Source organism: Azospirillum melinis, from assembly GCF_013340935.1.
Classification (GTDB): Bacteria; Pseudomonadota; Alphaproteobacteria; order Azospirillales; family Azospirillaceae; genus Azospirillum; species Azospirillum melinis.
The window spans coordinates 1-45,449 of record NZ_WHOS01000056.1 but is presented as its reverse complement, the minus strand read 5'-3'; the positions used below and the strand labels follow the sequence as shown (position 1 = coordinate 45,449).

39 protein-coding genes, 3 tRNA genes and 1 pseudogene are annotated in these 45,449 nt (G+C 68.9%); 13 read left to right on the top strand and 30 right to left on the bottom strand.

What is annotated here, in order from left to right; genetic code table 11:
- Together GBZ48_RS28480 and GBZ48_RS28475 are read right to left on the bottom strand one after the other, a co-directional pair.
- Window positions 1-507: pseudogene (locus tag GBZ48_RS28480) on the bottom strand (ATP-binding protein); the annotation flags it as partial.
- Entirely contained in the window at window positions 504-1,247 is a 744-nt protein-coding gene (locus GBZ48_RS28475) for a response regulator (RefSeq protein ID WP_098740737.1), read from the bottom strand. The pseudogene GBZ48_RS28480 and the gene GBZ48_RS28475, both read right to left, overlap by 4 nt.
- Window positions 1,248-1,489: 242 nt before the next feature.
- Here GBZ48_RS28475 and GBZ48_RS28470 point away from each other — a divergent pair, with 242 nt between their 5' ends.
- The 4 genes from GBZ48_RS28470 (at window position 1,490) to GBZ48_RS28455 (ending at window position 6,509) form a co-directional block, all read left to right on the top strand.
- Window positions 1,490-2,068: a Spy/CpxP family protein refolding chaperone gene (locus GBZ48_RS28470; RefSeq protein WP_174474118.1), complete on the top strand. Its 579-nt coding sequence runs from the start codon at window positions 1,490-1,492 to the stop codon at window positions 2,066-2,068.
- A 198-nt stretch (window positions 2,069-2,266) separates the two neighbouring features.
- Window positions 2,267-4,804 carry a helicase-related protein gene (locus tag GBZ48_RS28465; RefSeq protein WP_174474117.1) on the top strand — a complete coding sequence of 846 codons (2,538 nt, stop codon included), beginning with the start codon at window positions 2,267-2,269 and terminating at the stop codon, window positions 4,802-4,804.
- Between the two features lie 46 nt (window positions 4,805-4,850).
- On the top strand, window positions 4,851-5,300 hold the full coding sequence (locus tag GBZ48_RS28460; RefSeq protein WP_174474116.1) for an RNA-binding S4 domain-containing protein: 450 nt from the start codon (window positions 4,851-4,853) through the stop codon (window positions 5,298-5,300).
- Between the two features lie 114 nt (window positions 5,301-5,414).
- Window positions 5,415-6,509, top strand: a complete 1,095-nt coding sequence (locus tag GBZ48_RS28455; protein WP_174474115.1) for a Tim44 domain-containing protein — start codon at window positions 5,415-5,417, stop codon at window positions 6,507-6,509.
- A gap of 226 nt (window positions 6,510-6,735) precedes the next feature.
- Here the strand turns inward: GBZ48_RS28455 and GBZ48_RS28450 are convergent, their stop codons facing one another.
- The 11 genes from GBZ48_RS28450 to GBZ48_RS28400 form a co-directional block, all read right to left on the bottom strand.
- Window positions 6,736-7,788 carry an ABC transporter ATP-binding protein gene (locus GBZ48_RS28450; protein WP_174474114.1) on the bottom strand — a complete coding sequence of 351 codons (1,053 nt, stop codon included), beginning with the start codon at window positions 7,786-7,788 and terminating at the stop codon, window positions 6,736-6,738.
- Window positions 7,789-7,807: 19 nt separating this feature from the next.
- Window positions 7,808-9,007 carry an extracellular solute-binding protein gene (locus GBZ48_RS28445; protein WP_174474113.1) on the bottom strand — a complete coding sequence of 400 codons (1,200 nt, stop codon included), beginning with the start codon at window positions 9,005-9,007 and terminating at the stop codon, window positions 7,808-7,810.
- 202 nt (window positions 9,008-9,209) lie between these two features.
- Window positions 9,210-10,193, bottom strand: coding sequence for a diguanylate cyclase (locus GBZ48_RS28440; protein WP_174474112.1), 984 nt, complete (start codon window positions 10,191-10,193; stop codon window positions 9,210-9,212).
- 55 nt (window positions 10,194-10,248) lie between these two features.
- Window positions 10,249-11,817, bottom strand: a complete 1,569-nt coding sequence (dnaA, locus tag GBZ48_RS28435; RefSeq protein WP_174474111.1) for a chromosomal replication initiator protein DnaA — start codon at window positions 11,815-11,817, stop codon at window positions 10,249-10,251.
- Window positions 11,818-12,340: 523 nt separating this feature from the next.
- Window positions 12,341-12,601 (bottom strand): 30S ribosomal protein S20, encoded by a 261-nt coding sequence (gene rpsT / locus GBZ48_RS28430; RefSeq protein ID WP_109095874.1) that lies wholly within the window; start codon window positions 12,599-12,601, stop codon window positions 12,341-12,343.
- Window positions 12,602-12,796: 195 nt separating this feature from the next.
- Window positions 12,797-13,573: an enoyl-CoA hydratase gene (locus tag GBZ48_RS28425; RefSeq protein ID WP_174474120.1), complete on the bottom strand. Its 777-nt coding sequence runs from the start codon at window positions 13,571-13,573 to the stop codon at window positions 12,797-12,799.
- A 117-nt stretch (window positions 13,574-13,690) separates the two neighbouring features.
- On the bottom strand, window positions 13,691-14,143 hold the full coding sequence (locus GBZ48_RS28420) for a hypothetical protein (RefSeq protein WP_174474110.1): 453 nt from the start codon (window positions 14,141-14,143) through the stop codon (window positions 13,691-13,693).
- A 12-nt stretch (window positions 14,144-14,155) separates the two neighbouring features.
- Complete coding sequence (gene mutM, locus GBZ48_RS28415; RefSeq protein ID WP_174474109.1) at window positions 14,156-14,998, bottom strand: bifunctional DNA-formamidopyrimidine glycosylase/DNA-(apurinic or apyrimidinic site) lyase; 843 nt, start codon at window positions 14,996-14,998, stop codon at window positions 14,156-14,158.
- Between the two features lie 250 nt (window positions 14,999-15,248).
- Entirely contained in the window at window positions 15,249-16,199 is a 951-nt protein-coding gene (pip, locus tag GBZ48_RS28410; RefSeq protein ID WP_174474108.1) for a prolyl aminopeptidase, read from the bottom strand.
- Between the two features lie 144 nt (window positions 16,200-16,343).
- A tRNA-Arg gene (locus GBZ48_RS28405) sits at window positions 16,344-16,420 on the bottom strand.
- A gap of 197 nt (window positions 16,421-16,617) precedes the next feature.
- Window positions 16,618-16,694 (bottom strand) — tRNA-Arg (locus GBZ48_RS28400).
- 244 nt (window positions 16,695-16,938) lie between these two features.
- Here GBZ48_RS28400 and gpt point away from each other — a divergent pair.
- Together gpt and GBZ48_RS28390 are read left to right on the top strand one after the other, a co-directional pair.
- A complete protein-coding gene (gene gpt / locus GBZ48_RS28395) occupies window positions 16,939-17,433 on the top strand; it encodes a xanthine phosphoribosyltransferase (RefSeq protein WP_042693907.1) in 495 nt (164 codons plus the stop codon).
- A 175-nt stretch (window positions 17,434-17,608) separates the two neighbouring features.
- Entirely contained in the window at window positions 17,609-19,261 is a 1,653-nt protein-coding gene (locus GBZ48_RS28390) for a hypothetical protein (RefSeq protein ID WP_174474107.1), read from the top strand.
- A gap of 25 nt (window positions 19,262-19,286) precedes the next feature.
- Here the strand turns inward: GBZ48_RS28390 and GBZ48_RS28385 are convergent, their stop codons facing one another.
- From GBZ48_RS28385 to GBZ48_RS28370, 4 genes are all read right to left on the bottom strand, one after another.
- On the bottom strand, window positions 19,287-20,114 hold the full coding sequence (locus GBZ48_RS28385; RefSeq protein ID WP_174474106.1) for an ABC transporter permease subunit: 828 nt from the start codon (window positions 20,112-20,114) through the stop codon (window positions 19,287-19,289).
- Complete coding sequence (locus GBZ48_RS28380; RefSeq protein WP_174474105.1) at window positions 20,111-21,073, bottom strand: ABC transporter permease subunit; 963 nt, start codon at window positions 21,071-21,073, stop codon at window positions 20,111-20,113. The genes GBZ48_RS28385 and GBZ48_RS28380 overlap by 4 nt, the downstream gene beginning before the upstream one ends.
- 42 nt (window positions 21,074-21,115) lie before the next feature.
- The gene (locus tag GBZ48_RS28375) at window positions 21,116-22,621 is read right to left on the bottom strand and encodes an ABC transporter substrate-binding protein (protein WP_174474104.1); all 1,506 of its coding nucleotides are present in this window, start codon (window positions 22,619-22,621) and stop codon (window positions 21,116-21,118) included.
- A 112-nt stretch (window positions 22,622-22,733) separates the two neighbouring features.
- Window positions 22,734-24,494 carry an extracellular solute-binding protein gene (locus GBZ48_RS28370; protein WP_246307523.1) on the bottom strand — a complete coding sequence of 587 codons (1,761 nt, stop codon included), beginning with the start codon at window positions 24,492-24,494 and terminating at the stop codon, window positions 22,734-22,736.
- A 215-nt stretch (window positions 24,495-24,709) separates the two neighbouring features.
- Here GBZ48_RS28370 and ppa point away from each other — a divergent pair, with 215 nt between their 5' ends.
- Complete coding sequence (gene ppa / locus GBZ48_RS28365) at window positions 24,710-25,267, top strand: inorganic diphosphatase (RefSeq protein ID WP_109076049.1); 558 nt, start codon at window positions 24,710-24,712, stop codon at window positions 25,265-25,267.
- Window positions 25,268-25,293: 26 nt separating this feature from the next.
- Here ppa and GBZ48_RS28360 read toward each other — a convergent pair whose 3' ends face one another.
- Window positions 25,294-26,361, bottom strand: coding sequence for an NAD(P)H-binding protein (locus GBZ48_RS28360; RefSeq protein ID WP_246307522.1), 1,068 nt, complete (start codon window positions 26,359-26,361; stop codon window positions 25,294-25,296).
- 101 nt (window positions 26,362-26,462) lie between these two features.
- Here GBZ48_RS28360 and GBZ48_RS28355 point away from each other — a divergent pair, with 101 nt between their 5' ends.
- A complete protein-coding gene (locus GBZ48_RS28355) occupies window positions 26,463-27,398 on the top strand; it encodes a LysR family transcriptional regulator (RefSeq protein WP_174474102.1) in 936 nt (311 codons plus the stop codon).
- 2 nt (window positions 27,399-27,400) lie between these two features.
- Here the strand turns inward: GBZ48_RS28355 and GBZ48_RS28350 are convergent, their stop codons facing one another.
- Window positions 27,401-28,351, bottom strand: a complete 951-nt coding sequence (locus GBZ48_RS28350) for an L-lactate dehydrogenase (protein ID WP_174474101.1) — start codon at window positions 28,349-28,351, stop codon at window positions 27,401-27,403.
- 301 nt (window positions 28,352-28,652) lie between these two features.
- Here GBZ48_RS28350 and GBZ48_RS28345 point away from each other — a divergent pair, with 301 nt between their 5' ends.
- Entirely contained in the window at window positions 28,653-31,364 is a 2,712-nt protein-coding gene (locus GBZ48_RS28345) for a bifunctional acetate--CoA ligase family protein/GNAT family N-acetyltransferase (RefSeq protein ID WP_174474100.1), read from the top strand.
- Window positions 31,365-31,686: 322 nt separating this feature from the next.
- Here the strand turns inward: GBZ48_RS28345 and modD are convergent, their stop codons facing one another.
- Genes modD through GBZ48_RS28320 form a run of 5 tightly spaced genes read right to left on the bottom strand, consistent with a single transcriptional unit; the run spans window position 31,687 to window position 35,085 of the window.
- Window positions 31,687-32,517, bottom strand: a complete 831-nt coding sequence (modD, locus tag GBZ48_RS28340) for a ModD protein (protein ID WP_174474099.1) — start codon at window positions 32,515-32,517, stop codon at window positions 31,687-31,689.
- Between the two features lie 28 nt (window positions 32,518-32,545).
- Window positions 32,546-33,541, bottom strand: a complete 996-nt coding sequence (locus GBZ48_RS28335; RefSeq protein WP_109490515.1) for a magnesium transporter CorA family protein — start codon at window positions 33,539-33,541, stop codon at window positions 32,546-32,548.
- A complete protein-coding gene (gene folD / locus GBZ48_RS28330; RefSeq protein WP_174474098.1) occupies window positions 33,538-34,443 on the bottom strand; it encodes a bifunctional methylenetetrahydrofolate dehydrogenase/methenyltetrahydrofolate cyclohydrolase FolD in 906 nt (301 codons plus the stop codon). Before folD ends, GBZ48_RS28335 begins: the two co-directional genes overlap by 4 nt.
- 1 nt (window position 34,444) lies before the next feature.
- On the bottom strand, window positions 34,445-34,798 hold the full coding sequence (locus GBZ48_RS28325; RefSeq protein WP_174474097.1) for a DUF167 family protein: 354 nt from the start codon (window positions 34,796-34,798) through the stop codon (window positions 34,445-34,447).
- Between the two features lie 2 nt (window positions 34,799-34,800).
- Window positions 34,801-35,085, bottom strand: coding sequence for a YggT family protein (locus GBZ48_RS28320; RefSeq protein WP_174474096.1), 285 nt, complete (start codon window positions 35,083-35,085; stop codon window positions 34,801-34,803).
- A 306-nt stretch (window positions 35,086-35,391) separates the two neighbouring features.
- Here GBZ48_RS28320 and GBZ48_RS28315 point away from each other — a divergent pair.
- Window positions 35,392-35,467 (top strand) — tRNA-Ala (locus GBZ48_RS28315).
- A gap of 173 nt (window positions 35,468-35,640) precedes the next feature.
- Here the strand turns inward: GBZ48_RS28315 and GBZ48_RS28310 are convergent.
- The 4 genes from GBZ48_RS28310 to trpB form a co-directional block, all read right to left on the bottom strand.
- A complete protein-coding gene (locus GBZ48_RS28310; protein WP_174474095.1) occupies window positions 35,641-36,999 on the bottom strand; it encodes a bifunctional folylpolyglutamate synthase/dihydrofolate synthase in 1,359 nt (452 codons plus the stop codon).
- Window positions 37,000-37,037: 38 nt separating this feature from the next.
- Window positions 37,038-38,072, bottom strand: coding sequence for an acetyl-CoA carboxylase, carboxyltransferase subunit beta (gene accD, locus GBZ48_RS28305; protein ID WP_174474094.1), 1,035 nt, complete (start codon window positions 38,070-38,072; stop codon window positions 37,038-37,040).
- Between the two features lie 155 nt (window positions 38,073-38,227).
- Window positions 38,228-39,076 (bottom strand): tryptophan synthase subunit alpha, encoded by an 849-nt coding sequence (trpA, locus tag GBZ48_RS28300; protein ID WP_174474093.1) that lies wholly within the window; start codon window positions 39,074-39,076, stop codon window positions 38,228-38,230.
- A gap of 8 nt (window positions 39,077-39,084) precedes the next feature.
- Window positions 39,085-40,302, bottom strand: a complete 1,218-nt coding sequence (gene trpB / locus GBZ48_RS28295; protein WP_174474092.1) for a tryptophan synthase subunit beta — start codon at window positions 40,300-40,302, stop codon at window positions 39,085-39,087.
- Window positions 40,303-40,529: 227 nt separating this feature from the next.
- On the opposite strand from trpB, the gene GBZ48_RS28290 reads away from it, so the two are divergent.
- Window positions 40,530-41,402, top strand: a complete 873-nt coding sequence (locus GBZ48_RS28290; RefSeq protein WP_174474091.1) for a response regulator — start codon at window positions 40,530-40,532, stop codon at window positions 41,400-41,402.
- Window positions 41,403-41,432: 30 nt separating this feature from the next.
- On the opposite strand, the gene GBZ48_RS28285 is transcribed toward GBZ48_RS28290, so the two are convergent.
- A complete protein-coding gene (locus GBZ48_RS28285; RefSeq protein WP_109152670.1) occupies window positions 41,433-41,642 on the bottom strand; it encodes a cold-shock protein in 210 nt (69 codons plus the stop codon).
- A 336-nt stretch (window positions 41,643-41,978) separates the two neighbouring features.
- Window positions 41,979-43,397, bottom strand: a complete 1,419-nt coding sequence (locus tag GBZ48_RS28280; protein WP_174474090.1) for a sigma-54-dependent transcriptional regulator — start codon at window positions 43,395-43,397, stop codon at window positions 41,979-41,981.
- 222 nt (window positions 43,398-43,619) lie between these two features.
- Between GBZ48_RS28280 and coaBC the strand changes: the two genes are divergently transcribed.
- A complete protein-coding gene (gene coaBC / locus GBZ48_RS28275) occupies window positions 43,620-44,855 on the top strand; it encodes a bifunctional phosphopantothenoylcysteine decarboxylase/phosphopantothenate--cysteine ligase CoaBC (protein WP_174474089.1) in 1,236 nt (411 codons plus the stop codon).
- Window positions 44,856-44,902: 47 nt separating this feature from the next.
- Complete coding sequence (dut, locus tag GBZ48_RS28270) at window positions 44,903-45,370, top strand: dUTP diphosphatase (RefSeq protein WP_174474088.1); 468 nt, start codon at window positions 44,903-44,905, stop codon at window positions 45,368-45,370.
- The last annotated feature ends 79 nt before the right edge of the window (window positions 45,371-45,449 follow it).

Sequence of the window (45,449 nt, the reverse complement as noted above, 5' to 3'; positions counted from 1 at the left end):
TCCTGATCGAGGTCCAGCGCCCGCCCCGCGGGGCTCCCCGCGGGGCGGGCGCTGGACCTCGATCAGGATGTTGCGGTCGGCGGTGTCGAGCTGCTCGCTCAGCCGGCGCTTCAGCCCTTCGAACCGGCCGCCGGCATAGGCGCCGGGCGACAGCGGCGGCGGCCGGTCCGGGCTCAGCTCCACCCGCAGGACCGGGTCGTCGATGGCGCGCACCACCCGCTCGCGCCCCTGCGGCGGCGTGCTCTCCACCAGCTGGACGATGGCGGTGATGCGCTGGATCAGCACGTTGGGACCGTGGATCGGCGGCCCCTCGCTGCGGTCGGTCAGATAGACCAGCGCGCTGATCGCCTGGGTCAGCAGCAGCGCCAGCACCACCGTCAGGGCGATGCGCGCGGCGAGGCTGTCGGGGAAGCGGAAGGGAAGCCGGCGGAAGGCGCCGCGGCGGCGGGCGAGCCTGGATTTGGCCGTTTCCGGCTGGGACTTGGCCGTTTCCGGCTGGGCGGTCATGGCGCCACACCGCCGTTGGAGACGGTGGGCGTGAAGAGGTAGCCGCCGCCGCGCACCGTCTTGATCAGCGTCGGGTCGGCCGGATCCGGTTCGATCTTGCGGCGCAGGCGGCTGACCTGCACGTCGATGGAGCGGTCGAAGGGCACCGCCGAGCGGCCGCGCGCCAGATCGAGCAGCTGGTCGCGGGTCAGCACGCGCTGCGGATGTTCGACGAAGGCGACCAGCAGGTCGTACTCTCCGGCCGACAGCTGGACCAGCACGCCGTCGGGCGAGCGCAGCTCCCGCTTGGTGAGGTCGAGCGACCAGCCCTCGAAGCGCAGCACCGTGCCGGCCGCCGCAGGCGCCCCCGCCACCGGCGGGGCGGAGACGCGGCGCAGCACCGCCTTGATGCGGGCCAGCAGCTCGCGCGGGCTGAAGGGCTTCGCCAGATAATCGTCGGCGCCCATCTCCAGCCCGACGATGCGGTCGGTCTCCTCGCCCATGGCGGTCAGCATGATGACGGGGGTCTGCGCCGTCTGCGGCGTCGCGCGCAGGCGGCGGCAGAGCGACAGCCCGTCCTCCCCCGGCAGCATCAGGTCGAGCACGATCAGGTCGACGCGGGCGCCGTCGAGCGTGCGCATCATCTCCGCCCCGTCCCGGACCCCGGTGACCCGGAAGCCGTGCTTGGTCAGGAACTGGGCGACGAGGGAGCGGATTTCGCGGTCGTCGTCGACGACGAGGAGGTGGGGCGTGCGGTCCATGGCCCCATGATCGGGTGCCACGCCGCGGGCGTGAAGGGGAAATGTGTAACGCCCGGTTACGGGAGGCCGGGCGGTTACACTCTGTTACCAAATGACCGGTTTGCGGACATTCGACCGCAACGTTCGGCGCCCATTGTCTGGTCATCGGGACAGCGGCGGCGATGAGGCCGGCACCGTCCCAGCGGAATAAGCCCCCTCCATCCGGGGTTTAGACAGCACCAACACACCGAGGAGTCGACACCATGAAACGCGCCCTTCTGACGTCCGCCCTGCTGGTCGCCGGTCTCGGCGTGGCCGTTCCGGTCTTCGCCCAGGGTGGTCCGCAGCCCGGCGGTCCCGGCCCGGCCGGCGGTCCCGACCGCCACTTCGCCCGCATGTGCGAGGACCAGGAGGCCCGTCTGGCCGGCAAGCTGGCCTATGCGGAGAAGAAGCTGAACATCACCGAACAGCAGCGCGCCGCCTGGACCAAGTTCGCCGACGCCGCCCGCTCCAGCCTGAAGCCGACGCAGGATCTGTGCGTCAAGTTCAAGGACACCCCGGCACCGGCAGCCCTGCCGCAGCGCCTTGAACGCGCCGAGCAGATGATGCAGGCCCACCTGCAGCAGGTCCAGACCGTCCGCCCGGCCCTGACCGACCTCTACGCCCAGCTGACGCCCGACCAGCAGAAGCAGGCCGACCGCATGCTGAACCCGGGACCGGGCGGCATGGGCGGCCACCATATGGGCCCGCACCATGGCGGCCCGGGCCATCACGGCATGGGTCCGGGCAAGGGCCCTGGTCCGGGGCCGGCGCCGGCACCGCAGGAGCCGCCCAAGGGCTGACGTAACAGACAGACTCCCGGCGGCGATCCCAAGCCCCCCAACGCAGCCGCCGTGAGCCCGAGGGCCGCCGAACCCCCATTCGGCGGCCCTTGTCGTATTTGGAAAAAGCGCCCTCCCCCGCCCCGGGAGAGGGACAGATGGCCATAAAGACAAGCCGCCGCTTGCATTGCGGCCCCGCGCACCCCAAAGCTTAACCCCATGACGTCCTCTCACGCTTCGGCGGGCGGCGGTCTCGGGCGGGGGGGCCGTGTGGTCGCCGTGCTGGGGCCGACCAACACCGGCAAGACCTATCTGGCGATCGAGCGCATGCTCGGTCACCGGTCCGGAATGATCGGCTTTCCCCTGCGCCTGTTGGCGCGGGAGAACTATGACCGCATCGTCGGGATCAAGGGGAAAAACGCGGTAGCACTGGTCACGGGGGAGGAGAAGATCCTGCCCCCCAACCCGTCCTACTGGGTCTGCACCGTCGAATCGATGCCGCTGGACCGCGCGGTCGATTTCCTGGCGGTGGACGAAATCCAGCTCTGCGCCGATCCCGAGCGCGGCCACATCTTCACCGACCGGCTGCTGAACGCCCGCGGCATGGTCGAGACCATGGTGCTGGGGTCCGATTCGATGCAGCCGATGATCCGCCGGCTGGTGCCGAAGGCGGAGTTCATCAGCCGGCCGCGCTTCTCGCAGCTGACCTATGCCGGGTACAAGAAGCTGACGCGGCTGCCGCCGCGCTCGGCCGTCGTCGCCTTTTCCGCCACCGACGTCTATGCCATCGCCGAGATGATCCGGCGCCAGCGCGGCGGCACCGCCGTGGTGCTGGGCGCGCTCAGCCCGCGCACGCGCAACGCGCAGGTCGGACTCTATCAGGCGGGCGAGGTCGATTATCTGGTGGCGACCGACGCCATCGGCATGGGGCTGAACATGGATGTCGACCATGTCGCCTTCGCCCGCATCGTCAAGTTCGACGGCTTCGCCCCGCGCCGCCTGCGCCCCGCCGAGGTGGCGCAGATCGCCGGTCGCGCCGGCCGCCACATGCGCGACGGCACCTTCGGCACCACCGACGAGGTGGGGGAGCTGGACGCCGACCTCGTCACCCGCGTCGAGAACCACGAGTTCGAGACGGTCAAGGCGCTGTCCTGGCGCAACAGCGATCTCCGCTTCGACACGCCGGGCTTCCTGCTGAAATCGCTGGAGGAACGCGCGCCGCTCCAGGAACTGTCCCGCGTGCGCGAGGCCGACGACCATCTGGCACTCCAGGCGCTGGTGCGCGATCCCGACATCATGGATCTGGCGCGCGGCCGCGACGCGGTCAAGCTGCTGTGGGAGGTCTGTCAGGTCCCCGACTTCCGCAAGGTGCTGTCGGATGCCCACACCAAGCTGCTCGGCCAGATCTTCCGCAGCCTGCGCACGCCGCTGCGCCGGCTGGACGACGATTGGGTGGCGAAGCAGATCGCCCGGCTCGACCGCACCGAGGGCGACATCGACGCGCTGGTCGCCCGCATCGCCCACATCCGCACCTGGACCTACATCTCCAACCGGCCGACCTGGCTGAAGGACCCGCTGCACTGGCAGGAACGCACCCGCGCCATCGAGGACCGGCTGTCCGACGCCCTGCACGAGCGGCTGACCCAGCGCTTCATCGACCGCCGCTCCGCCACGCTGGCCCGCACGCTGAAGGACGGGCGCTCCCTGCTGGGCGGCGTGCGCGCCGACGGCGAGGTGGTGGTGGAGGGGCATGTGGTCGGCAAGCTGGAGGGCTTCCGCTTCGTTCCCGACGCGCCCGACCGCTCCGACGAGGCGAAGTCGCTGCTGACCGCCGCCCGGCGGGCGTTGCGCGACGAACTCGCCAAGCGGCTGCGCGCCTTCGAGGCGGAGCCGGACGACGCCTTCGCGCTGGGGGCCGACGGGGTGCTGAGCGCCGACAACCTGCCGGTGGCGCGGCTGGCCGCCGGGCCGTCGGTGCTGGCGCCGCTGGTGGTGCCGTTCGACGACGGCATGCTGGATCAGACCCAGCGCGAGCGGGTGCGGGCACGGCTGGAGCGTTGGCTGAAAGACCACATCGCCGCCCGGCTGAAACCGCTCTTCGCGCTGTCCGCCGCGCAAGCCCTGTCCGGCGCCGGCCGCGGTCTGGCCTTCCAGCTGGTGGAGGGGCTGGGGGTTCTGCCGCGGCAGCCCGTCGCCGACATGGTCGAGCGGCTGGAGCGCGAGGACCGCAAGGCGCTGACCGGGCTGGGCGTCCGGCTGGGGGTGTCGCACCTCTATCTGACTGCACTCGCCAAGCCGGCGGCGGTGACGTTGCGCGGGCTGCTGTGGGCGGTGTCGAAGGGGCATCCGCTGCCGGTGCCGATCCCGCCGCCCGGCCGGGTGTCGGTCGAAGCGCCGCCATTGAAGGACGGCGGTGCGCCCCCCGGCTTCTGGGAGGCCATCGGCTATCCGCTGGCCGGCGGGCGGGCGCTGCGCGTCGACATGCTCGACCGGCTGGAGACCGAACTGCTGACCGCATCCAGGGCCAATGCACCGATCCGCGAGGTGGCGCTCGGCCAGCGCGTCGGCCTGTCGGCGGAGGAGCTGGGGGCGGTGCTGACCGGGCTCGGCTATGCCCGTGCGGAGGGCGAGGACGGGGCGGTGACCTGGAAGCGCAAGCGGCCCTCCCGCCAGCAGCAGGCGAACCGGCAGCGGCGGGAAAAGCCGACCAACGAGGACCACCCCTTCGCCAAGCTGCGGCAGCTTTCGGGGATGTAGGCGGCATGACGGACACAGGACACGGGACCAACAGACGGAAACGCCCATGAGCAACACCGCTGGCAACACCGACACCGAAGACTCCACCCCCGGCCGGCTGCGGATCGACAAGTGGCTCTGGTATGCGCGCTTCTTCAAGACGCGCAGCCTCGCCGCCAAGCTGTGCAACGACGGGGGCGTGCGGCTGTCGGGGGCGGTGGTGACCAAGGCGCATGCGGCGGTGAAGCCGGGCGACGTGCTGACCTTCGCCCAGGGGCGGCACATCCGCGTCATCAAGGTGGTGGCGCTGGGCAGCCGCCGCGGCCCGGCGCCGGAGGCCCAGGCGCTCTACGAGGATCTCGCCCCTCCCGTGCCGGAGGAGCGCCTGCAGGACCCCTATCGCGCGCCCTTCCAGCCGGCGGGTGCCGGCCGGCCGACCAAGCGCGACCGCCGGGCGATCGATGCGCTGCAAGGCGACGGGCCGATGGGCGATGGTTGGCAAAGTGAGACCGATTAGGCGGCGATGCTGATTGTTGCTCGAAAAAAGTGAGACCGCCTCTTAAACGGAGGCGGGACCACCCCCATCTGGGAAGGCTGGATAACCGACCAGATGCGACAAGCGAGCACGATCATGAGCGAGAAGACCCGACCTTCGAGCCTTTCCGCCCCCTCTTCAGCGAAGCGCGGCGCCCGCGCGGCGACCGCCGTGGCGGTTGCGCTGGTGATGGCGCTGGCCGCCGGAACCGCCGACGCCCGCGCCGGCAAGAGCAGCTCGTCCGGCAGCCGCGGCAGCCGCACGACCGAGGCGCCGGCCGCCACCTCCACCGCCCCCAATTCCGTGTCGCCGATGGAGCGTTCGACCGCTCCGGCGGCGTCGCCCGGCATGCAGCGCCCCGGCGCCGCGGCCACCGCCCCGGCCGCCGCCCCCTCGCGCGGCTTCTTCGGCGGCGGCTTCATGTCGGGCCTGATGGGCGGCCTGATCGGCGCCGGCATCGGCGCGATGCTGTTCGGCGGCGGCTTCTTCGAGGGGCTGGGCAGCTTCGCCGGCATCCTGGGCTTCCTGCTGCAGATCCTGCTGGTCGTCTTCCTGGTCCGTCTGGCCATGCGCTTCTTCCGCAACCGCTCGCAGACCGCGAACACCGCGGCCGGCGGCGGCCCGCTTGGTGGAAACCGGCCGGCCTATGCCGGCGGTCCGCAGGGCGAGCAGATGAACCGCGACGCGGCCGACGTCGGCTACAACCCGATGGGCAACCGCGGCATCGGCGCCGGAATGGGTGGCGGCAACGCCGGCCCGGCCCAGCGCCGTCAGGCTTCGGACGAGATCGGCATCCAGCCGGCCGACTTCGAGTCGTTCGAGCGGTTGCTCGTCACCGTCCAGACCGCCTACGGGCGTGAGGATGCCGACGCCCTGCGCGCCGCGACGACGCCGGAGATGTTCTCCTACTTCAGCGACGATCTGGCCGAGAACCGCAGCCGCGGCGTGGTCAACAAGGTCAGCGATGTCCGCCTGCTCCAGGGCGATCTGGCCGAGGGCTGGCGCGAAGGGGCGCAGGAGTACGCCACCGTCGCCATGCGCTTCGCGCTGACCGACGTCACGGTGGACCGCGCCAGCGGCCGGGTGATCGAGGGCAACGCCTCGCAGCCGACCGAGGCGACCGAGCTGTGGACCTTCGTCCGCCCGCGCGGCGGCCAGTGGCAGCTGTCGGCGATCCAGCAGGCCAGCTGAGGCCTCTGTTCCTCTGCAATGCGAAACGCCCCGGCCGATTGGCCGGGGCGTTTTCGTTTGTGCGGATTGTGCCCTCTCCCGCCCCGGGAGAGGGAGGGGACCCGCGCCGGAGGCGTGGGGAGGGTGAGGGGTGATCCGGACATGGATTTCTGATCCTTGCCTCACCCCTCACCCCTCCCATGCTTCGCATGGGCCCCTTCCCTCTCCCGGGGCGGGAGAGGGAGTCTCAGGCCGTCGGCAGAACCACCGCGTCGGCGGCGCGGAAGCCCAGCCGGGCGGTCTCGCCGGGGACGAAGGCCGGCTCCTGGCCCAGATGCGGCATCTGCACGGTCAGGCCGCCGTCGAGGAAGGCATTGACGAAGGCGCCCTCGAAGTCGCTGTGGCTGACGCGGGCGGTCAGGCTGTTGTCACCCTCGCCCGGCATCAGCCGTTCCGGCCGGACGAACAGGGTGGCGCGGTCGCCCACCGCCAGTCCCCGCGGGTTGCGCCCGCGCAAGGGCCCGAAGGCGCTGTCGAGCACCGCCCAGCCGTCGGCCGCCTGCGTCACCCGCCCGGCGAAGCGGTTCGCTTCGCCGACGAAGGACGCGACGAAGGCGGTTTCCGGATGGTCGTAGATGGTCTTGCCGTCGCCCACCTGCTCCAGCACGCCGCGCGACATCACGCCGATGCGGTCGGACATGGTGAGCGCCTCGCCCTGGTCATGGGTGATGTAGATGAAGGTGACGCCGGTGCGCTTCTGCAACTCGCGCAGCTCGGCGCGCATGTGCTGGCGCAGCTTGAGGTCGAGGGCCGACAGCGGCTCGTCCAGCAGCAGCACCGCCGGCTCCACCGCCAGCGCGCGGGCGATGGCGATGCGCTGGCGCTGGCCGCCGGACAGGTCGGTCACCCGCTTGTCCGCCGTGTCGGGCAGCGCCACCAGCTCCAGCAGCTCGCGCACCCGGCGCTTGCGGTCGGCCGACGGCACGCCGCGCACCTCCAGCCCGAAGCCGATGTTGTCCGCCACCGTCATCAGCGGGAACAGGGCCAGGTTCTGGAAGATCAGCGCGGTCGGCCGCTTGTTCGGCCCGATCCCCTTCATGTCCCGGCCGCCGATGCGGATGGCGCCGTCGGTCGGCTCCATGAAGCCGGAGATCATGCGCAGGATGGTGGTCTTGCCGCAGCCCGAGGGGCCGAGGAAGCTGAAGAACTCCCCCGCCCCGATGGTCAGCGAGACGTCGCGGACGGCGACGGTGTCGCCGAACCGCATGGTGACGTGGTCGAGTTGGACGTCTTGGCTCATGGCCCCTGCTGTGTGCGGATCACGCCGCCAGGAAACGATCCTGGTACTCGTTGCGAATGGAGACGTACCACGCCTCCTGGATCGGCCACCACCACAGCTTCTGCAGGGCGTCGCCGGGATAGGCGTCGGCGAAGAACTGCTTGTTCAGGTCGGTCAGGTGGGCCTCGGCGCCGACCGCGGTGCTGGAGATGCCGGAATGGTTGGTGTACAGCGCGCCGGCCTCGGGCGTGTAGAACCAGTTGATCCAGGCATAGGCGTTCTCCAGGTTCTCCGCCTTCTTCGGGATGGCGAAGCCTTCCATCCAGGCGAGCGCACCTTCCTTCGGCGCCACGAAGCGGACCGGCAGCCCTTCCTTGCGGAGCGCCACGGCGCTGCTGTCCCAGGTCTGGCCGATGACGCAGCCGTTGGTGCGGAAGGCGCCCTGGGCCTCGTTCTCGTTGGTCCAGAACTGGGCGACCGACTTCTTGTTGGCGGCGGCCACCTTCAGGATGGCGTCGAAGTTGGCGCGCGCCTTCGCCTCGTCCTTGAACTGGTCGCGGACTGGGTGCGGCAGCTTGCCCTGGCTTTCCAGCCACAGCGCGATGCCGATCAGCGAGGAATGGCCGCGCACCGTCACCTTGCCGGCGTTGGCCGGCGCCCACAAATCGCCGTAGCTGGCGGTGCCGTAGGCGAGCGGCGCCTTCTTCATGTCGTAGGCCAGCGCCTCCGTGCCCCAGTCGGCCGGGGCGAAATAGCGCTTGCCGCCGACGACGCCGCCCATGCCGGCGGAGCCCTCGACCGATGATTTCAGGCAGCCGTCCCACTTCACCTTCGCCTCGTCGATCGGCTGCACCAGCTCGAACTCGACATAGTTCGGCACGCGGTCGACGGTGGGGTGGATGATGTCGAAGCCGGCGCCGCCGGTCGCCTTCAGCTGGTTCAGCAGCTCGTCGTTGGTGCCGTATTCGGTCAGGGTCGCCTTGACGCCGGTCTTCTTCTCGAAGTCGGCCAGCATGTCCGGGCTGATGTAGCCGGCCCAGGAGAAGATCTTCACCGAACCCGACGCCGCCCGGCCCTCGCGCAGGACGAAGGGACCGACCGAGGCGACACCGGCGGCGGCGGCAGCGCTTTGCAGCAGCAGGCGGCGGGTGAAGCTCTTGGCGGCGCGCTGGGTCTCGGCGCTGGACCGCTGGGATTCGGTCTGGGCGTGATCGAGCGTGGTGTGAACGATCTTGGACATGACGTCCGGTCTCCCTGGCTCTTGGATGGCGTTTTATCGGATGGCGTTTTGTCAGGTTCCCCTGGCGGCAGCTTCGCGCAGCCCCGCTCAAGACGCAAAGTGTGCCTGAGATAAAAGCCGTCCGTCCATGGGGGAAGATGAAGCTCCGCCAAACTTCATAGAGCCGTCACATGGAAAAAAGGAGAACCCGGGAGGAGGATCGTCACATGACGTAGAAGCTCGCCTTCACCACCACGCCCTCGGCGCCCCGCAGCACGGTGCGGTTGCGGCCGCTGCGCTTGGCGAAATAGAGCGCCTCGTCGGCCTGGGTCATCAGGTCGGTGACCGAGACGGTGTCGCGGTCCAGGCACATGCCGATGCTGACGGTGAAGCCGAAGCCAGCGCCGCTGCCGGTCTCCACCGTCAGCTCGGCGGTGGAGCGGCGGATCGCCTCCACCCGCGCCAGCGCCCCCTCCAGGTCGCCGGAGGGCAGGCACAGGCAGAACTCCTCCCCGCCCAGCCGGCCGAGGAAGCCGCCGCCGGGCACCTGGGCGGCGCAGTGGTCGGCGAAGCGCTTCAGCGCGAGATCGCCGTTGCCGTGGCCGTGGGTGTCGTTGATCGCCTTGAAATGGTCGATGTCGAACATCGCGATCGCCAGCGGGGAGCCGGTCTCCTTCGCGGCGCGGTAGGCCTGCTCCAGCCGCTCCATGAAATGGCGACGGTTCAGCACGCCGGTCAGGTAATCGGTGTTCAGCATCTCCACCATCACCCGGTGCATGCGGGTGATGCGCTCGCCGGCGCGCACGCGGGCGCGCAGCATCGGCAGGTCGATGGGCTTGGCCAGGAACTCATCGGCGCCGGACTCGAAGGCCTCGACCCGCCGGGCGGTCTCGCTGTCGCCGGTCATCAGGATGGTGAATGTGCGGTGCTGGTCGTCCGCCGCCCGGACATGCCAGCACAGCTCCAGCCCGGTCATCACCGGCATTTCCAGATCGGTGATGAGGATGTGGATGTCGTGGCTGCGGTAGAGGGCGAGCGCCTGTCCGCCGTCCTTGGCAAGCAGAACACGATAGCCGGTGCTCTCCAGCTCTTCCCGGATCAGTTCGCGAAAGAAATTGGAATCGTCGGCGACAAGAACAGTCGTTTCCACCAGCACACCCATGTCGTCGGCGAAGAGTCCGTGCGCGCGGACCTTAACAGACTCCACGGTGCTATGGCATAGTGGCGTGGCAACACACCGTTACCGGTGGATCGAGCGCTCTTCAGCTTTCCAGCATGCGCCGCAGCAGCTCGACATCCTCGGCGAAGGACGGATCGGTGGCGCGCAGTTCGTCCACCTTCTTGACCGCATGCATGACCGTGGTGTGGTCACGGCCGCCGAACTTGCGGCCGATCTCCGGCAGGGAACGGGCGGTCAGCTGCTTGGCCAGATACATGGCGATCTGGCGCGGACGGGCCACCGCGCGGGCGCGGCGGGCGGAATGCATGTCGGCGACGCGGATGTTGTAATGCTCCGCCACCCGCTTCTGGATCTCGTCGATGGTGACGCGGCGGTCGTTGGCGCGCAGCAGATCGTGCAGCACCTCCTGCGTCGTCTCCAGCGAGATGGAGCGGCCGACCAGCTCGGCATGGGCGACGATGCGGTTCAGCGCCCCTTCCAGCTCGCGCACGTTCGACGTGATCTTGTGGGCCAGGAACTCCAGCACCTTCATCGGGATGCTGGCCTGGAGCGCGTCGGCCTTGGCCTGGAGGATGCCCAGCCGCAGCTCGTAGGTGGTCGGGTGGATGTCGGCGACCAGCCCCCAGCCGAGGCGGGAGCGCAGACGCTCCTCCATGCCTTCCAGGTCGGACGGGCTCTTGTCGGCGGAGATGATGACCTGCCGGTTCTGGTCGACCAGCGCGTTGAAGGTGTGGAAGAACTCCTCCTGGGTGCTGTCCTTGCCGCTGATGAACTGCACGTCGTCGATCATCAGCACGTCGACCGAGCGGAACTGCTGCTTGAAGGCCATCGTATCCTTGAAGCGCAGCGCCCGGATGAACTGGTACATGAACTTCTCGGCCGACAGGTACAGCACCTTGCGGTTCGGGTCGTTCTTGCGGATCTGCCAGGCCAGCGCGTGCATCAGGTGGGTCTTGCCCAGCCCCACCCCGCCATAGAGGAACAGCGGGTTGAAGGTCACGGTGGTGGCGTCGGCGACGCGCCTTGCGGCGGCATGCGCCAGCTCGTTCGGCTTGCCGACGACGAAATTCTCGAAGGTGAATCGCGGGTCGAGTGCGGCCGACAGGTCGGAGCGGTCCTCCAGAATCGCAGGCACCGCGGTCGGCGATTCGTCCGACGCCCCGCCATAGGAGGCCGAGGTGTAGACGGTGGACGGGGCAGGCTCGCCGGAGAATCCGGACGCCGACCCCGACGGCGCCCCCTGCGGCGGGGCGGGACGGGGAGCCGGGCGGGAGTCGGCGGCGCGCGAATCGAAGCCGCGCGCCTCGAATCCACGCGAATCGAAACCGCGGGGCGGGGCGGGACGGTCGTCGTCGATGTCGTCATTGTCGGCGACGAGTGCCGCCGGCGGATTCGTGGAGGCGACGATGACGTCGATCGACTGCACCTCCGGATTCTCGCCGGCCCAGAGGGCGCGGATGCGGTCGGCATAGTGGGTCAGCACCCAGTCGCGCATGAATCGCGTGGGCACGACGATGCACACCTCGCCGCCGATCAGGCTGGCGACGGACAGCGGCTGAAGCCAGCTCCGGTAGGCGATCTCGCCCACCTCTTCCTTCAGGCGTCCGCGAATGCGCGCCCACTGCTGATCCAACGACACGCCGACCGACATGCTCCCTTACCCCCGCTCCTTCCGCCGGCCGGCCAAAACCGGATGGCCGCCGTCTGGTCCAGCCCGAAAGATTCCGGGCAAGGAAAAACCGAACGGAACACTATATCCAAAAAGCACACGCAAGAGTCGACGGGATTGAAAATCCCGCCCCAGGCGCGACAGCTTGTAAGTAAAAGAAGATCGTGCGAACGACCGGGACTCAACAAGCCCTGATCCGGCGTAAGACCTTCAGTATTTCTCTGCTGTGTTCAGACGGACACAGAGTGTTGCATCACCCTATTTCGCCCGACCGAATGGACCAAAAGTCTAACCATGCTGCGGAAATCTGGCAATGGGACAGATGGCGAACGGGCCAAAAAGATAAAAACGTTCGCATTGACCGCATGACCGATCCCGAATCTCATACGCGACCCTCAGAACAATCTAAGACAATTGTCGAGCATCCGCATATTTACTTTAAACGCAAAAAGCCGCGCCCCGAGTCACGGGCGCGGCTTTTTGAAAGCAGCGTATGAAAGCTCTATCAGAGAGCCTTGATCGCAGCCGACAGACGCGACAGCTTGCGCGACACAGTGTTCTTGTGCAGCACGCCCTTCGACACGCCGCGCATCAGCTCCGGCTGAGCGGACTTGAACGCCTCGGCGGCGGCGGACTTGTCGCCGCTCTGGATCGCGCCCTCGACCTTCTTAACGAAGGAACGGATGCGGCTGACGCGGGCACGGTTGACTTCCGTGCGACGCTCGGTCTGACGAATGCGCTTTTCAGCGGACTTATGATTGGCCATGGAAACCCTACTCCGAACGACACGGCTGTCGTGATGCGAGCGCGCCTTATACGCGGCAGCGCACCGCGAGTCAAGGCGTGGACGCCCGATGATTTTGACTAATCGTACTTGAACGACATCTTGATGGGATCTGGACCGCCCCCCGCAAGATGCAGGGGACGGCTCCAGCGGCAGAGTCGAAGCTGGCGCGACGACTCAGCGGTTCTTCCAGCCGGCCTGGCGCTTCTCGGCGAATGCGGCCATGCCTTCCTTCTGGTCTTCGGTGGCGAAGGTCGAATGGAACAGGCGGCGCTCGAAGCGGATGCCCTCGGCCAGCGTCGATTCATAGGCGACGTTGACCGCCTCCTTCGCCATGGCGATGACCGGCTGCGACAGCGAGGCGATCTTGGTGGCGACCTTCACCGCCTCCTCGACCAGCTCGGCGGCCGGGACGATGCGGGAGACGAGGCCGCAGCGCTCGGCCTCGGCGGCATCGATCATGCGGCCGGTCAGGACCATCTCCATCGCCTTGGACTTGCCGACGAAGCGGGTCAGGCGCTGGGTGCCGCCGGCGCCGGGGATGGTGCCGATGGTGACCTCGGGCTGGCCGAACTTGGCGGTGTCGGCGGCCAGGATGAAGTCGGCCATCATCGCCAGCTCGCAGCCGCCGCCGAGCGCGAAGCCGGCGACCGCGGCGATGGTCGGCTTGCGGCACTTGGCCAGCCGCTCCCACTTCGCGGTGATGAAGTTGGAGTTGTAGACATCCATATAGGAGAAGCCGGCCATCTCCTTGATGTCGGCGCCGGCGGCGAACGCCCGCTCCGACCCGGTGACGACGATGGCGCCGATGGCGCTATCGGCCTCGAAGGCGTCCAGCGCCTGGCCCAGCTCGGTCACCAGCTGGTCGCACAGCGCGTTCAGCGCCTTCGGACGGTTCAGCGTGATCAGGCCGACCGGGCCGCGCGTCTCGACGAGGATGGTTTCATAGGACATGGTGGCGGACATGGCTGCAGCACTCTCCCGATGGGGCGAGCCCGGTTGCTTCCGGGACTCGTGGTTGTTGAGGTGTTGGGTTGCGGACTGGCGCGAGTATGGCGGGTGTTGCCGCGATCAGCGCGGCGTCAAAGTGAAGCGGACGGCGGTCCCGGCGGCGGCCTTCGCAGGCTTGATGCCCGGTTGGATGTTGGGCGGGAACTCCAGCCGCAGCTCCTCGCCCTCACGGACGAAGACGCGGTCGGCGGTCCGGCGCCAGCCCAGCTGCGGCAGGGTCTGGTCGTAGAAGGCCAGCACCGCCTGTCGCGGCACCTCGCCCGACAGCACGGCCTGGACGATCCGCCCGCCCGGCTTGTCGAAGACCAGCGGCTCCGATTCGGCGGACGCCAGCCCCGGCATCACCGGAACGTCGGTGGTGCCGGGGACGAAGGGCCCGGACTCGGCTGCGGCAAGCTGGGCTGCCAGTGCCGAAGGAATGGGAATGAGGAAGCTCCCCAGGCCCGCAACTGCGGGGCCGGCAAGGAGGAAAGCGGCGGACGCCGCCCGGAGCATGGCCGGTAGAGCCGTCATGCCCCAGCTATATCACCGTTGGCGCGCCGCACAAAAGAAAGTCGAGCGGCCTGACTGTACAATCCGCTGAACGCCCCCCGTCCGGGCGCGGTCGCAGTCGCAATCGGGGCAGCCCTCCCCCTCCCGGTCGTAGACGGCGAACTGGTGCTGGAAATAGCCCAGCTCCCCCGATGCCTGCCGGTAATCGCGAAGCGAGGAGCCGCCGGCGGCGATGGCGCGCTCCAGCACCTCGCGCACCGCGGCGGCGAGGCGGTCGACCTCCCCGGCGGTCAGGCTGGCGGCGGTCCGGGTCGGCAGGATGCCGGATCGGTAGAGCGCCTCCGACACATAGATGTTGCCCAAGCCGGCGACGATGCTCTGGTCGAGCAGGGCGGCCTTGATCGGGGTGATCTTGCCGGCCAGACGGCGGGCGAGGTCGGGGCCGGAGAATTCGTTGCCGAGCGGCTCCGGCCCCAGATTGCGCAGCATCGGGTGGTCGCCCAGCGCGTCGGCCACCGTCAGGTCCATCAACCCGAAGCGGCGGGCGTCGTTGAAGGTGACGATGGTGCCGGCATCGGTCTCGAACACCACATGATCGTGCTTGTCGAAGGCATCGGGCCGTTCCGGCGCGATGATCATGCGGCCGGACATGCCGAGATGGGCGATCAGCACGCCGCCGTCATCCAGATGCATCAGGATGTATTTGGCGCGCCGCCGCACCGCCTCGACCACGCGCCCGGTCAGCCTTTCGCAGAAGCGCGGCGGAAAGGGGGTGCGCAGGTTCGGCCGCCGCTGCTCCACACGGACCAGCCGCCGGCCTTCGAGATGCGGGGCGAGGCCCCGGCACACCGTCTCGACTTCGGGAAGTTCAGGCATCGGCAGAGTGTGGGGTGGGAGGGGGATTGGCGCAAGGGCGGTTGCTTGGAGAGTGCGGGAGCGGCGGGCAAGATGAACACGGATGTCACGGATTGAAGCACGGATTTCACGGATGTGGCGTCTCGAAGCCGCTGCCTCCGGGAAATGTGCAGGCGCCGCCAAGCTCAAGAAAAATCCGTGTAATCCGTGTCTAAATCCGTGACATCCGTGTCGATCTTGTCCCCTGCTCAGCGACTCCCCGAAACGCCCGTCACCGATACTCTTTAAACCGCTCGGTCGCCTGGATCAGCGCGGCGCGGATGCCGGGCTCCATGGCGGAATGGCCGGCGTCGGGGACGATGCGGTAGTCGGCCTCCGGCCAGGCGCGGTGCAGCGCGTCGGCGGAGATCACCGGGCAGACGATGTCGTAGCGGCCCTGCACAATCACCGCCGGCAGATGGCGGATGCGGTCGACGTCGCGCAGGAGCTTGTCCTCCGGCGTGAAGCGGTTGGAGCGGAAGTAATGCGCCTCGATCCGCGCCAGACCCAGGGCGTGGCGGTCCTCGCCGCTGGCCGCGATCAGGTCGGGCGATGGCAGAAGCGAGGAGCAGCTTCCCTCATAGATGCTCCACACCCGGGCCGCGGCCATGCGCACCGCCGGGTCGGACGAATCGAGCCGCCTCCAGAAGGCCTCCAGCAGGTCGCCGCGCTCGTCCTCCGGGATATGGCCGGCGAAGGCGGCCCAGGCCTCGGGGAAGAGGATGCGCATGGAGTAGAGGAACCAGTCGATCTCGCTCTTCCGCATCAGGAAGATGCCGCGCAGGATCAGCCCCAGGCAGCGGTCCGGATGGGTCTGGGCATAGGAGAGCGCCAGCGTCGAACCCCAGGAGCCGCCGAACAGGTGCCAGCGCTCGATGCCGAGATGGCGGCGCAGCGTCTCGATGTCCTCGACCAGCCGTTCGGTGGTGTTCTCGCGCGTTTCGCCCAGCGGGGTGGAACGGCCGGCGCCGCGCTGGTCCATCACGATGATGCGGTAATGGGCGGGATCGAAGAAGCGGCGGTGGGTGGGCGAGGCGCCGGCCCCCGGACCGCCATGCAGGAACATCACCGGCACGCCGCGCGGGTTGCCCGCCTGCTCCCAATAAACCGTGTGGATCCCGTCGACGGCGATCGTGCCGTTCTGGAACGGGTCGATGGGCGGATAGAAGTCGCTGCGGGGCATGGCCATGCATCCAGTGGTGCGGGCCCCAAGTGTAGAGGAGCCACCATGGCTTGCGCCAGCGCGACGAGGCTCATAAGCGGAACCCCAAACGACAAAGGCCGCCCGGAGGCGGCCTTGCATGTCGATCATTGTGCTCTTGGAGGATGGCGCGCCCGAAGAGATTCGAACTCCTGACCCTCAGATTCGTAGTCTGATGCTCTATCCAGCTGAGCTACGGGCGCCTTATCCACAGAACTTACTGCCAAACGTCTCGCCGTCGAAGTCTCCCCCGGCGTCGAGGCGCGCAACCTACTCAAATCCGTCATCGAAGGCAAGCGATTTTCGCGAAGAAAAACACCGGCGCCGAGCGGCGGATTTCGACGAAGTCCCAGACGACAAAGGCCACCCAGGAGGTGGCCCGTGTGTCGAACGGGAAGGATGGCGCGCCCGAAGAGATTCGAACTCCTGACCCTCAGATTCGTAGTCTGATGCTCTATCCAGCTGAGCTACGGGCGCTTTATCCATCGTCTGTCCCGGCGTCGGCGGCAGGCCGTCGGCGTCGAGGCGCGCAACATACTCAGAAGCCCCCTGCCCCGCAAGCGCTTTTTTCACGAATTTTCGCCCCGGCCGGGAGCCCCCTGCGGCAGCCCCTGCGACGCCCCCTGCGACCGTGGGTCCCGGACGGCCGAATCGCCCCGGATTGCCGGGCGGCGGCGGCTGGGTTATACAGTCCACTTGCTGTTTTTGGAGAGTCAGTACCGTGGCCGAAGCCCCCTTCAACAAGCATTTCCCGGTGTCCTGGGAAGAGCTCCACCGCAATGCCAAGGCGCTGGCCTGGCGCCTGATCGACCGCGGCCCGTGGAAGGGCATCATCGCGATCACGCGCGGCGGCATGGTTCCCGCGGCGATCATCGCGCGCGAGCTTGAGATCCGCATGATCGACACCGTCTGCGTCTCCAGCTATGACCACCAGCAGCAGCGCAACGCGACGATCCTGAAGGGCGTCGAAGGCGCCAACGCCGGCGACGGCGAGGGCTGGCTGATCATCGACGACCTGGTGGACACCGGCAAGACGGCGGAGATCGTGCGCAAGATGCTGCCGAAGGCGCATTTCGCCACCGTCTACGCCAAGCCGGCCGGCCGGCCGCTGGTCGACACCTTCATCACCGAAGTCAGCCAGGACACCTGGATCCACTTCCCCTGGGACATCGAGCTGCAATTCTCGCAGCCGATCGCCAAGCAGCGGAACGGCTGACCGGCGCCCTGGACCGGCGGCCCCAGAGCGGGGCGCGGCCTTCCCGTCCGGCCCCATCCGGGCGGGGAGGCCGCAACCGGTTCATTACATAAAAATTTACAGTTTGCGTCCTAAATGACGCGCGGCGGAGCGCCTGCGCCCGCCGACGCCTTCAACATCGCGTGGCGGCCCGCGCATGAGCGACGAATTGACCGGCGACCTGCGCCCGGATGAGCTGCATCAGGAAGACCTGCGCCAGAAGATCGACGCCCTGGTGACGCGGCTGCCGGCCAGCCTCGTCTACAGCCTGCTGAGCGAGATCGAAGGCATGGACAGCGAGCCGACCGACCGGGTCCAGCTCGTCCGCCAGTATGTCATCGAGTATCTGAACCGCCAGCGCACCAACCGCGCCCGCCGCCTGTTCACCAACCTGTTCGAAGCCTTCCTGATCGACGACGACGTGCTGTACCATTCCGGCGTCTCGATCCCCGGCATGCTGCAACGGGTCGATGTCGGCGCCCTGTGGGAGGCGCTGAGCCGCGACGCCTTCCCCCTGCTGGCGGTCGAGGCGCAGGAAACGCTGGACGAGATGGCGCGCGGCGACGTGATCGACCGCATCCTGCGCTCCCCCGTCGCCATGGTGATGAAGGAGCGGATGCGCGTCGCGTCGGTGAAGCATCTCGACGCCGTGCTGGCGAACAAGAAGGCGGCGGACGAGCTGCTGGCCGGCATGTCGCGCAACCGGCCGCGCCGCACCCGCCTGATGTCGGGCTTTCTGGAAAAGACGCCGCACATCGACCTCGCCACGCTGCGGCTGATGCATCTGGTCCTGACAGGCGCAGAAGGGCCGGTGAAGCCGGTCGCCGACCGGCTGGAGGATTTCCCCGCCAGTTGCAGCAGCGAGATGGAGGCGAACCGGCTGGCCGACCTGCTGCTGGACGCCACCGAATCGCTGCGCGACCGCTGCGGCGACGATCTGGCGGCCATGCTGCCGCTGTCGGTGCTGTCGGTGAAGCGCAACTATCCGGTGGCGGCGCTCTATATCCGGCAGAGCGGCGTCGATCCCGGCCGCGGCGACGCCATGACCGCGGCGCTGACCGGCCATTTCATCGGCGTCACCCGCGCGCTGACCGCGGCGCTGAGCGTCGTCCTGAAGCTGAACGAGCGGGTCCCCGGCTCCGCCATCCGGCCCAGCGCCAAGGAGAAGGCGCGGCTGGAGGCGCTGGTGCAGCGGCTGGACCAGCTGGTCCACGCGGCGACCTCGGCCGGCCTGATGGAGGACCGGCGCAGCGAGCCGGCCTTCCGCAATGCCTGGACCCAGGCGGCGAAGATCATCGGCAGCCGCGTCGCCGCGGTGGCGATGGAACGCTCCGCCCAGGCCGCCGCCGCCCGGCGCCAGCCGGTGATCGACCATGCCGACATCGTCTGGCTGGACCGGCTGCTGTGGCGCTGGCAGGCGATGTCGCGCGACTTCGGCTTCGAGACCTACGATCTGGTGAAGTGGCGCGAAACCCTGCTGGAGGAGCTGCGCGCCAACGTCGAGAAGGCGATGAAGTTCGAGGACGCCGACCCGCTCGACGAGCGGATGGAGCATCTGCTGCGCATCAACGCCATCGCCGGCGTGTTCGGCCAGCGGGTCAGCGCCTGGATTCCCACCTTCAGCCACAACATGACCCGCCTGCTGTCGCACCGCCTGGAGCGCGGCGGCGCGCTTGGCGGCGACGAGCAGGCGATCATCGACGACCTCGTCGCCACGGCGCGCACCGAGGTGGGCAAGTCGCGCTATTGGAAGAGCAACGAGCTGATGGACCTGATCGAACTGTCGGAGCGGACACGGCAGACGGGGTGAGCCCTGCCTCTCACATCACCCCGGCTCATAGTATCCCGGACGACCGGTGCCGCGGGTCGAGCCAGTCGCGCAAGCCATCCCCCAGCATCGTCAGCCCCATGACGCAGAGCGCAATCGCGATGCCGGGAAAGACCGCCTGCAACGGGGCGGTGAACAGGTGGGTCTGGGCGTCGCCCAGCATCTTGCCCCAGCTGGGGCTGGGCGGCTGGATGCCGAGGCCGAGATAGCTCAGCGCCGCCTCGTTGACGATGGCGACGGCGAACAGGATCGTGGCCTGGACCACGACGATGCCGGCGATGTTGGGCAGCACATGCACCAGCGTCACCGACAGCGGTCCCCGCCCCAGCGCCAGCGCCGCCCCGACGAACGGACGCCGCCACACCGCCAGCGCGGCACCGCGGGCAACGCGGGCCAGCACCGCGGCGTTGAACAGGGCCAGCGCCACGACAACGTTGATCGCCCCGGCGCCCAGGGCGGCGGTCAGCAGGATCGCCGTCAGCACGGCGGGAAAGGCGAAGACCAGATCGCCCAGCCGCGCCACCGCCTCGTCCCCCCAGCGCCCGAGCGCGGCAGCCAGCAGCCCCAGCGGCACCCCGCCCAGCAGCCCCAGCCCGACCGCCGCCGCGCCGACGGCCAGAGAGTTGCGGGCGCCGACCATGATCATCGACAGCACGTCCCGCCCGAAATGGTCGGTGCCGAGCCAGTGGGCGGCAGTGGGCGGCTTCAGCCGGGCGATCACCCGCACCTGCTCCGCCGGATAGGGCGTCCACAGCAGCGACAGGAGCGCCATGGCGACCAGCAGCAGGGTCAGCCCGGCGCCGAGATGGAGGGAGAGCGGAAGGCGGCGCTTCACGACGCTCCTCCGTTCCCTGTTGCCGGGGGCCGTGGGTCGGCCAGCGCGCAGGCGATGTCGACCAGGGCGTTCACCAGCACGACGAACAGCGCCAGCAGCACGACCACCCCCTGCACCACGATCAGGTCGCGCTGGCCGATGGCCTGATAGAGCAGCCGGCCCAGCCCCGGCAGGGTGAAGACATTCTCCACCACCACAGCACCCGCCACCAGGAAGGAGATCTGCAAACCCAGCACCGTCGCCACCGGGATCAGGGCGTTGGGCAGGGCATGGCGCAGCAGGACGGCCATGCGGCCCACCCCCTTGGCGCGGGCGGTGCGGATATGGTCCTCGCCCAGCGTGTCGAGCACGGCGGTGCGGGTGACGCGGGCGAGGATGGCGGCCTCCGGCACCGCCAGCGCCAACGCCGGCAGCACCAGCGCCTGCAATGCCGGGCCGACGCCGGCGCTCCAGCCGGGAAAGCCGCCGGCCGGGAACCAGTGCAGGGTCAGCGAGAACAGCAGGATCAGCAGGATGGCGATCCAGAAGCTGGGCATCGACACGCCGAGCTGCGCGAAGCCCAGCACCGCCCAGTCGCTCCCCCTGCCCCGCCGCGCCGCCGCCAGCAGCCCGAGCGGCAGGGCCAGCATTGTGCTGAGGACGAGCGACAGCAGGGACAGCGGCAGGGTCACCGCTAGCCGCTCCGCCACCAGATCGGCCACCGGGCGGGCATAGGTCAGGCTGACGCCGAGATCGCCGCGCGCCAGCCCGCCGGCCCAGTGCAGGTAGCGGGTAAGGATGGGCTGGTCGAGGCCCATCTGGCTGCGCAGGGCCGCCAGCGTGTCGGGCTGGGCATTGATGCCCAGCATCAGCAGCGCCGGGTCGCCGGGAACCAGCTGCAGCACCGTGAAGACCACGATGGTGGCCAGCCAGACGGTGACGGTCAGGCTGACCAGCCGTCGCAGCAGGAACGCAAGCACGCGGGGGCTATCCTTACTTGGCCAACTCGATTTGCCTCGCCGTCACTTCCAGGAAACGCCGGTGACGTCGTTGGCCTGGACCGGGCGGTTCACCCACATGCCGCTGAGGTTCGCCTTCTGCACCGTCACCGACGGCAGCATGAAGAGGAAACCGTTGACCGCATCTTCCGCCAGCAGCCTCTGCTCCTCGCCGTAGAGGGCGTTGCGCTTCGCCGGATCCTGGGTGCGGTTCAGCTCGTCGTTGAGGGCGTTGAAGCGCTCGCTCCGGTAATTGAAGTAGTAGTCGGGCCGGGCGTAGATGTCGATGTCCAGCGGCTCGGTATGGGCGATCATGGTCAAATCGTAATCCTTGCCCTTGAACGTCTTTTCCAGCCAGGCCGCCCACTCCACCGGCTCGATCTTCGCCCGGATGCCGACCTCGGCCAGCATGGCGGCGACCAGTTCGCCGCCGCGGCGCGCGTAGGGCGGCGGCGGCAGGCGCAGCGTGGTGTCGAAACCGTTGGGATATCCGGCTTCGGCCAGCAGCGCCTTCGCCCTGGCCGGATCGTAGGGGTAGAGGCCGGTCAGGTCGACATAGCCTTCGCGGTGCGGCGGGAAATGGCTGCCGATGGCGACGCCGTTGCCGTAGAGCACGCCCTCGATCAGCGTCTGGCGGTCGATGGCATGGGCCATGGCGCGGCGGACGCGGACATCGTCGAAGGGCTTGCGGGCATTGTTGGTCGACAGCAGCGTCTCGCCCTCCGTCGAGCCGACCATGACCGTGAAGTTCGGGTCGTTGCGGAATTCCGGCAGCGCCTCGTAGGTGCTGAACAGGGTGAAGGCATCGATGTCGCCGGCCTTCAGCGCCGCCACCTGGGCGGCGGGGTCGCTAATGAAGCGGAAGGTGACGCGGTCGATCTTCGGCTTCGCCCCGTCATAATCGGGGTTGCGCACCAGCACGACGCGGTCGCCGGCGACCCAGCGGTCGAACTTGAAGGGGCCGGTGCCGACGGGCTTCTGCTTGTTGGTCGCCGCCGATTCCGGGGCGACGATGGCGGCGTCGCCGCTCGCCATGTGGAACAGGAACAGGCCGTCGGGGCGCGACAGGGTGACGACCGCCGTCTGCGGGTCCGGCGTCTCCACCTGGGCGATGGGGGCGAAATAGGCCTTCTGCGCGTTCACCGACTCGGCGGCGCGGGCGCGGTCGAGCGTGAACTTCACGTCGGCGGAATCGGCGGTCGTGCCGTCGTGGAACTTCGCGTTGGGACGCAGGCTGAAGCGGTAGGTCAGCCCGTCTTCCGACACGCTCCAGCGCTCCGCCAGTCCGGGCACCAGCCTGCCGTCGGCATCGACGCGCAGCAGCGGCTCGAACAGGTTGGCGTAGGTGACTTCCTTGATCGCCCCGGCCGCACCGGCGCTGGGGTCCAGATGCGGCGGCTCCAGCGCCATGCCGACGACGAGGTCGGTGCGCGGCTGGGCCAGCGCCGCCTGCGATGCGGCGGCCAGCGCCAGCGCGGCGGTGGCAATGGCGGCGGCGGCAAGGGTGAGGCGCTGCTTGGCGGTCGGCATGGTTGGCAAACTCCCCCGTCTCGTCGTTACCGACGTTGTCTTTGCCGCGATGATGCGGTGCGGCGAGGGAGAGCGCAAGGGAAGCCGCCTGCCGTTTTCATTGTCCCGTCCGCTATTCCACCCACCAGCTTTCCAGCATCGGACCGTAGAGCGGGGTGACGGCGGGACGGTGCAGGGTCGCCCAGCGGGCGATGCGGTCGACCGGGCTGTGATAGAGCGGCACCATGTAGTGTCCCCACAGCAGGACACGGTCGAGCGCCCGCACCCGGCCGACCAGGGCGTCGCGCGTGGTGGCGGCGGCGATGGAGCGGGCCAGCGCATCGACCACCGGGTCGCGGATGCCGGCAAGGTTGCGACTACCCTCCTGTCCGGCCGCATCGGATCCGTAATAATAGAGCTGCTCGTTGCCCGGCGACAGGCTGGACGCCCACCAGCGCATGGTCATATCGAAATCGAAACGCTCCAGCCGGGCCTGGAACTGGGCGCTGTCCACCGTGCGGACGCGGGCCGCGATCCCCAGCGGCTCCAGCGAGCGGGCGAACTCCAGCGCCACCCGCTCCTCCGACGGATCGGACAGCAGGATTTCGAAGGCGAAACGGTTTCCGGCATCGTCGGTCAGCCGGCCGTCGCGCACCCGCCAGCCGGCCTGCTCCAGCAGCCGCAGCGCCTCGCGCCGGTTGGCGCGCAGGCCGCCATTGCCGCCGCCGGTCCCGTTGTCGGGCAGGGTGAAGGGCTTGGTGAAGAGATCGGGCGGCAGGCGGTCGCGGAAGGGCGTGAGCGCCTGCAATTCCTCACCCTGCGGCAGGCCCTGGGCGGCAAGCTCGGAGTTGGGATAGTAGCTGGCGGTGCGGGTCAGCAGGCCGTGGAACAGGCTGCGGCCGATCCAGTCGAAATCCGGCGCCATCCCGAGCGCCTGGCGGACCCGGACATCGGCGAAGAGGGGGCGGCGGGTGTTGAAGATCAGGCCGCGCGCCGGCTCGGGGCGGTGGTTGGGCAGTTCCTCCCGGACGATGCGGCCGTCACGCAAGGCGGGTCCGTCGTAGCCGGTGGCCCATTTTGCCGGATCGCTTTCGTAACGAACGTCTCCCTGCCCCGCCTTGAAGGCTTCCAGCGCCACCGAATCGTCGCGGTAATAGTCGAACTCCAGCCGGTCGGCATTGAACTGCCCAACACGGACCGGCAGGTCGCGGCCCCAATAGTCGCGGACCCGCTCATAGACGATGCGGCGGCCGGGATCGACGGAGGCGACGCGGTAGGGGCCACTGCCCAGGATCGGCTCCAGTGTCGTCCGGCTGAAATCGCGCCCTGCCCAGAAGGCTTTGGAGTGGATCGGCATCAACCCCATCAGCAACGGCATCTCGCGGTCGATGCTGCCGTCGGGGTTGGGGGCGAAGGCGAAGCGGACGGTCTGCGGGTCGGGCGCCTCGGCCGCCGTGACCTTGGCGTAGAACAGGCGGCGGTTGGGGGTGCCGTCCCGTCGCTGCACCTCCAGCGAGAACAGCACGTCGGCGGCGGTCAGCGGCGTGCCGTCCTGCCAGCGCGCCTTCGGGTCGATGTGGAAGGTGACGGCGGAGCGGTCGTCCGCCACCTCGACCCGGTCGGCCAGCAGCCCGTAGAGCGAGAAGGGTTCGTCCCACGAGCGCGTCAGCAGCGTCTCGAAGACATAGCCCATGCCCAGCGCCGGCACGCCCCTGACGATGTGCGGGTGCAGGCTGTCGAAGCTGCCGGTCACCGCCTGCCGGATGGTCCCGCCCTTGGGTGCCGCCGGGTTGACGTAGGGAAGGGCGGTGAAGTCCGGCGGCAAGGCCAGATCGCCATGCATGGCGATGCCGTGATGCGGCGAGTCCGCCGAAGCCGGATGGGGCGCCAGCATGGCCGGAAGAGTGAAAAGAAGGATGATCGGAAGGAGGATAGGACGGGGCATGACCGGCAGGGTTGCCGCTTTGCCGCACCTGCGCAAGAGCCCGCGCAAGTTCCTTGGACTCAGGGTGCGTTCCGCCTAAACTCCCGCCCCGCGTGGCGCCGGACCGGGCATCGGCGCCAAAACAAGAACGTGCCCTGAATACGCCAGTCGAAGGAACGCGATACATGGATCTGAGCAAGCTCGCCGCGGGCAAGAATGTGCCCTGGGACGTGAACGTCGTCATCGAGATTCCGATCGGCGGCCAGCCGGTGAAGTACGAGGTCGACAAGGACTCGGGCGCCGTGTTCGTCGACCGCTTCCTGCACACCGCGATGTTCTATCCCTGCAACTACGGTTTCATCCCGCACACCCTGTCGGGTGACGGCGACCCGGTGGACGTCTGCGTCGTCGGCCAGCACGGCGTCGTCCCGGGCGCGGTCCTGCGCTCGCGTCCCATCGGCGTCCTGTACATGGAGGACGAGGCCGGCGAGGACGAGAAGCTGCTGGCCGTTCCGGTCGACAAGCTGCACCCGTTCTACACCGACGTGAAGAACTACACCGACCTGCCGGCCATCGTGACCGAGCAGATCGCCCACTTCTTCGAGCACTACAAGGACCTCGAAAAGAACAAGTGGGTGAAGGTCCGCGGCTGGGGCAATGCCGAAGAGGCCGCCAAGAAGATCGAGGAAGGCCTCGCCCGCGCCCTGGAAGCCAACAAGGGCACTCCGGGTCCGGTGGTCTGAGGGTCGATGGTTTGAACCTTGCGGCCTCAGCCTTGTCGGCTTGAGATCGCAAGGTCAGGACTGTATCTCCCCGCCTCCGGCATGTCCGCCGGCTGAGCGGGGAGATGCCCCAGCCCTTCAAGGGTCCGGCGCACCGCAAACTCCAGCGGCGTGTGCGGTTCCTCGCCCAGGAAGGCCCGCAGGCGGCGGTTGTCCAGCCGCACCGGGCGTTGCCAGAGATAGCGCATCTCGCCGAGTTCGCGGAACAGCGGCACCGCCACGCCGGCCAGCCGCAGCAGCCACCAGGGCATCCGCCGCACCGGCAGGCCGGGCGAGCCCAGCGCGCGGGCGATGGCCGCGGCCATCTGGCTTCCATCGGCATCCCAATGGCCGTCCATGTGGAACATCGCATCGTCACCCAGCTCCGCCTCGCGGTCGAGCAGGCGCATCGCCGTTTCCGCCACGTCGGGCAGATAGGCCCATTGATGGCCGATCCCCGGCCGGCCGGGCTGGTTGATGCGGGTCGGCGGCTTGCCGGGCGTCAGCAGGCCCTGGTTGAACCAACTGTTGCCGGCCTTGGGTCCGAAGAAGTCGCCGCAGCGCAGGATCAACAGCCTCGCCCCCTGCTGCACCGCGCGGTGCAGGCGGCGCTCCATCTCCACCCGGATGGCTCCCTTGCGGGTCAGCGGGTTCTGCGCCGCGGTTTCCGGGATCAGCGGGAAGGCGTCGGGGCCGTAATTGTAGACGGTGCCGGGCAGCAGGATGCGGGCGCGGTTCGCGCAGGCCGCGGCGATGCTGTTGTCGACCATGGGTAGAACCAACCGGTCCCAATCCTTGTAGCCGGGCGGATTCACCGCATGGACGATCAGCGCCGCCCCTTCGGCCGCTGCCGCCACGTCGGCGGCGTTCATCGCGTCGCCGACCACCCATTCGATGCCGTCCGGCTGCGGCTGCGACTGTGATTGCTCGGCCGGCTTGCGGCGCAGGCCGCGCACGGTCCAACCGCGCGCCGCCAGCGCCCGCGCCAGTTCGCCGCCGATCCCGCCGGTCGCTCCCAGAACCAGAGCGATCCTATCCTTACCGGTCGCCTGCATGCCGGTCAGATGTCCTGTCATCGCCGCCTCCATCGCCTTCCACTTGGTGACGAGGACAGGATGGGCCCGACGGACAGCTGAACGGAATTGTCGAACTGCGACTAACCGCTATACTCAAATCGATGAACCAGCCGCCGCCCAGTTGGGACCTTTACCGCAGCTTCCTGGCCGTGATCCGCGAGGGGTCGCTGTCGGCGGCGGCGCGTGCCCTGGGGTTGACACAACCAACACTGGCCCGCCACGTCGCGGCGCTGGAGGAGGCGGTCGGCGGCTCGCTGTTCGTGCGCTCGCCGCGCGGGCTGGACCCGACCGACGCGGCGCTGGCGCTGAAACCGCAGGCGGAGGCGCTGGACGCCGCGGCGGCCAGCCTGTGGCGTACGGCGTCGGGCTATGGGGCGTCGGGCCATGGCGGGAAGGGGTGCGGGGCGGAGGTGCGCGGCACGGTGCGGATCACCGCCAGCGAGGTGGTGGGCGCCCGCATCCTGCCGGCGATCCTGGCGGACCTGCGCGAACGCCATCCAGCATTGGAAATCGAACTGGTGCTGTCGAACGCCGTCGACGATCTGCTGCAACGCGACGCCGATGTTGCGGTGCGGATGGTGGAGCCGGACCAGCAGGCGCTGCTGGTGCGGCGGATCGGCGTCATCGCGCTCGGCATGTACGCCCGCCGCGACTATCTCGACCGCCACGGCAGTCCGGAGAGGCTGGAGGATCTCGGCCGCCACAGCCTGATCGGCTTCGACCGCGAGACGCCCGACATCCGTGCCATGATGCGGCGGGCGCCGGGCCTCACCCTGCCCCGCTTCGCCCTGCGGTCCGACAGCCATCTGGCCCAACTGTCGGCCATCGAGGCCGGGTTCGGCATCGGCATCTGCCAGGTTCCGCTGGCGCGGCGCAATCCCGAACTGGTCAGGCTGCTGGCCGAGGTCTTCGACATGCCGATGGGCATGTGGGTCGCCATGCACGAGGATCTGCGCTCCACCCCCCGCTGCCGCGCCGTCTTCGACGGGCTGGCGGCGGGACTGAGGGATCACGTATCAACAGGCCATGCCGGGTAGCGTCAACCGGTCCAGCCCATCCGGCGTTCGACGCCGTCGGCGGCCTCCTTCAGGATTTCGGCGCTGCGGCGGAGCGCCGTCTCCTCCTCCGCCGACAGGTTGGGCAGGATCGTCTCCACCACGCCGCCGGCGCCGATGACGCGCGGCAGCGACAGCACGATCTGCGGCACGCCGCAGACATCGTCGGTCAGCATGGCGCAGGTCGCCACCATCCGTTCGTCGGCGCCGATGGCCGAGACCAGCCGGGCCAGCCCGCCGCCGATGCCGAAGGCGGTGTGACCCTTGCCGTTGATGATGCGGTAGGCGGCGCGGCGCACGCCCTCGTCGATGGCGGCGCGGTCGTCCGCCGTCAGGCTGCGGCGGAGCTGGGCGGCGGCCTGCTCGACGGACAAGCCGGCGACGGTGGCGCTCGACCACAGCAGAACCTCCGAATCGCCATGCTCGCCCACCACATGGGCGTGGACGGAGCGCGGCGTCACCGCCAGCTGTTCGGCCAGCAGGGCGCGGAAGCGCGCGGTGTCCAGCACGGTGCCGGAGCCGATGACCCGGTTGCGGGAGAGGCCGCTGATGCGGGTGGCGATCTGCGTCATCACGTCGACCGGGTTGCTGGCGACCAGCAGCACGGCGTCGGGGGCCGCCTTCAGCACCTCCGGAATGATGGCGCCGAACACCTTGGCGTTGCGTTCCAGCAGTTCCAGCCGGGTTTCGCCCGGCTTCTGGGCGACGCCGGCCGACAGCACGACCACCCCCGCCCCTTCCAGTGCGGCGTAGGAGCCGGCGCGGACGGTGACGGCATGGGTGAAGGGCACGGCATGGGCGATGTCCTGGGCCTGGGCCTGGGCCAGAGCCTCGTTCATGTCGACCAGCACGACCTCGCTGGCCGCACCGGTGGTCACCATGGCGAAGGCGGCGGTGCTGCCGACGAACCCCGCCCCGACGATTCCGACCTTCATGAACAGGCTCCCTTGCGCAAGTTGGCGTACGGACCATCACAGCTTGCGGGCGGTCGTCCCTCGCCGCAAGGCGCAACACGACAACTCCCTCTTGTTTTCAATCCTTTCCCGTTTTCCCCCCGCATTGTTTTCAATGGGCGCGACGAAACGCCCCCTTGCCCAATGGTCATACCAGCCCGTAATGTTGCGCCGCAGCAAATGGCAGGGATGAAAGTCCGGGCCTGCGCTGTTCGTCATCAAAACCGTCGGCATCCCGTGGCAGACTGGGGGCCGGCGCCATAATCCAGCACCGGATCCGGTCATGACCGTTCGCAACCTCGACAAGCTGTTCAAGCCCGCCTCCATCGCCCTGATCGGCGCCAGCCGCAAACCCGGCACGGTGGGGGCGGTGGTGGCCCGCAACCTGTTCCAGGCCGGCTTCGACGGGCCGGTGATGCCGGTCAACCCGACCGAGCGCGCGGTGGAAGGGGTGCTGACCTACAAGACGGTGGACAGCCTGCCGATCACGCCGGACCTGGGAGTCATCTGCACCGCCCCGGACACGGTGGCGGCGACCATCGACGCGCTGGGCAAGCGCGGGACCAAGGCCGCCATCGTCATGACCAAGGGCATGTCGGCCGACCAGACCCAGACGATGCTGGACACAGCCAAGCCCTATCTGATGCGGGTGCTGGGCCCGAACAGCCTGGGCGCCATGGTGCCCGGCCGCGGCATGAACGCCAGCTTCGCGCCGGTGGCGCCGCGCAAGGGCGACGTGGCGCTGGTGGCGCAAAGCTCGATGGTGCTGACCTCGGTCGCCGACTGGGCGACCTCGCGCGGGATCGGCTTCTCGCATCTGGTGTCGCTGGGCGACCGCGGCGACGTCGATTTCGGCGATCTGCTGGACTATCTGGCCTCCGACGTCACCGTGCGCGCCATCCTGCTCTATATCGAGAGCATCACGCATGCCCGCAAATTCATGTCGGCCGCCCGCTCCGCCTCGCGCCAGAAGCCGGTGATCGTCATCAAGGCCGGCCGCTCGGACGAGGCGCAGGAGGCCGCGGCCAGCCACACAGGCGCCCTGGCGGTGTCCGACGCCGTCTATGACGCGGTGTTCCGCCGGGCCGGCGTGCTGCGGGTCAACGATCTGGCCGAGCTGTTCGACGCCGCCGGCACGCTGGGCACCGGGGTGCCGATCACCGGCGACCGGCTGGCGATCCTGACCAACGGCGGCGGCATGGGGGTGATGGCCACCGACAAGCTGATCCAGGCCGGCGGCCGGCTCGCCGCCATGGCGCCCGAGACGCAGGAGGCGCTGGCCAAGGCGCTGGGTCCGCAGCCGGGCGGGGGGCAGCCTGGCGGCGCCCCCTTCCGCAACCCGCTGCGCATCGGCGCCGATGCCACGCCCAAGCGCTATGCCGAGGCGCTGAACGCGCTGATGCAGGACACCGGCAACGACGCCGTGCTGGTCCTGCACTGCCCGTCCGCCCTGACCGACAGCGAGGCCATCGCCCAGGCGGTGGCGGAGACGGTGCAGGCCAACAAGGCGCGCCGCCATCCGGTGCTGACCAGCTGGATCGGCGACCAGTCGGCGGTGGAGGCGCGCAAGCTGTTCGCCGAGGCCCGCATCCCGACCTACAGCGGCCCGTCCGACGCGGTGCGCGCCTTCATGCATCTGGTGCGCTACCGCCGCAGCCAGCAGCTTCTGATGGAGACCCCGCCGTCGGTGGCCGAGGATTTCCAGCCCGACGAGATCACCGTGAAGAAGGTGATCTCCCGCGCCATGGCCGAGAAGCGCGAATGGCTGAGCGAGTATGAGGCCAAGCGCGTTCTGGCCGCCTACGGCATCCCGGTGGTCGACACCCGCGTTGCCCAGACGCCGGAGGAGGCCGCCGCCGCCGCCCGCGTCATCGGCGGGCCGATCGCGCTGAAGATCCTGTCGCACGACATCACCCACAAGTCGGACGTCGGCGGCGTCGCTCTCGGCCTGACCAGCCCGGAGGACGTGAAGGCGGAGGCCGAGGCGATGCTGGCCCGCGTCGCCGAACTTGCGCCGGAAGCGAAGATCGAAGGCTTCACCGTGCAGGAGATGGCTGTCCGCCCCGATGCCTACGAGCTGATCGTCGGCATGACCGAGAACGAGATGTTCGGCCCGGTCCTGCTGTTCGGCGAGGGCGGCATCGGCGTCGAGGTGGTGGAGGATTACGCGCTGGCCCTGCCGCCGCTGAACATGAAGCTGGCGGCCGAACAGATGAGCCGCACCCGCATCCACCGCCAGCTCCAGGGCTACCGCTCGCGGGCGGCGGTCGATCTGGACGCGGTGGCGCTGACGCTGAACAAGGTCAGCCAGCTGGTCGTCGATTTCCCCGAGATCGCGGAGATGGACATCAACCCGCTGCTGGCCGACGCCGACGGCGTGACGGCGCTGGACGCCCGCATCAAGGTCGGCGTGCCGGCCCTGGCCGGGGCGGCAAGGCTGGCGATCCGCCCCTATCCGAAGTCGCTGGAAGACCGCATCACCATCAAGGACGGCCGCCAGTTCTTCGTCCGCCCGATCCTGCCGGAGGACGAGCCGCTGGTGCATCATCTGGTGGAGAACCAGACGGCGGAAGACCTGCGCCTGCGCTTCTTCGCCCCGCTGAAACGGCTGTCGCACCAGGCGGCGGCGCGGCTGACCCAGATCGACTATGACCGCGAGATGGGGCTGATCGCCGTCGGCCCCGACCCGCAGACCGGCGACACCATCATGTATGGCGTGGTGCGCATCACCGCCGACCCCGACAACCGCCGCGCCGAATATGCGGTGATGGTGCGGTCCGACATGAAGGGCCAGGGGCTGGGCTATATCATGATGAACAAGATCCTCGATTACGCCCGCTCGCGCGGCATCAAGGAGGTCTATGGCGAGGTTCTGCGCGAGAACACCAACATGCTGAACATGTGCCGCGCGCTGGGTTTCGTCCGCAAGGAGAACCTGGACGAGCCCGGCGTGGTGGAGGTCCGCATCGAACTGGGCGGCGGGCTGGCGGCGTAAGCGTCGCTTCCATACCGGCGGTTGACTAAAGGCACGGATGGGGCAATATCAGGCTTGGCGGGCAGGGGGATTCCGCCCCCCTGTCCGCCAGCCCGATGCTAGCTGAAGAGATCAAGCAAGCGCTTGACGATCTCCAACGCCAGGATCAGGAGTTGGAGGATTTCCTTCATCCTCTTCACTCCTCGTAAGCGGCGGGGATGGCGGCCAGTCCGCCATCCCGTCCGCGCCGTCACTGTGGCGCACGCATAGGTATTGCGAAAGCGCTTTCACTCGCAAAATCAGGAATTCCAGGGATTGCGGCTCGCTGTCGCAGCCTTCGCCGTTACGCCGGTCCCAACAGCACCTTCACGTCGGCGGGCTGGCCGAAGAAGGGGGCCGAGGTGATCAGCAGGCGGCAGCCGGCCGCGGCATAGGCGGCGGCGTTCGCCTCGGTCACGCCGCCGGCCGGGGCCACCACCGGCGGCGGGGTCAGGTGCCTTGTCGCCTCGATCACCGCGCGGGCGGCGGCGGGCGGCAGCTTTTCCAGTTGGATCACGTCGGCGCCGGCCTTTGCGAAGACCACGGCCTCCTCCATCGACCCGACCTCCACCACGATCTTCTTTTCCGGGGCCTTGCGGCGCAGCGCGGCGATCCAGGCCTCCGGAGCGTCACTCAGGAAGGCGCGGTGTTCGGGGAAGACCAGCAGCGTTTCCGACAGGCCCAGCCGGTGCATCACCGCCCCGCCCGCCTGCACTGCCTTGACGCTGAGATCCTTGGCACCGGGGAAGTTCTTGCGGGTGCAGGCGACGGTCACGCCGGGAGCCGCCTCGACGATGCGGCGGGCGCGGGTGGCGATGCCGGAGGCGTATTCGACCAGCGTCTGCGCCACCTTCCAGGCATGGTGCAGCGCACCGGCCGGGCCGTCCGCCTCGAGGAAGAGCGCTCCGGCCTCGACGGCGGTGCCGCTGGGCTCGACGCGCAGGACCCGGCCGCCGACCCTCTCAACCAGACGGGCCGCCTCCTCCGTCCCGGCCAGCACCATGGCGCCGCGGGCGGCGAAGCTCATGCGGGCATGACGGGCGGCGATGCCGAGCGCGCCGGTGGTCAGGTCGCCGTAGGGAACATCCTGCGCCAGAAGCGCGTCGAGGGCGGCGTCGGGCAGGATGGTCGTCATCGGCGGGATTTCCCTGTTGAAGGTGGGTTTACAGCCAGCCGCGCCGGCGGAAGTACCAGAGCGGGACCACCGCCGACAGCACCATCAGCAGGATGGCCATGGGGTAGCCGAACTCCCAGTCCAGTTCCGGCATGTGCTTGAAGTTCATGCCATAGGCGGACGCGATCAGCGTCGGCGGCATCAGCGCCACCGAGACGACCGAGAAGATCTTGATGATGGCGTTCTGTTCGATGTTGATCAGGCCCAGCGTGGCGTCGAGCAGGAAGTTCGCCTCGTGCGCCAGGAAGCCGGCATGTTCGGTCAGGGACCGCAGGTCGCGCGTCATCGTCTTCAGCGCGGTCTTCTGGTCCTTGTTCAACCGCCCGCCGCTGACCGAGGTCATGAACACCACCAGCCGGTCGAGGCCGGCCAGGCTGTCGCGCACCTTGTGGGTCAGGTCGCCGGCCCGACCGATGCCGCGCAGCACGTCCTGCAGCTCGTCCGGCTTCTTGGCCGCCTTGCCGAAGCCGCCGCCGTCCAGCGAATCGTCGAAGACCCGGGCCGACAGCTCGTCGATGCGGCCGCCGACCAGCTCCAGCACGTCGGCGACCCGGTCGATCACCGCGTCCAGCAGCCCGAACAGCGCGCTTTCCCCCGTCGCCAGCAGTTCCGGCTGGCGGACGCAACGGGCGGCGAAGGTGATGACCGGCAGCGGTTCAGTGTAGCGCAGCGTGATGAGGTGGCGCGGGGTCAGCACGAAGGTCAGCTCGCCCTGCTCGGGATGGGGCGAGGTGGCGCGCGAGATGATGGGAGAGGTCATGTAGATCCCCTCCCCCTCGACATAGAGCTGGCTGGAGGCCTCGATCTCCTTCATCTCCTCGCGCGTCGGCAGGTCGCAGCCGGTCAGCGCGCCGACATGGGCGCGCTCCGCTTCGGTCGGACGCAGAAGGTCGATCCAGACGGCACCGCCCGGCAAAGGCTCGCCGAGTTCCAGCGGCTGGCGCACCACCCGCCCGTCTTCGGCACGGGCATGGACGGTGATCAAAGGGCAGCCTCTTCCGGCACCGGCGCGCCGGCGGCGCGGCAGGCCGCGGCCAGCGTGTTCAGCATCAGGCAGGCGATGGTCATCGGGCCGACGCCGCCGGGAACCGGCGTGATGGCGCCGGCGACCGTCACCGCCTCGTCAAAGGCGACGTCGCCGACCAGCCGGGTCTTGCCCGCTTCCGCCGCGGCGACGCGGTTGATGCCGACATCGATCACGGTGGCGCCCGGCTTGATCCAGTCGCCGCGCACCATCTCCGGCCGGCCGACCGCCGCCACCAGGATGTCGGCGCGGCGGCATTCGTCGGGCAGATCCGCGGTGCGGGAATGGGCCATCGTCACCGTGCAGTCGGCTTGCAGCAGCAACTGCGCCATCGGCTTGCCGACGATGTTGGAGCGGCCGAGCACCAGCGCCCGCTTGCCCTTCAGGTCGCGGCCCAGCGTGTCGCGGATCAGTAGCAGACTGCCCAGCGGCGTGCAGGGCACGATGGCGCCCGGCTGGCCGGTGGCGAGCAGGCCGGCATTGACGACATGGAAGCCGTCGGCGTCCTTTTCCGGGACGATGCGGGCCAGCACCTTCTGGCTGTCGATGTGCCTGGGCAGCGGCAGCTGGACCAGGATGCCATGCACGGCCGGGTCGGCGTTCAGGCGGTCGATCAGCGCCAGCAGGTCGGCTTCGGCCATGTCGGCCGGCTCGTGATGGTCGAAGCTGTTCATGCCCAGCTCGACCAGCGCCCGCTCCTTGGAGCGGACATAGACCTGGCTGGCCGCATCCTCGCCCACCAGCACGACGGCCAGACCGGGGGTGACGCCGTGGCTGGCCTTCAACGCCGCCACGCCATCCGCCACCCGCGCACGCAGGCCGGCCGCAAAGGCCTTGCCGTCGATGATCTTCGCGTCCGCCATGCTACTCTCCACCCTCGCTGCCCACATCGTCGATCAGGGGCGACAGCCGCGCCAGCAATGCCGCCGGGTCGCCCGCCACATGCAAAATCTTGTTCCGGTCGGTGGCGCCGGCCACCACGGTCAGGCTGGTCTTGGGCAGTTTCCATGCCTTCGACAACAGTTTTATGACGGCCTCGTTCGCCTTGCCGTTTTCCGGCACCGCCGTGACCGCCAGCTTGAGCACCCGTTTCCCCTCCCCCTTCGCATCGACCGCATCGGCCGTGCCGGTCACCGCGTTGCGCGACGCCTTGGGCGTCACCCGCAGCGCCACCCGCAGCCCGTCGGCCACCGCCTCGAAGGGAGAGGAGGACGCCACGGTCAGAAGCGCGGCCAGTATTGGGCCATCAGGTTCTGGATGAAGGAGATCGCCAGCAGCACGACGATGGGCGACAGGTCCAGCCCGCCCAGGTTGGGCAGGACGCGGCGGATCGGGCGCAGCACCGGCTCGGTGACGCGGTACAGGAAATCGCCGATCAGGTAGACCGCGCGGTTGCGCGTGTTCACGATGTTGAACGCCACCAGCCAGCTGAGGATCGCCGACAGGATCAGGACCCAGAAGAACAGGTCGAGGATGGTGTTGATGAGCAAATACAGCGCGATCATGCCGGGCCAGCTCCAGTGCGGTTTTTGCGACGGCCGCGCGCAGAGGGTTGCGCAGCGGGCGCCAGCCTTTTCCGGGCACCCTAAGCATAAGCGGAGAGGCCTGTCCAGTACGGCGGCCCGCCGACCGGCCGGCCGGCCTGCGGCGGATCGGCCGCCCTATGCCCCGCCCGGCACCCCATCCCGAGCCCTCTCCCACATCATCGCACGCACACGTCATTTTTTCTGAATCAAGCGCTTGACAGCACCCCCCGCGATGGACAATATCCGCGCCACGCCGGGGCGACGAAGACGCAACGGTGTGAGTGTGGGGCCGTAGCTCAGCTGGGAGAGCGACGCGTTCGCAATGCGTAGGTCGGGAGTTCGATCCTCCTCGGCTCCACCATTTTCCCCTTCCCTGGAAGGGTGAGACAAGTCGGTAGAAGGTCAGCGGGCGTTGCTGGGAACGGCATCTGGCCCGCTTTTTCGTTTTGGATCTTGTGCGGTCAGCAGACTTTGCCGGCGGACGCGACGGTCCGCCGGCGAGGGCAATCGGAAAAACAGAAAAACCAGAGGGCGTTACCCGTTCTCCGCCAGCACCGTCCCGGCAAGGTAGAGCGAGCCGCAGATCAGCACGCGCGCCGGGCTCTGCCGGCCAGCCACCAGATCGGCCAGGGCGGCGTCCACCCCGTCGGCGGCGGCGTGGTCGCGGATGCCGCAGAGATTGGCGGTCTCGCAGGATTCCTCGGCGGTGAAGCTGGCTTCCTCGCCGGGGATCGCCACCGCGCGCAGGGAGTGGGTGAAGGGGGCCAGGGGCCCAAGGAACTCGAATGGATCCTTGCTGGACAGCATGCCGTAGATCAGCAGCAGCGGCAGGGCCGCGCCGCCATTCGATTGCCCGCGCGACCAGTCGACCGCCTGCCGGGCCAGAACCTCGCCCGCCGAATCGTTGTGGCCGCCGTCCAGCCACAGCTCCCACCCCGCAGGAAGGCTCTCGGCCAGCGGGCCGCGGGTCAGCCGTTGCAGGCGGGCCGGCCATTCGACGCCGGCGAGGCCGCGGCGCACCGCCTCGTCGTCCACCGCCAGCGGCAGATGGTCGAGACAGGCGATGGCGACGCCGGCATTGGTGATCTGGTGGGCGCCGGCCAGTCCAGGCATCGGCAGGTCGAGCCGCCGTTTGGCGCTCTCGAAACGGAAACCGTCCGGACGCTCCTCGACCGACCAGCTCTGGATCGGCGCGGCGATGGCGTTGGCGCGGAGATTCAGCGCCTTCAGCGCGTCGGCTTCCGGCTGCGGCGCCAGGACCACCGGAACGCCGGGCTTGAAGATGCCGGCCTTCTCGCTGGCGATCTCCAGCAGCGAGTCGCCCAGGAACTGGCGATGATCGTAGGAGATGCGGGTGATCGCCGTCACCGCCGGCCGGTCCACCACATTGGTGGCGTCCAGCCGCCCGCCCAGGCCGGTCTCCAGCAGCACCACGTCGGCCGGCACGCGGGAGAAGGCGAGGAAGGCCGCGACCGTCGTCACCTCGAAGAAGGTGATGGGGTTGCCGGCATTGGCGACCTCGCACTCCTCCAGCAGGGCGGCCAGATGATCGTCGTCGATCAGGCGCCCGCCCTGAGGCCCGCCCAGCCGGATGCGCTCGTGGAAGCGGACCAGATGCGGTGAGGTGTAGACATGGACGCGGTGGCCGGCCGCCTCCAGCATCGCGCGCAGGAAGGCGACCGTCGATCCCTTGCCGTTGGTGCCGGCGACATGGACCACCGGCGGCAGCTTCCGCTCCGGATGGTCCAGCGCCGCCAGCAGACGGTGCACCCGGTCCAGCGACAGGTCGATGACCTTGGGGTGAAGCCCCTTCAACCGATCCAGCACCGGATCGGAACGGGTCGCCGCCAGCCTTGCGGACGGGTTGGCCAGCGGGGTGGGGGCGTCGCTCATGATCGTCTCTGGTCGGATGGTCGCGGGGGTGTTGCCGGTCAGTCGCCGGCCTGGACCGGCTCCGCCGTGGAGGCCGGCTGGGCCGCGGTCGCCTGGGTGGCAGGCGGCAGCGGCGTGCCCGGCTGGGCCACCGTCCCCTGGGGCAGCTGGGCCGGTTCACCGCCGACGCCCTGGACAGCACCCTGGGCGGCGGTCAGGTCGAGATCCTCGACCACCGCGTCGATCCGCGGGGTCATCAGCAGGCCGATGGTGCGGACCAGCGTCGGGCGCAGGTCCCGGCGATGGACGACCATGTCGACCATGCCGTGCTCCAGCAGATATTCGGACCGCTGGAAGCCTTCCGGCAGGGTCTCGCGGATCGTGCTCTCGATCACGCGGGCGCCGGCGAAGCCGATCTGCGCGCCCTTCTCGGCGATGTGGATGTCGCCCAGCATGGCGAAGCTGGCGGTGACGCCGCCGGTGGTCGGGTCGGTCAGCACCACGATGTAGGGCAGGCCGGCTTCCTTGACCATCTCCACCGCGATGGTGGTGCGCGGCATCTGCATCAGCGACAGGATGCCTTCCTGCATGCGGGCGCCGCCCGAGGCCGGAACGACGATCAGCGGGGCGTTCTTCGCCACCGCCAGACGGGCGGCGGTCAACAGCCCTTCGCCGACGGCGATGCCCATCGACCCGCCCATGAAGCCGAAGTCGAAGGCGGCGACCACGGCGGCATGGCCGCCGATGCGGCCCTCGCCGACGACGATGGCGTCGGTGCGGCCGGTCTTGGTCTGGGCTTCCTTCAGGCGGTCGGTGTAGCGCTTCTGATCGCGGAACTTGAGCGGGTCGGCGACCGACTTCGGCAGCTCGACACCCTCATAGGCGCCGTCGTCGAACATCGTCTCCAGCCGCTTGACCGGGTCGAGCCGCATGTGGAAGCCGCAATGCTGGCAGACGTGCAGGTTCTCTTCCAGCTCGCGGTGGAACAGCATCGACTCGCAGCTCGGGCACTTGTGCCAGAGGTTGTCGGGCACTTCCTTGCGGGCATAGAGCGCGCGGATCTTGGGACGGACGTAGTTGGTAAGCCAGTTCATGGAACGCCTTTCAACGACATGGCGGTACGCCGAAGCCCGGCGGCGGCCGGACATCGGGTCCGTGCCGCACCGGGCTCTTCAGCCGGTCGTCGCCATGAGCGATCGTGTTGCAGGTGTCGTAAAGCGGTTTGCCGTCGTTGTAAACCGTCCGTCCCTCAGCCCCGCGCCGCGCGCACGCCCTTGGCCAGCTCGCCGACGAAGCCCAGAACGTCCTCGACCGTACCCGGCTTGACGCCGCCGGACACGTCGAGTCCGTCGGCCAGACGGGTGACGATGGCGGAGCCGACCACGGCGGCATCGGCGACGCGGGCGACCTCGGCGGCCTGGTCCGGCGTCTTGATGCCGAAGCCGACGGCGACCGGCAGGTCGGTGTGGCGCTTCAGCCGGGCGACCGCCGCGTCGATGGCGGTGTTCGAGGCGCTGGCGGTGCCGGTGATGCCGGCGATCGACACGTAATAGACGAAGCCCGAGGTGTTGCGCATCACGGCCGGCATGCGCGCCTCGTCGGTGGTCGGCGTCGTCAGGCGAACGAAGCTGACGCCGGCCTTCACCGCCGGCAGGCACAGCTCCTCGTCCTCTTCCGGCGGCAGGTCGACGACGATCAGGCCGTCGACCCCGGCCTCGCGCGCCGCGGCCAGGAAGGGCTCCACCCCATAGGCGTGGATCGGGTTGAAATAGCCCATCAGGATGATCGGGGTGTCGGCGTCCTGCTTGCGGAAGCCGCGGACCATCTCCAGCGTCCTGCGCACCGTCATCCCGGCCTTCAGCGCGCGCAGCGAGGAGGCTTGGATCGCCGGGCCGTCGGCCATCGGATCGGTGAAGGGCATGCCCAGCTCGATCAGGTCGGCGCCGGCGGCCGGCAGGCCGTTCAGCACCGCCTGAGACACGACGGGATCGGGGTCGCCGGCGGTGATGAAGGTGACCAGGCCGGCGCGGCCCTCCGCCTTCAGCGCGGCAAAACGGCGGGCGATGCGGCCGTCGGCCAGGACGTCCACGCTCTTCATGACGGCACTCACAGTTCCACTCCCAGATGCTTGGCGACGGAGAAGATGTCCTTGTCGCCGCGGCCCGACAGGCACAGCACCATCAGGTGGTCCTTGGGCAGTTTCGGTGCGCGCTTGATCACCTCGGCAAGGCCGTGGGCGGACTCCAGCGCCGGAATGATGCCCTCGGTGCGGGCGCAGAGCTGGAAGGCGTCCAGCGCCTCCTGGTCGGTGGCATAGGCGTATTCGACGCGGCCCACGTCATGCAGCCAGCTGTGCTCCGGCCCGATGCCGGGATAGTCGAGGCCGGCGGAGATCGAGTGGCCTTCGAGGATCTGGCCGTCCTCGTCCTGCAGCAGGTAGGTGCGGTTGCCGTGCAGCACGCCGGGACGGCCGCCGTTGATCGAGGCGGCATGGTCGAGCGGCCCCTTCTCGATGCCGCGGCCGGCGGCCTCGACGCCGATCATCTGCACCGAGGGATCGTCGAGGAAGGGATGGAACAGGCCGATGGCGTTGGACCCGCCGCCGACGCAGGCGACCAGGCTGTCGGGCAGGCGGCCTTCCAGCTCCTGCATCTGGGTGCGCACCTCGTCGCCGATCACCGACTGGAAGTCGCGGACCATGGCGGGATAGGGGTGCGGGCCGGCGGCGGTGCCGATGATGTAGAAGGTGTCGGAGACGTTGGTAACCCAGTCGCGCAACGCCTCGTTCATCGCGTCCTTCAGCGTGCCGCTGCCCGACGTCACCGGCCGGACCTCGGCGCCGAGCAGCTTCATGCGGAAGACGTTGGGCTGCTGGCGGGCGATGTCGGTCTCGCCCATGTAGATGACGCAGGGCATGTTGTAGAGCGCGCAGACCGTCGCGGTCGCCACGCCATGCTGGCCGGCGCCCGTCTCGGCGATGATGCGGGTCTTGCCCATGCGCCGGGCCAGCAGGATCTGGCCGATGCAGTTGTTGATCTTGTGCGCGCCGGTGTGGTTCAGCTCCTCGCGCTTGAAGTAGATCTTGGCGCCGCCCAGCTGTTCGGTCAGGCGTTCCGCGTAATAGAGCGGGTTGGGCCGGCCGACATACTGCTTCAGCTGCTGGCGCATCTCCCCCTCGAAGGCGGGATCGGCGCGCGCCTCGCGATAGGCCTTCTCGACTTCCAGGATCAGGGGCATCAGCGTCTCGGCGACGAAGCGGCCGCCAAAGATTCCGAAATGCCCGCGCTCGTCGGGACCGGAGCGGTAGGTGTTCAGTTTGGTCATCGTCTGCGGCACTGCCTGAAGTCGAAGGGAAGCTGTTTGTCAGGTGGGCGGCATCGGGTCCGGACACCGGCCAAGCGCGACACCATACCGGCGGGACGCGCCGATTTGAAGCACCGGACGGCGGATCTCCGTGAATACCACCCGTCCGCATACATGGAGCGGGGCTTTGCAGCGGCAAGGCCGCGCCCTATACACTGGCACCTTCCTCATTGCGGAGCATGCTTGCGATGACTGAGCGGACGCCGCCGTCGCTTCTCCCCACGGACGGTCAGCCGGCGCCCTGCCGGATTCTGGTGGTGGAGGACAGTCCGCTGAACCAGATGCTGGTCACCGCCATCCTGGCGCAGGCCGGACACCGCGCCGACACCGCCAACAACGGGCTGGAGGCGGTGATGGCGGCGCAGGCCGGCGGCTACGACCTGATCCTGATGGACCTGTCGATGCCGGAGATGGACGGGCTGACCGCCACCCGCCTGCTGCGCGATCTGCCGGGGCCGGCCGGCCGGGTGCCGGTGGTGGCCATGACCGCCGACACCGACGAGGCCGACCGCGTCCGCTGCCAGAATGCCGGCATGAACGACCATGTCGCCAAGCCGGTCGACCGGGCACAGCTGCTGGAGACGGTGGAGAAATGGCTGCGGGCCTCGACGGTGCAGCCATCGGCGGCGCCCGACATGCCGGCCGGCTTCGGCCTCTGCGCGTCGTCAGCACCGGCGGCGGCGGGCGAGGTGCTGGACCGCGAGGTGCTGGCCCAGCTGGCGCAGGATCTGGATGCGGATCTGCTGGCCGACGTGCTGCGGCAGTTCGTGGAGGAGACCCGCGAACGGGTGACGCGCATCGCCGGGGAGACCGACCGCGCCGTCCTGACGCGCGAGGCGCACACGCTGAAAAGCACCGCCGGGACCTTCGGCGCCAGCACCCTGTGCAGCGCCGCCCGCGCGCTGGAGATGGCGTGCCGGGCATCCCTGGCGGAGCGGGAGGGGGCAGAACAAACGGATGGGGACGGGTCGGCGGACACGGTGGAGAGGCTGCGCGGCGAGATTCCCCGGCTGGCCGGGGACGCCATCGCGGCCTACCGCGCCGCCGGGTATCCGGTCTGACTGTATCCGGTCCGACTCAGCGCGGCCCCGTCACTCGACGACGCTGATGTTCACGGCGGAATCCTTGCCGTTGTTGCCGCGTTCCACCTCGAACTGGACACGCTGGCCCTCCGACAGGGCATGCAGGCCGGAGCGCTGAACCGCGGTGATGTGCACGAACACGTCCTTCGAACCGGCCTCCGGCGCGATGAAGCCGTACCCCTTGGTGGTGTTGAACCATTTTACGGTGCCGTTGGTCATGGGCCTCCCCTTTGGTCACTGCGAGACAAGTCTTTGGCAAAACGGATTGGTCCGGAATCGCCGGCATCGGCCGCGCCATGAGGTCTGCCGGGCAAGCGGAACCAAGACATTGTGCGGGGAGGCTAGCCGCATGCTGTGGTTGCGGGCAATTCCATCTCACGGCATAGGACTAACGACGGCCAAGTCCGGAGTGGAATTACGACCAAGGCGACGGAGCTTTGTCGAAGGGTATTAGCCCGTTTCTTGGCAGATTTCGGGCATGAAGCGGATTTTCTTGCCGAAATAAAGGGTTAGATCGAAGCCGGACTGAGGTGTCGATCCGGTCGCCGGCCGAGGCTACAGCTTCCCCTCGGCCTGCCAAGCCAGACGCTTGCGGTAGATCGTGGAGGCGCTGATCTGCAGCAGGGCGGCGGCGCGCGGAATGTTGCCGTCACAGGCCGCGATGGCGTCCTCAATGGCATCCTTCTCGACCTCCCACAGCGGCTTGATGGCATCGGGGGAGAGCGGGACATGGGGCCGCGGGGCTGCGGCGGCGCCGGCCGGTGCTGCGGCGGTCACCGGGACATGCAGAGGCTGCGGCGTGCCGAGAGGCGGCGGCAGCATCTCGGGCGTCACGGTGTCGCCATCATGCAGGACCGCGACGATGCGCACGACATTCTGCAATTGGCGGACGTTGCCCGGCCAGTGGTAGTGGCGCAGCGCATGTTCGGTCTGGGGCGAGAAGCGGGTGAAGCCCTTCTTCTCCTCCTTGGCGAACTCCGCCAGATAGTGGCGGGCGATCTCCAGCACGTCGTCCTCGCGCTCGCGCAGCGGCGGCAGATGGATGGGGATGACGTGCAGGCGGTAATAGAGATCCTCGCGGAACCGCCCCTCCTCCACCTCGCGCAGGGGATCGCGGTTGGTGGCGCAGACGATGCGCAGGTCGACCTTCTCCAGCTTCGACCCGCCGACGGGCGTGAAGGTGCCGGTCTGGATGAAGCGCAGCAGCTTGGTCTGGAGATCGGGCGCCAGCTCGCAGATCTCGTCCAGGAACAGAGTGCCGCCGTCGGCGCGCGCCGCCGCACCCTCGCGGTCGGACACCGCCCCGGTGAAGCTGCCCTTCACATGGCCGAAGATCTCGCTTTCCATGAGATCCTTCGGGATGGCGCCGCAGTTGATGGCGATGAAAGGGCGGGACGCCCGCTGGCTCTGGCGGTGGATCGCCTCGGCGCAGACCTCCTTGCCGGTGCCGGATTCGCCGGTGATGAAGACGGTGGCGCGCGACGACGCGGCGCTGTCGACGATGCGGTAGACCGCCTGCATCGCCAGCGACGAGCCGATGAAGCCGTGGTAGCGGGCGCGGTTCAGGTCCTTCTCGAAGGTGTCGACCAGCTGGGCCAGCCGCAGCCGCTCCATCGCGTTGCGGACCGTCACCACCAGCCGGTCGGCGGAGAAGGGCTTCACCAGGAAATCGTAGGCGCCGTAGCGCATCGCCTCGACCGCCGCCTTCACCGAGCCGTGGGCGGTGATGACGATAACGGCGCAGGGCAGCGCCTGGGAGTCGATGCGTTTCAGCACCTCCATCCCGTTCATGTCCGGCAGCTGCAAATCCAGCAGAACCACCATCGGCGCGCCGTCGTTCAGCTGCGCCAGCGCGTCGGCCCCGGTTTCAACCGAGATGACGGCGTGGGATTCCTTTTTCAGGTATTCCGCGTAGACACGGGCCAGCGAGGGCGTGTCTTCGATCAGCAGGACGGGGATGGAACCTGGCGGCATGCTGTGTGCGACACGCGAAGCTAGGGACGGGACAGCGCCTATTGTCTAACAGATAATTCTGAAAATCCCACCCCTACGCGCATGGGTGCGGCCACGAACGGATCGAAATCTCCACCGGACCGAATCTGTCGCGGCCCCGCCGCTTGCCGGGGGCGGCGCGATGAACTATCAGCAGCGGGCATGAGGCCCCGGATGACGGGCGTCGGAAAGAGGGGGGTTCGCATGGCCGATCACGCCAGTCTGGCCGGCAAGCGCGTTCTGCTGGTCATCGCCGGCGGCATCGCCGCCTACAAGAGCCTGGAGCTGATCCGCCGCCTGCGCGAGCGCGGCGTGACGGTGCGGGCGGTGCTGACGGAGGCCGGTGCCCGCTTCGTCACCCCGTTGTCGGTACAGGCGCTGACCGAAGATACCGTCTACCGCGACCTGTGGTCGCTGACCGACGAGTCGGAGATGGGCCACATCCGCCTGTCGCGCGAGGCCGACCTGCTGGTGGTGGCGCCGGCCACCGCCAACCTGCTGGCGCGGATGGCCGCCGGCATGGCCGACGATCTGGCCGCCACCGTGCTGCTGGCCACCGACAAGCCGGTGCTGGTCGCCCCCGCCATGAATGTGCGGATGTGGCAGCATGCCGCAACCCAGGCCAACATGGCCCTGCTGGAAAGCCGCGGCGTGCTGCGCGTCGGCCCCAACGACGGGGTGATGGCCTGCAACGAATTCGGTCCGGGCCGCATGGCCGAGCCGATGGAGATCGTCGACGCCATCGCCGGCATCTTCGCGCAGGATGCCCATAGGCCTTTGGCCGGACGCCGCGCCATCGTCACCAGCGGCCCGACCCACGAGCCGATCGACCCGGTGCGCTACATCGCCAACCGCTCGTCCGGCAAGCAGGGCCACGCCATCGCCGCGGCGCTGGCGAAGCTGGGGGCGGCGGTGACGCTGGTCAGCGGCCCGACCCGCCTGCCCGACCCGGCCGGATGCAGCGTCGTCCATATCGAGACGGCGCGCGAGATGCTGGCGGCCTGCGAGGCCGCCTTGCCGGCCGACATCGCCGTCTGCGCCGCCGCGGTGGCGGACTGGCGCGTCGACGGCGTCGGCGACCGCAAGCTGAAGAAGGATGGCGGCGGCCCGCCGGCCCTGGCGCTGACCGAGAACCCCGACATCCTCGCCACCCTGTCCCGCCCCGGCGACCGCCGCCCGGCCCTGGTCGTCGGTTTCGCGGCGGAGACCGGCGACGTGCTGGCCTATGCCACCGCCAAGCGCGCCCGCAAGGGCTGCGACTGGATCGTCGCCAACGACGTCTCCCCCGGCACCGGCACCTTCGGCGGTGGTGACAACACCGTCCACCTGATCCGTGCCGACGGGGTCGAGTCCTGGCCCACCATGGCCAAGGACGCCGTCGCCGCCCGGCTGGCCGAGGCGGTGGCGGAACACTTCATCAAGGATTTCAAGGCGAAGTAGCGTCTACCCGGCGCCCGTCCCGCCATCCGAACACGAGGAACCGTTCCATGTCTTCCACCCTGTCGCCCACCGTCGCCTTCCTCCGCCTGCCCGGCAACGACGACCTGCCGCTGCCCTCCTATGCGACCGATGGCGCCGCCGGCTTCGACCTGCGCGCCGCGGTGCCGGCGGACGCCCCCGTCACGCTGGAGCCCGGCAGGCGGGTGCTGGTGCCGACCGGTTTCGCCGTCGGGCTGCCGGCGGGGTGGGAGATGCAGATCAGGCCGCGGTCCGGGCTGGCGGTGAAAAACGGCGTCACCGTGCTGAACACGCCGGGCACCGTCGATTGCGACTACCGCGGGCCGGTCGGCGTCTGCCTGATCAATCTGGGCGAGGAGCCCTTCACCATCGCCCGCGGCGACCGCATCGCCCAGGCGGTGATCGCCGAGGCGCCCCAGGCGATGCTGGTCGAAGTCGCCTCGCTGGACGAGACCGCACGCGGCACCGGCGGCTTCGGGTCCACCGGCGTGGCCTGAAGCCCTTCCCGTGACTTAAAATCCGCCCCCGACTTCGCCCTGGCTCGTATACACATCCAACGCTGCCCACGAACAGAAA

Bases quoted from the DNA above. Each gene is read 5' to 3' on its own strand.
- GBZ48_RS28445 (WP_174474113.1), bottom strand. From the start codon at position 9,007: ATGTCCAAGATCGTTCACACCACGCTCGATCACGCCCAGACCGAATCC.
- coaBC (WP_174474089.1), top strand. From the start codon at position 43,620: ATGGCCGATCACGCCAGTCTGGCCGGCAAGCGCGTTCTGCTGGTCATC.
- folD (WP_174474098.1), bottom strand. From the start codon at position 34,443: ATGGCGGACGCGAAGATCATCGACGGCAAGGCCTTTGCGGCCGGCCTG.
- GBZ48_RS28360 (WP_246307522.1), bottom strand. From the start codon at position 26,361: ATGACAGGACATCTGACCGGCATGCAGGCGACCGGTAAGGATAGGATC.
- GBZ48_RS28470 (WP_174474118.1), top strand. From the start codon at position 1,490: ATGAAACGCGCCCTTCTGACGTCCGCCCTGCTGGTCGCCGGTCTCGGC.
- trpB (WP_174474092.1), bottom strand. From the start codon at position 40,302: ATGACCAAACTGAACACCTACCGCTCCGGTCCCGACGAGCGCGGGCAT.
- GBZ48_RS28460 (WP_174474116.1), top strand. From the start codon at position 4,851: ATGAGCAACACCGCTGGCAACACCGACACCGAAGACTCCACCCCCGGC.
- dnaA (WP_174474111.1), bottom strand. From the start codon at position 11,817: ATGTCGGTCGGCGTGTCGTTGGATCAGCAGTGGGCGCGCATTCGCGGA.
- GBZ48_RS28370 (WP_246307523.1), bottom strand. From the start codon at position 24,494: ATGCTGGCGCCCCATCCGGCTTCGGCGGACTCGCCGCATCACGGCATC.
- accD (WP_174474094.1), bottom strand. From the start codon at position 38,072: ATGAACTGGCTTACCAACTACGTCCGTCCCAAGATCCGCGCGCTCTAT.
- pip (WP_174474108.1), bottom strand. From the start codon at position 16,199: ATGCCCCGCAGCGACTTCTATCCGCCCATCGACCCGTTCCAGAACGGC.
- GBZ48_RS28455 (WP_174474115.1), top strand. From the start codon at position 5,415: ATGAGCGAGAAGACCCGACCTTCGAGCCTTTCCGCCCCCTCTTCAGCG.
- GBZ48_RS28390 (WP_174474107.1), top strand. From the start codon at position 17,609: ATGAGCGACGAATTGACCGGCGACCTGCGCCCGGATGAGCTGCATCAG.
- GBZ48_RS28320 (WP_174474096.1), bottom strand. From the start codon at position 35,085: ATGATCGCGCTGTATTTGCTCATCAACACCATCCTCGACCTGTTCTTC.
- rpsT (WP_109095874.1), bottom strand. From the start codon at position 12,601: ATGGCCAATCATAAGTCCGCTGAAAAGCGCATTCGTCAGACCGAGCGT.
- GBZ48_RS28375 (WP_174474104.1), bottom strand. From the start codon at position 22,621: ATGCCGACCGCCAAGCAGCGCCTCACCCTTGCCGCCGCCGCCATTGCC.
- dut (WP_174474088.1), top strand. From the start codon at position 44,903: ATGTCTTCCACCCTGTCGCCCACCGTCGCCTTCCTCCGCCTGCCCGGC.
- trpA (WP_174474093.1), bottom strand. From the start codon at position 39,076: ATGAAGAGCGTGGACGTCCTGGCCGACGGCCGCATCGCCCGCCGTTTT.
- mutM (WP_174474109.1), bottom strand. From the start codon at position 14,998: ATGCCTGAACTTCCCGAAGTCGAGACGGTGTGCCGGGGCCTCGCCCCG.
- GBZ48_RS28350 (WP_174474101.1), bottom strand. From the start codon at position 28,351: ATGAAGGTCGGAATCGTCGGGGCGGGGTTCGTCGGCAGCACCGCCGCC.
- GBZ48_RS28425 (WP_174474120.1), bottom strand. From the start codon at position 13,573: ATGTCCTATGAAACCATCCTCGTCGAGACGCGCGGCCCGGTCGGCCTG.
- GBZ48_RS28290 (WP_174474091.1), top strand. From the start codon at position 40,530: ATGACTGAGCGGACGCCGCCGTCGCTTCTCCCCACGGACGGTCAGCCG.
- GBZ48_RS28450 (WP_174474114.1), bottom strand. From the start codon at position 7,788: ATGAGCCAAGACGTCCAACTCGACCACGTCACCATGCGGTTCGGCGAC.
- GBZ48_RS28465 (WP_174474117.1), top strand. From the start codon at position 2,267: ATGACGTCCTCTCACGCTTCGGCGGGCGGCGGTCTCGGGCGGGGGGGC.
- GBZ48_RS28280 (WP_174474090.1), bottom strand. From the start codon at position 43,397: ATGCCGCCAGGTTCCATCCCCGTCCTGCTGATCGAAGACACGCCCTCG.
- GBZ48_RS28285 (WP_109152670.1), bottom strand. From the start codon at position 41,642: ATGACCAACGGCACCGTAAAATGGTTCAACACCACCAAGGGGTACGGC.
- GBZ48_RS28310 (WP_174474095.1), bottom strand. From the start codon at position 36,999: ATGAGCGACGCCCCCACCCCGCTGGCCAACCCGTCCGCAAGGCTGGCG.
- GBZ48_RS28345 (WP_174474100.1), top strand. From the start codon at position 28,653: ATGACCGTTCGCAACCTCGACAAGCTGTTCAAGCCCGCCTCCATCGCC.
- GBZ48_RS28420 (WP_174474110.1), bottom strand. From the start codon at position 14,143: ATGACGGCTCTACCGGCCATGCTCCGGGCGGCGTCCGCCGCTTTCCTC.
- modD (WP_174474099.1), bottom strand. From the start codon at position 32,517: ATGACGACCATCCTGCCCGACGCCGCCCTCGACGCGCTTCTGGCGCAG.
- GBZ48_RS28475 (WP_098740737.1), bottom strand. From the start codon at position 1,247: ATGGACCGCACGCCCCACCTCCTCGTCGTCGACGACGACCGCGAAATC.
- ppa (WP_109076049.1), top strand. From the start codon at position 24,710: ATGGATCTGAGCAAGCTCGCCGCGGGCAAGAATGTGCCCTGGGACGTG.
- GBZ48_RS28355 (WP_174474102.1), top strand. From the start codon at position 26,463: ATGAACCAGCCGCCGCCCAGTTGGGACCTTTACCGCAGCTTCCTGGCC.